General features: G+C 59.4%; 49 protein-coding genes (1 of these 49 cut by a window edge). 32 read left to right on the plus strand and 17 right to left on the minus strand.

Translation table 11 applies throughout. From position 1 onward, the window contains the following. The 3 genes in view from P9230_RS21605 to P9230_RS21615 are tightly spaced (at most 46 nt apart) and all read left to right on the plus strand, a layout consistent with a single transcriptional unit that may run on beyond the window. Nucleotides 1-701 carry the 3' end of a hydantoinase B/oxoprolinase family protein gene (locus P9230_RS21605; RefSeq protein WP_278055553.1) on the plus strand. The gene continues 1,000 nt to the left of window position 1, outside the view, so only the last 701 of its 1,701 coding nucleotides appear in the window; its start codon lies off the left edge, out of view; it ends in the stop codon at nt 699-701. Nucleotides 702-747: 46 nt separating this feature from the next. Then, nucleotides 748-1,560 (plus strand): sugar phosphate isomerase/epimerase family protein, encoded by an 813-nt coding sequence (locus P9230_RS21610; RefSeq protein WP_278088149.1) that lies wholly within the window; start codon nt 748-750, stop codon nt 1,558-1,560. After that, nucleotides 1,557-2,360 carry an SDR family oxidoreductase gene (locus tag P9230_RS21615; protein WP_278055556.1) on the plus strand — a complete coding sequence of 268 codons (804 nt, stop codon included), beginning with the start codon at nt 1,557-1,559 and terminating at the stop codon, nt 2,358-2,360. Before P9230_RS21610 ends, P9230_RS21615 begins: the two co-directional genes overlap by 4 nt. A gap of 60 nt (nt 2,361-2,420) precedes the next feature. Here the strand turns inward: P9230_RS21615 and P9230_RS21620 are convergent, their stop codons facing one another. The 8 genes from P9230_RS21620 to P9230_RS21655 all read right to left on the minus strand — a co-directional run bounded on the left by P9230_RS21620 (nt 2,421) and on the right by P9230_RS21655 (nt 10,201). Continuing rightward, complete coding sequence (locus tag P9230_RS21620) at nt 2,421-2,735, minus strand: hypothetical protein (protein WP_278055558.1); 315 nt, start codon at nt 2,733-2,735, stop codon at nt 2,421-2,423. Between the two features lie 498 nt (nt 2,736-3,233). After that, nucleotides 3,234-3,557: a hypothetical protein gene (locus P9230_RS21625; RefSeq protein WP_278055560.1), complete on the minus strand. Its 324-nt coding sequence runs from the start codon at nt 3,555-3,557 to the stop codon at nt 3,234-3,236. Between the two features lie 638 nt (nt 3,558-4,195). Further along, nucleotides 4,196-4,948 (minus strand): nuclear transport factor 2 family protein, encoded by a 753-nt coding sequence (locus P9230_RS21630; RefSeq protein ID WP_278055562.1) that lies wholly within the window; start codon nt 4,946-4,948, stop codon nt 4,196-4,198. 194 nt (nt 4,949-5,142) lie between these two features. Beyond that, nucleotides 5,143-5,568, minus strand: coding sequence for an Rrf2 family transcriptional regulator (locus P9230_RS21635; protein WP_278055564.1), 426 nt, complete (start codon nt 5,566-5,568; stop codon nt 5,143-5,145). Nucleotides 5,569-5,652: 84 nt separating this feature from the next. Beyond that, nucleotides 5,653-5,829, minus strand: coding sequence for a hypothetical protein (locus tag P9230_RS21640; protein WP_278055566.1), 177 nt, complete (start codon nt 5,827-5,829; stop codon nt 5,653-5,655). 529 nt (nt 5,830-6,358) lie between these two features. Then, nucleotides 6,359-7,882, minus strand: a complete 1,524-nt coding sequence (locus P9230_RS21645) for a malonyl-CoA synthase (RefSeq protein ID WP_278055567.1) — start codon at nt 7,880-7,882, stop codon at nt 6,359-6,361. Nucleotides 7,883-7,936: 54 nt separating this feature from the next. Further along, on the minus strand, nt 7,937-9,277 hold the full coding sequence (locus tag P9230_RS21650) for a malonyl-CoA decarboxylase (protein ID WP_278055568.1): 1,341 nt from the start codon (nt 9,275-9,277) through the stop codon (nt 7,937-7,939). 246 nt (nt 9,278-9,523) lie between these two features. Then, nucleotides 9,524-10,201: a GntR family transcriptional regulator gene (locus P9230_RS21655; protein ID WP_278055570.1), complete on the minus strand. Its 678-nt coding sequence runs from the start codon at nt 10,199-10,201 to the stop codon at nt 9,524-9,526. A 310-nt stretch (nt 10,202-10,511) separates the two neighbouring features. Between P9230_RS21655 and P9230_RS21660 the strand changes: the two genes are divergently transcribed. From P9230_RS21660 to P9230_RS21685, 6 genes are all read left to right on the plus strand, one after another. After that, nucleotides 10,512-12,032 carry an ABC transporter substrate-binding protein gene (locus tag P9230_RS21660; protein ID WP_278055572.1) on the plus strand — a complete coding sequence of 507 codons (1,521 nt, stop codon included), beginning with the start codon at nt 10,512-10,514 and terminating at the stop codon, nt 12,030-12,032. A gap of 61 nt (nt 12,033-12,093) precedes the next feature. Beyond that, on the plus strand, nt 12,094-13,011 hold the full coding sequence (locus tag P9230_RS21665; RefSeq protein WP_278055573.1) for an ABC transporter permease: 918 nt from the start codon (nt 12,094-12,096) through the stop codon (nt 13,009-13,011). Further along, entirely contained in the window at nt 13,008-13,892 is an 885-nt protein-coding gene (locus P9230_RS21670; RefSeq protein ID WP_278055574.1) for an ABC transporter permease, read from the plus strand. Before P9230_RS21665 ends, P9230_RS21670 begins: the two co-directional genes overlap by 4 nt. Then, complete coding sequence (locus P9230_RS21675; RefSeq protein WP_278055575.1) at nt 13,892-15,556, plus strand: ABC transporter ATP-binding protein; 1,665 nt, start codon at nt 13,892-13,894, stop codon at nt 15,554-15,556. The genes P9230_RS21670 and P9230_RS21675 overlap by 1 nt, the downstream gene beginning before the upstream one ends. Nucleotides 15,557-15,606: 50 nt before the next feature. After that, complete coding sequence (locus P9230_RS21680; protein WP_278055576.1) at nt 15,607-17,004, plus strand: M20 family metallopeptidase; 1,398 nt, start codon at nt 15,607-15,609, stop codon at nt 17,002-17,004. Further along, nucleotides 17,001-18,602: a gamma-glutamyltransferase family protein gene (locus P9230_RS21685; RefSeq protein ID WP_278055577.1), complete on the plus strand. Its 1,602-nt coding sequence runs from the start codon at nt 17,001-17,003 to the stop codon at nt 18,600-18,602. Before P9230_RS21680 ends, P9230_RS21685 begins: the two co-directional genes overlap by 4 nt. 194 nt (nt 18,603-18,796) lie before the next feature. On the opposite strand, the gene P9230_RS21690 is transcribed toward P9230_RS21685, so the two are convergent. The 8 genes from P9230_RS21690 to P9230_RS21725 all read right to left on the minus strand — a co-directional run bounded on the left by P9230_RS21690 (nt 18,797) and on the right by P9230_RS21725 (nt 27,447). Beyond that, on the minus strand, nt 18,797-19,537 hold the full coding sequence (locus P9230_RS21690) for an amino acid ABC transporter ATP-binding protein (RefSeq protein ID WP_278055579.1): 741 nt from the start codon (nt 19,535-19,537) through the stop codon (nt 18,797-18,799). 43 nt (nt 19,538-19,580) lie between these two features. Then, on the minus strand, nt 19,581-20,423 hold the full coding sequence (locus P9230_RS21695; protein WP_278055580.1) for a transporter substrate-binding domain-containing protein: 843 nt from the start codon (nt 20,421-20,423) through the stop codon (nt 19,581-19,583). Between the two features lie 66 nt (nt 20,424-20,489). Next, nucleotides 20,490-21,140, minus strand: coding sequence for an amino acid ABC transporter permease (locus tag P9230_RS21700; RefSeq protein WP_278055582.1), 651 nt, complete (start codon nt 21,138-21,140; stop codon nt 20,490-20,492). A 12-nt stretch (nt 21,141-21,152) separates the two neighbouring features. Continuing rightward, complete coding sequence (locus P9230_RS21705) at nt 21,153-21,821, minus strand: amino acid ABC transporter permease (protein ID WP_278055584.1); 669 nt, start codon at nt 21,819-21,821, stop codon at nt 21,153-21,155. 55 nt (nt 21,822-21,876) lie between these two features. Continuing rightward, nucleotides 21,877-22,347 carry a RidA family protein gene (locus P9230_RS21710; protein WP_278055586.1) on the minus strand — a complete coding sequence of 157 codons (471 nt, stop codon included), beginning with the start codon at nt 22,345-22,347 and terminating at the stop codon, nt 21,877-21,879. Between the two features lie 35 nt (nt 22,348-22,382). Then, nucleotides 22,383-23,699, minus strand: a complete 1,317-nt coding sequence (locus P9230_RS21715; RefSeq protein WP_278055587.1) for an alanine racemase — start codon at nt 23,697-23,699, stop codon at nt 22,383-22,385. A 9-nt stretch (nt 23,700-23,708) separates the two neighbouring features. Next, entirely contained in the window at nt 23,709-25,352 is a 1,644-nt protein-coding gene (locus P9230_RS21720) for a hydantoinase B/oxoprolinase family protein (protein ID WP_278055588.1), read from the minus strand. A 13-nt stretch (nt 25,353-25,365) separates the two neighbouring features. Beyond that, nucleotides 25,366-27,447 carry a hydantoinase/oxoprolinase family protein gene (locus tag P9230_RS21725; RefSeq protein WP_278055590.1) on the minus strand — a complete coding sequence of 694 codons (2,082 nt, stop codon included), beginning with the start codon at nt 27,445-27,447 and terminating at the stop codon, nt 25,366-25,368. A 202-nt stretch (nt 27,448-27,649) separates the two neighbouring features. Here P9230_RS21725 and P9230_RS21730 point away from each other — a divergent pair, with 202 nt between their 5' ends. The 8 genes from P9230_RS21730 (at nt 27,650) to P9230_RS21765 (ending at nt 34,290) form a co-directional block, all read left to right on the plus strand. Further along, nucleotides 27,650-28,510 carry a FadR/GntR family transcriptional regulator gene (locus tag P9230_RS21730; protein ID WP_278055591.1) on the plus strand — a complete coding sequence of 287 codons (861 nt, stop codon included), beginning with the start codon at nt 27,650-27,652 and terminating at the stop codon, nt 28,508-28,510. A 44-nt stretch (nt 28,511-28,554) separates the two neighbouring features. Then, nucleotides 28,555-29,484: a 5-dehydro-4-deoxyglucarate dehydratase gene (gene kdgD / locus P9230_RS21735; protein WP_278055592.1), complete on the plus strand. Its 930-nt coding sequence runs from the start codon at nt 28,555-28,557 to the stop codon at nt 29,482-29,484. 58 nt (nt 29,485-29,542) lie between these two features. Beyond that, entirely contained in the window at nt 29,543-30,733 is a 1,191-nt protein-coding gene (gene solA / locus P9230_RS21740) for an N-methyl-L-tryptophan oxidase (protein WP_278055593.1), read from the plus strand. A 13-nt stretch (nt 30,734-30,746) separates the two neighbouring features. Further along, nucleotides 30,747-31,757 (plus strand): threonine/serine dehydratase, encoded by a 1,011-nt coding sequence (locus P9230_RS21745; RefSeq protein ID WP_278055594.1) that lies wholly within the window; start codon nt 30,747-30,749, stop codon nt 31,755-31,757. 12 nt (nt 31,758-31,769) lie between these two features. Further along, nucleotides 31,770-32,552 (plus strand): NAD(P)-dependent oxidoreductase, encoded by a 783-nt coding sequence (locus tag P9230_RS21750; protein ID WP_278055596.1) that lies wholly within the window; start codon nt 31,770-31,772, stop codon nt 32,550-32,552. Nucleotides 32,553-32,575: 23 nt separating this feature from the next. Next, nucleotides 32,576-33,460 carry a 2-hydroxy-3-oxopropionate reductase gene (locus tag P9230_RS21755; RefSeq protein ID WP_278055597.1) on the plus strand — a complete coding sequence of 295 codons (885 nt, stop codon included), beginning with the start codon at nt 32,576-32,578 and terminating at the stop codon, nt 33,458-33,460. Nucleotides 33,461-33,620: 160 nt separating this feature from the next. Beyond that, on the plus strand, nt 33,621-34,052 hold the full coding sequence (locus P9230_RS21760; RefSeq protein WP_278055599.1) for an SDR family oxidoreductase: 432 nt from the start codon (nt 33,621-33,623) through the stop codon (nt 34,050-34,052). Continuing rightward, a complete protein-coding gene (locus P9230_RS21765; protein ID WP_278055601.1) occupies nt 33,997-34,290 on the plus strand; it encodes an SDR family oxidoreductase in 294 nt (97 codons plus the stop codon). Before P9230_RS21760 ends, P9230_RS21765 begins: the two co-directional genes overlap by 56 nt. 169 nt (nt 34,291-34,459) lie before the next feature. Here P9230_RS21765 and P9230_RS21770 read toward each other — a convergent pair whose 3' ends face one another. Beyond that, nucleotides 34,460-35,191 carry a GntR family transcriptional regulator gene (locus tag P9230_RS21770; RefSeq protein WP_278055602.1) on the minus strand — a complete coding sequence of 244 codons (732 nt, stop codon included), beginning with the start codon at nt 35,189-35,191 and terminating at the stop codon, nt 34,460-34,462. A 237-nt stretch (nt 35,192-35,428) separates the two neighbouring features. Between P9230_RS21770 and P9230_RS21775 the strand changes: the two genes are divergently transcribed. The 15 genes from P9230_RS21775 (at nt 35,429) to P9230_RS21845 (ending at nt 49,821) form a co-directional block, all read left to right on the plus strand. Beyond that, nucleotides 35,429-36,427 carry a phosphotransferase gene (locus P9230_RS21775; protein ID WP_278055603.1) on the plus strand — a complete coding sequence of 333 codons (999 nt, stop codon included), beginning with the start codon at nt 35,429-35,431 and terminating at the stop codon, nt 36,425-36,427. A gap of 12 nt (nt 36,428-36,439) precedes the next feature. Then, nucleotides 36,440-37,774, plus strand: a complete 1,335-nt coding sequence (locus P9230_RS21780) for an aminotransferase class III-fold pyridoxal phosphate-dependent enzyme (RefSeq protein WP_278088322.1) — start codon at nt 36,440-36,442, stop codon at nt 37,772-37,774. Nucleotides 37,775-37,844: 70 nt separating this feature from the next. Then, on the plus strand, nt 37,845-38,612 hold the full coding sequence (locus P9230_RS21785; RefSeq protein WP_278055606.1) for a transporter substrate-binding domain-containing protein: 768 nt from the start codon (nt 37,845-37,847) through the stop codon (nt 38,610-38,612). A gap of 54 nt (nt 38,613-38,666) precedes the next feature. Then, nucleotides 38,667-39,389 carry an ABC transporter permease subunit gene (locus P9230_RS21790; RefSeq protein WP_278055607.1) on the plus strand — a complete coding sequence of 241 codons (723 nt, stop codon included), beginning with the start codon at nt 38,667-38,669 and terminating at the stop codon, nt 39,387-39,389. Next, complete coding sequence (locus tag P9230_RS21795; protein ID WP_278055608.1) at nt 39,386-40,111, plus strand: ABC transporter permease; 726 nt, start codon at nt 39,386-39,388, stop codon at nt 40,109-40,111. The genes P9230_RS21790 and P9230_RS21795 overlap by 4 nt, the downstream gene beginning before the upstream one ends. A gap of 13 nt (nt 40,112-40,124) precedes the next feature. After that, entirely contained in the window at nt 40,125-40,877 is a 753-nt protein-coding gene (locus P9230_RS21800) for an amino acid ABC transporter ATP-binding protein (protein WP_278055609.1), read from the plus strand. Between the two features lie 38 nt (nt 40,878-40,915). Beyond that, the gene (locus P9230_RS21805; protein WP_278055611.1) at nt 40,916-41,725 is read left to right on the plus strand and encodes an NAD-dependent epimerase/dehydratase family protein; all 810 of its coding nucleotides are present in this window, start codon (nt 40,916-40,918) and stop codon (nt 41,723-41,725) included. Then, the gene (locus P9230_RS21810) at nt 41,722-42,837 is read left to right on the plus strand and encodes a mandelate racemase/muconate lactonizing enzyme family protein (protein ID WP_278055612.1); all 1,116 of its coding nucleotides are present in this window, start codon (nt 41,722-41,724) and stop codon (nt 42,835-42,837) included. Before P9230_RS21805 ends, P9230_RS21810 begins: the two co-directional genes overlap by 4 nt. Continuing rightward, nucleotides 42,834-43,670, plus strand: a complete 837-nt coding sequence (locus tag P9230_RS21815; protein ID WP_278055614.1) for an aldolase/citrate lyase family protein — start codon at nt 42,834-42,836, stop codon at nt 43,668-43,670. The genes P9230_RS21810 and P9230_RS21815 overlap by 4 nt, the downstream gene beginning before the upstream one ends. 13 nt (nt 43,671-43,683) lie before the next feature. Then, nucleotides 43,684-44,445: an alpha/beta hydrolase gene (locus P9230_RS21820; RefSeq protein ID WP_278055615.1), complete on the plus strand. Its 762-nt coding sequence runs from the start codon at nt 43,684-43,686 to the stop codon at nt 44,443-44,445. Nucleotides 44,446-44,467: 22 nt separating this feature from the next. After that, nucleotides 44,468-44,857, plus strand: a complete 390-nt coding sequence (locus P9230_RS21825) for a tautomerase family protein (protein WP_278055617.1) — start codon at nt 44,468-44,470, stop codon at nt 44,855-44,857. A 468-nt stretch (nt 44,858-45,325) separates the two neighbouring features. Further along, nucleotides 45,326-46,297 (plus strand): sugar ABC transporter substrate-binding protein, encoded by a 972-nt coding sequence (locus tag P9230_RS21830; protein WP_278055618.1) that lies wholly within the window; start codon nt 45,326-45,328, stop codon nt 46,295-46,297. A gap of 81 nt (nt 46,298-46,378) precedes the next feature. Next, nucleotides 46,379-47,995, plus strand: coding sequence for a GMC family oxidoreductase N-terminal domain-containing protein (locus P9230_RS21835; protein ID WP_278055620.1), 1,617 nt, complete (start codon nt 46,379-46,381; stop codon nt 47,993-47,995). Between the two features lie 11 nt (nt 47,996-48,006). Then, on the plus strand, nt 48,007-48,804 hold the full coding sequence (locus P9230_RS21840; protein WP_278055622.1) for a glucose 1-dehydrogenase: 798 nt from the start codon (nt 48,007-48,009) through the stop codon (nt 48,802-48,804). 54 nt (nt 48,805-48,858) lie between these two features. After that, on the plus strand, nt 48,859-49,821 hold the full coding sequence (locus P9230_RS21845) for an acetamidase/formamidase family protein (protein ID WP_278055624.1): 963 nt from the start codon (nt 48,859-48,861) through the stop codon (nt 49,819-49,821). Nucleotides 49,822-49,956 lie beyond the last annotated feature (135 nt).

Genomic DNA, 49,956 nt, shown 5'->3' on the forward strand with positions numbered 1-49,956 from the left:
CTGCGCCCGTCGCAGCGCGAGCTCTCACTGGCTACCGCGTTGTCGACACGGTCATGGGCGCACTCGCGCAGATCGCGCCGAAGCGAATGATGGCGGCTGGCGAAGGCGGCAACACCGTGATCGCGATCGGCGGGTACGACGCCGACCGACAGCCGTTCGTGCTGGTCGACATGATCAACGGAGCCTGGGGCGGCCGATTCAACCAGGACGGCATCGAAGGGGTGACCAATCCCTCCCAAAACATGTCGAACCTCCCTATCGAGACCCTGGAAGCGCGTTACCCCATCCGCATGGAAGAATACTCGCTGCGGGCCGATTCCTGTGGAGCCGGAAAGTACCGGGGCGGTCTGGGACTTACACGTCAGTACAGATTGCTTGCGGATGAAGCTATCCTGCAGGTCCGTGCCGACCGTACAGACCACGCTCCGTATGGCCTGTTTGGCGGCAAGCCGGGCTCCAACTCGCGCAACATCCTGAACCCGGACAGCAGTGGGCGAGAGGAACTACCGGGAAAGGTAACGCGCACCGTCCACGCTGGTACGGTGATCCGCCATGAGCAGGCCGGAGCCGGAGGCTACGGCCCACCTGAAGAGCGGAGCATGGCAGCGGTGGAAGCCGACCTGCACGATGGAAAGATCACGCCGGAATACGCCGCAAAGCACTATGGCGTCGTCCCAGTTGAAGGAGCCGCAAATGGCTGACCTTTCGCGTTTCGCCATCAATCAGATAACGACCTACAAATGGTCGATGGCCGAAGCCATCGACGGCTACGCGAAGCAGGGCGTCGGGGGAATAGCCTGCTGGCGCCAGTATCTCGACGAATATGGCGTTCAACAGACTGCCCGTCACCTGCGCGATGCGGGCTTATGGGTAGCGTCGCTCTGTACCAGTGCCTGGCTCAACGCCGACACCGAGGCCGATTTCGAGGCTGCGATCGACGAGAATCGACGCATCCTCGACAACGCCGCGGCGATCGGCGCGCCTTGCGTCGTCATGGTAGTGGGAGGGCTGCCCAAGAACTCCAAGGATATCGCAGGCCAGAGATCGAGGGTACGCGACGCGCTGCACACCTTGGCGCCCCACGCACGTTCAGTTGGGGTGAAACTCGGCCTGGAGCCGCTTCACCCGATGTATGCCGGCGATCGATCGGTGCTGAATTCCATCAGGGAAGCTAATGACCTTTGCGACGAACTCGGCGACGAGGCGGCAGGGCTTGTCCCCGACGTCTATCATTGTTGGTGGGATAGCGCTTTCGAGCGGGAGCTGCGTCGGGCTGGTCCGAAGCGCATCCTTACCTTCCACTACTGCGATTGGCTGGTGCCCACCCGCAACATGCGCGATCGCGGCATGGTCGGCGATGGCGTGGTCGACATTCCGCGGATACGAGGCTGGTTGGACGACATCGGCTATGCAGGCGTTTTCGAACTCGAGATCTTTTCAGAACTCGATTGGTGGACGAGGCCGGGCGAAGAGACCGTCCGCATCGGGATCGAACGCTGCGCTCCTTATGTCGGCCAGGTCCCGTCATCTCTCAAAAAAAGAAAAAGGGTTTTGCCATGAGCGCGTCTTCTCAGCCTTGCAACATCAAGCCTGTGGTGGTCGTGACGGGCGGTGCAAGCGGAATCGGGGAGGCGACCGTGCGCCGCTTCGTTGCCGGGGGTTGGAGGGCCGTAGTGGCCGATATCAACGATACCCAAGGCAAGTCGGTTGCCGCCGAACTGGTCAAATCAGGGGCTGACGTTGTCTATCGCCACCTCGATGTTTCAGACGAGGCCGCGGTAACGAAATTCGCCGACGAAATATGGTCTAGCCACGGACCCGTCGCGTCCTTGGTCAATTCCGGCGGAATTCTCCAAAATGCCGTTCGCGTGACAAAAATGGAGATCGCGGAATTCGACCGGATCATCGACATCAACGTCCGCGGCTCCTTGCTGGTCGGCCGCGCTTTTGGCGAACGGATGGCCGAGATCGGTAGCGGTTCGATCATCAACCTCTGCTCGCTGACGTCATTCCGCCCGTCGCCGCAACCCGCATACGGCGTCAGCAAGGCGAGCATGGTGACGTTGACCGAGATCATGGCCGCCGAACTCGGTCCCCAAGGCGTCCGCGTAAATGCCGTCGCCCCCGGCTACACCATGACGCCCGCTATGCGGGAGCGGATCAACCGTGGCGAACGCAATCCGGACATGGTGATTTCGAAGTCAGCCATTCCGCGCTTCGTCGAGCCGTCTGACGTAGGCGAGGCAATCTTCTTCCTGTGCTCGCCGGCTGCGTCCGCCATTACGGGTGTCGTGCTTCCGATCGACTGCGGGTGGCTGGTCTATTCGGCCTATACGGCCTTCGCGACACAACCCGCCTAAGCGGTTTTCCCGTTGGAGATGGCTCCGTCCTAGAGAGCGAAGCCAATTGCAGGCTACACATCAAGCCGACTTCGAACCCGACTCAGGGCTTCGGGTTGGCAAGCAAGCCAAAAGCTCAGCTTGCATTTCACGAGAGATGCTGAGGCCTTCCTGAGCAGTCTTGCCGCGTGCGCGATAGCGACGTGAAGACGGCAAACGGACACCTGGATTGTCGCGGGCGAGACCCTCAAGCCAGTTGTCCGCGTCTTTGACGTTGGTTTTGTCAGCTGAGAACCAGTCAGCGTCTATCGCAATCATCAGATATCCGCCAAGAAGCGGACCACCATCCCTTTTGTCGATCTCCAAAGAGGCTTTGCTGGTGAGGTCTCCGATCATCGGCCCGCGAGGAGTTCGATCATCATTCCGATCGACGCGCGCTTGTGTCCGCCGAACGGAAGAATCGCTCCTGCCAGAGCTCGCCATCGACTCCCTTACGCGGGTATCGATTCGATCTCGTAGGCCGGAGCTGGAGCCCTTCGCGAAGACGGCCGCGGGAGTCGCCTGCGCCAGCCCAGTCGACAATAGCAGACCGAAAATGTTGACGTAGCAGCCGCGACGCGGTTCCACCGGATGGTAGAAGGAGGCAGCAAGCGCGCAGCTCACTCCATCGTTTATCCCCCGCCTGCGTCGATTGATCGGACAAACAGAACCGGCGTGATCGCAACCGAGCCTGGAGCCCGAGTGCCCAGCAAGAGACAAGTATCCCCAACTTGGGCGACGAGTTGAAAAGCTGATCCCGTATCACCAACAAATGTTCAATCAGTCCGCAACAGTTTGGTGGTTTCGATGTATCCCCTGATGTCTTGCTCCGTCATTGGAAGTGTCAGGCCGATTTTACCACGATGAAACAGGAAAATAACCACGAGAGGCCATCTCTAAGACATAAATCATCATCTTTTCATCATCAATTTTGCGCAAATAGTCACTGTGGGTGCGATTCGTCTTTCCTGCGTGCTTGGTAAATGCATAGCCGAGAACCGAGAAATCCCCGAACATGATGAACGGGTGGCCCTTCGCCGCAGCCCAACCGTTCAGTTCCCCCTTCACCTTTTGTGCCATGAGGTTGAACAACTCATAGCCACCACGATCCACGACATCCATCGTCGCCAGACCAGCGGCACAAGCGAGTGGATGGCCGTGGTGCGTTCCCGACATCATGACCTGGTTGTCCTTCGAGAACTTGGAAAACGCGCCGCTGACCGCCGACGACTCCGATCGGCACCGCCCCCGATTATCTTACCGAATATGGTCAGGTCGGGGTCGATGCCGTAATTGCTTTGCAGGCCCCGAAGGTCGCGCGCAAGGTGATGATCTCATCAAAGATCAGCAACATCCCGAGTTCGCTTGTGAGATCGAGCAATTGACGGACGAATTCGTGCTCGAGGTAAACGATCCCCCCGCACACGATTGGAGCTCGAGGATGATGCAGGCGATATCTCCCGCCTGACGTCTCAGAATGCTTTCGCACGATTGGAAGTCGTTCTGTACTAGCGTCACGATGGCGGCAACGGCTGCGCCTCTCTCGTGCGGCGGCCATGCTCGCGGACGGCCTCTCCGTTCAAACGGTCTCACACAAACTGGGCTACAGCACGACCTCCGCACCTCCGCGTTCATCGCAATATTTGCAAGGTGCGGTAGGTACGACGGTACGACACCGAACGTTTTCCGAGGTCGTTTGCGGAGCAGGACGAAGGCTTGCGGTGATCCGAACGGACCGCTGCCCAGGCAATGGGCAGATGGTTGGGCCAGTAACCAACAACAGGCGTCGAGCAGGCGGAGGCGCCGCCCCCCACCTGTCAGAACTTGCCGTTCTGGTTTTTCCATTCAGCCTTCGCGGGGATCGGTTCGATCGTGTCGGCGATCTTGCCGTTCTGAACCCGGAACAGGTCATAAAACGATGTCGGCTTACCAGCGAATTTGCCTTCGCTCACAGTGAGGACAAAATCGCCCTTGCCCAGCACCTTGTGGACCGTGTCGTACTTCATGGTTATGCCCGCTTCGGCCATCGCCTTTAGGGCAGCACCCAGCCCCGAGAGGCCGTCGCCGATCTGTGGGTTATACTGCGTGTAGTTGTCTCCGTGGAAATAGCCAGAAAGCTTCTCCATGCGGCCGTTAACGAGAATGTCGTCAACGAAAGCCGCAACCAAAGTCCTGTTCGTTTCCGTCCTGTCGAGGTCCTTCGCCTCGGTCGGTCCATCGACCATCGTGTGGCCACTTGGATTGGGACCTGCGGTATCCTGAAGATTATCCCAGTGTTCGACAATCTTGCCGTGTTCGAAGCGAAAGATGTCAAAACCGACCTTCGGCCCAAAGAAATCGTAGTCGGTGTGGGCGAAAACGAACTCGCCGTCCTGGAATACTCGCACGGTATTCACCTTGGCCGACCCCTTGGGAAGAGCGGCAAGGAGTTCTGCAAAACCCTTCAAGCCGTCTGCCGCAGCCAGATTATGCTGGATGTACTTCTCGGGATTGATCACGCCGACCGGTTCGGTCGCGCCGGTTTCGATAGCCTTGAGGAGGTCGACGACCTGTATTTCTTGTGTGGTCATTTTTGTCTCCGTTGCATGACGTGCGATAGGGTTCAGCCCACCTGTGAGGGGAAGGATTGCCACCGTCGCAAGCACGAGGTGGCGTGCGAATCGAGCTGCCATAATATTTAACCATTTCTGTCGCAGACAAATGTGTATCTATATCTATTACATATCTACGCAAAGGGGTGCCGCGCGAAAAATCAGATTTTCCCTCAAGCGGCTGAGTTGATGGTGGAAATATCGCTCGCAAGGTCAGCTAAGGTCGTGCGCGCCAGCTCGCGCTCCATCGCCTGTTCCATATCGGCGATATGACCTTGCAGAACCTTGTTGATGTGCCGGCCGACCGGACATTGAGGGTTCGGTTCCTGATGAAGCGGGAAAATAACGACGTCTTCGTCGATTGCCTTGTGCACGTCGAGCAGCGTGATCGAGGAACCGGCTCGGGCCAGCAATGCGCCGCCGCCACTTCCCATCTGAGAGGTCGTCAATCCAGCCTTGGCCAGTTGCGAAAGGAGGCGGCGGATCAGCGTCGGATTGGTGTTGACACTCAACGCGATCAGCTCCGACGAAGCGGGCGAACCTTCTTGTGACTGGAGAAAGGTCAGGATGTGCGTGGCAACTGCAAAGCGGGTATTCAATGGCGACCTCAATATGTGCTTTATACAGGCACACATTGGACATACGCAAGTCAGCACGCAGCCGTGCGGATAAACGCCTGCCTATCAAATATCCGCAACGCTGACCTCAGCGTCGCCACTTAGGAGATCCGGGCGTTGGGCCCGCAATATCTCGATCGAGGGAAAGGTGCTGTCGAGCTGAAGCTGGAAAACGCGCGCGACGCCGTCCTCGTCGTGCCGCTTTATCATCTCGTACATTTCACAGTGCTCTTCGGAGACCATCGAAAAATGTCCTTATAACGGGAACGCTTGACGTCTCACGCGATCGGGTTGGCCAGCCGCACTGTGAATCGCCAGCCAAGCATCTGGAAACCCGGTTCTTTCGGAAAGTATCGCGAAAATACCTGTTCACAGCGCACCCATCCTCGATATCGGTATGGACGTACCGGTGGGCGCCTGCAGCAACAAACATCAGAACTGATAACGACACACTTCAGCTGACCGAGTGGTCAAACGGGTGGGGAACGGGTTCGTCAAAATGCCAACTAAAAAACTGACCTTAGACCGTGGCGAGGCACTGGCCTATATTAGCGCCAGCCTAAATGAACTTTACCAGATAGCTGCCTCTCATCGATTGCATCTGGTCGGATACCTCCTAGGCATGGCCTACATCGAATCCTACGATATGGTCAGGAAGGAACGCGCCCATTGTCGAAACAAAGTTGCGGATCCCGGAACGACTTCCGCGCCGAATTGAGCGCTGCGATAGCTGTCATTGTGAGCACCGCGCTTATAAGAGGACACCAATAATCTACACTGCGGCAGTATCTAGGTACAGATCTTTGAACTTGTCGCGAAGAACATTTTTTTGGACTTTCCCCATTGCGTTTCTCGGCAGTTCGTCAATGAAGACGATACGTTTGGGAATTTTGAACTTAGCAAGTCGATTTTGAACCGCCGCCAGGACATCGTCCTCCGCGATATTCGCCCCTAGGCCGCGAACAACGACCGCCGTTACGCCTTCCCCAAAATCTGGATGAGGCACCGCAATAACGGCGCTTTCAACCACGCCGGGGAGTGTATCAATCTCCTTTTCAACTTCTTTGGGATAGACGTTAAAGCCCCCTGTTATGACGAGATCCTTATCGCGCCCCAAGATGTGAAGGTACCCACGTTGGTCAATCTTACCAAGATCGCCAGTGATGAAGTATCCGTCCGGTCGCATTTCCGCTGCCGTCTTCTCGGGCAAACGCCAATATCCCGCGAAGACATTCGGACCTTTAACCTCGATCATGCCGATTTCATCGTTGCCAACCGAGGCGCCGTTGCCAGGATTGGTGATCCTGATCGACACTCCTGGAAGAGGAGGTCCGACTGTTCCGGCCACACGTAGGCCATCGTAGGGGTTGGACGTATTCATGTTGGTTTCTGTCATCCCATAGCGCTCGAGAATGGCGTGGCCAGTGCGGCGCTGCCACTCGACGTGGGTTTCCGCAAGTAGAGGCGCCGAACCCGAAACAAAGAGCCGCATGCCAGACACGACACTATCGAGGCGGGGGCTCTGCAGGAGCCGCACGTAGAATGTCGGCACCCCCATTAGAACCGTTGCCTCCTTCATCAAGTCGATGATGAGATCCGGGTCGAATTTCCTGAGAAACCGAATTGCCGCGCCGGAGAGAAGCGAGACGTTAATCGCCACGAATAGGCCGTGCGTATGGTAGATCGGGAGCGCGTGAATGAGGACGTCCTGCTCCGTAAAGGCCCATGCATCGACAAGCGTTAGCGCGTTGGATAGCAAATTCCCATGCGTGAGCATCGCACCTTTCGATCGTCCGGTCGTGCCCGAGGTATAAAGTATGGCCGCCAGGTCGTCCGCCTCCCGAATAACCGTCGGGAACGCGTAGGACGCCACACTCGAGGCTTCAAACAAGCTCCCCCGTCCATCTGCAGCAAGCGTCTCTATTTGTGCGCCTACCCGCCCAACAATCTGCGCTAGCGATCGTTCGTGCGAAGGGTCGCAGATGAAGAGAGCCGGTTCAGCGTCCAGAACGAAGTACTTTACCTCATAATATGTGTAGGCAGTGTTCAAGGGCAGGAAAACAGCACCGGCACGGAGCGTCGCCAGATAAAGACAAACCGCCATGACAGACTTTTCGACCTGCACCATTACCCGGTCGCCTGGGCGGACCCCTCGCTCAACGAGAACGTTTGCTATCTGCCCCGAAAGTCTTACCAGGTCCTCATAGGTGTAGACGCGTCCTTTGGTATCATCGATCGCAACACTCTCGGCATTGCAAATATGACCCTGGAAATAAGAGAAGAGATTTCCGTTCATTTCAACTCCAACAGGCGTCGTATGCGGCTCATTCAGCCGGTAGTGATGAGATGGTTATTTCAAAGGTTCGAGAAGCTTGCGAATGTGCGGTGCAGCGACGATCTCGCCTCTCTCCGCGAAGGCCTCGTGGTTCGCCTCGATATCGGCGAGATGGTAGACGTAGTTGACCATCACGCCGTGGGATTGCACGAGACCCTTTTCGGAGCGGTCGCCGAGAATATTTATGCTTTCGAGCCGTGCTCCATTGCTCAAATGAAACTGAGCCACAGGGTCGATCGTTCGCCCATTCGAATCTCGTGAATCCAAGTAATAGCGAGCGGCCATCCGCATTATGTGAGGCCCGATGTTCTCCACCACCTGCTTGTCGTCGGACCAGGTGGGGTTCTCTAGTGCATCCAGCGGGCCGCACTGATTACTACCGCTGGCCGCCTGAGTTGCCAGCCATTTGGAGAAACGGGGAGCGGGCGACAATGTCGCGAAATGCTTGAGGTTAGGCAATTCCGCTTTGAGGTCTTGCACGACCTGCTTGATCAGGAAATTTCCGAACGAGACGCCCCTCAATCCCGTCTGGGTGTTCGAAATCGAATAGAATACGGCGGTTGTCGCATCTCTTTCCAGCACGAACTCCCGCTCAATCTGCAGTAGGGGCTGAATGTGCCGCGGCATCTCCATTGTCAACGCCACTTCTACGAAGATGAGCGGTTCGTCGACTAACTGTGGATGAAAAAATGCATAACAACGTCGGTCTGGCGGTTGCACTCGGTTCCTCAGGTCATTCCAATCTGCGATTTCGTGGACCGCCTCGTACTGAATAATCTTTTCGAGTATGTTGGCCGGTGTTTCCCAGTCGATCCGCTTCAGGACCAAAAAACCCCGGTTGAACCACGATGCGAAGAGATGCGAAAAATCCGCGTCTACCCATTTGAGTTCAGGATGTTTCTGCAAATTCTTAAGAAGATCCTCTCTCATCGCAATGAGTGACTTGGTGCCCCCTCCCGCGAGATTGATCCGCCTAAACAACTGCTGCCGTCGAGGTTCCGAAGCCGCATGGAGTGCGTATAGATGATCCGGCGACGGATCGCTCTCGATCAGGTCGAGCGCCGTTCTCAGATTCTCGATGTGGGGGCCAAAATCGTTCGCCAATCCAAGGAGAAACTCCAGGCGCTTCTGGGGCGAAGACCACTTATAGGCCGCCAGCAATTCCTCCGCGAGAGCGATGCCGGATGCCTCGCCACGACGCGAAAGCAATTCCTCCGCGATCCTTATCAGTTCCACCGAGGGGATAGGAGCTTTGGCGTGACTAGCCCGCCTCAACAACCGCCGGCTTCCGTTCGTAACGTTTTCGATAAGAGCTGCAAGGAATGACGGTGACGTACTCGGCATGTCTGCCAACATAGCGATCTCTCAAATGATAAAATGCAATATCATGTCAATCGTACACAATGTCAAACGCTTTGCATTATATCTGTGAAAGCTGAGAAGCCGCGCGTTTAAAGGCTTGATGTGCTCGATGTGCGGTGGCCGCTGCTAGGCCGTGCCGTGCAGCCATTCGATTCGCGGAAAGCCGCGAGCAGGAGTCCTTTCGCAGGAACGCCCCCGAAAATCCTAAACGGCCGCTGATGGTGATTTCAGAACAACCCGCTAATTTAGCGAGGCCGCTTCCGCCATGAAAGCAACGAGATCCTGGAACCTTTCACCTTGTATGACGACATGCGCTCTGAGCGCCGTTTCGGCTTTCGAGCTTTCGCCAGCAAAAATCGCTTCGACGATTACCTGGTGCTCAGCGAGAGAGCTGCGCATTCTATTGACCGCGCGTAGTTGAAGGCGCCGATAAGGCCTTAGCCTTCTCTGCAACATTTGGCATTGCTCGATCAGAAATCCATTGTGGCTAGCCGCATAAATCGCTTGATGAAATTCCTCGTTTTCGTAGTAGTAGGCGTCAGTATCGCCGCTAGACGCAGCGCGAACGCATTGATCCATTGCTCGTTGAAGGGTCTCCCGGTCCTCCATTCGGAGACGCATAGCGGCGAGTCGGCCCGCCATCCCTTCCAACTCGCCCATAACCTCAAACATTTGGATCAAACGATCGATCCGGACGGCTGAAACAAATGCTCCCTTATTGGGTCGCAGCTCCACCTGGCTGTCTGAAGCCAACTGAGCGAGCGCCTCGCGAACTGGAGTACGAGAAACGCCAAATCGCTTAGAAAGAGACTGCTCATCAATACGCTGACCGGGCGCAAGCACGCCAGTCAGGATATCGTTCTCGATAGCATCGCGTAGCCTCCCCGCAGTGCTCTTGGCGACTTTTTCCTCTGTCATCTGACCTCGCACGACCCATCTGATTCTCGACGCGCATATCCAGGATGCGGCCTTTCTCAGACACTTCAAATTCCTGACCACGCCAACGCACGGGGGCATCCGCCCATTTTTACCCCCCGACGGCGATCCAATACAATTATTCAGAAGCGATATGCAATCGGATTGACCTTGTGCACAATTTGTGACAGTCATACATTATGACAATCAGCAAAACAGACGCACCGGCATTGTCTCCGAAATTTTGGGATAATGACGCGGCAAAAAAACGGGCGCGTCCGAACGCAAAAAATGCTCTGGAGGAACGAAAGCCATGAGAGAGAAATGGGTTGGTTTGATGCTGGCTGCTGGTACGCTGAGTACCGCTGCTTACGTTCCGGCATACGCGGGGAAGGATGACGGCGTCGCGCACATTGTGTTAAATGGCGAAGTCGGAACATTGAACTATTATTTCGACAGCTCTCGCGAGGGGCTGATCACTGGTCTTCAAATATATGACGGCCTTGTGTATCGAGACCCAGCAAGTGGCGAGTTCAAGGGCGATCTCGCGGAATCGTGGTCTTGGCCAGACGACAAGACGATTGAATTCAAGCTGCGCAGAGGCATCAAATTCTCCAACGGGGAAGCTTTCGATGCCGACGATGTCGTGTTCACCATCAATTACATCGTCGATCCCGCGAACAAGATTGTCCTGTATGACTGGGTCAAATGGATGAAATCGGCGGAAAAGATCGATGCCTACACCGTACGGATACATCTTGCTCAACCCTATGCAATGGCGATGGCAGCCCTTAGCGGCTTCGTCCCGATGTATCCAAAGGATTACTACGAAAAAGCCGGCGTTTCCGGCATGGCCGCCATGCCAGTTGGCACCGGCCCATACAAGGTAACGTCGGTCACGCCGGGATCAGGGTACACGTTGGAGCGGAATCCGAATTATTTCGACGGCCCAAAGGCAAAGCCTGCCATCGAAAAGATCGAGATCCGGACCATTCGCGACGTAAACACCCAGCTTGCCGAGCTTATGTCCGGTAATCTCGACTTCATGTGGCAATTTCCGTCGGACGTCGCCAAGAATTTGGCCGGCGCCGGAGAATTCAATGTCACAAGCAGGCCAGGCCTTCGCGTTGGCTTTCTGGCTCTTGATGCCGCAGGTAGGACATCGGAACAAAGCCCGCTCAAGGATGTCCGCGTACGCAAGGCAATCAATTACGCAATTGACCGCAAGGGGATCGTGGAAGGTCTTCTTCAGGGCGGCTCTGAAATCATCAACAGCCTTTGCAATCCTGCACAGTTTGGCTGCGATACCCAGGTCCAGAGTTATGAATACAACCCGACCAAGGCGAAAGAGCTCCTAAAGGAGGCAGGCTACCCAGACGGCTTCAAAACCGAGATGGGCGTCTACCGCGATCGTCCGTTAGCCGAGGCAATGGTAAGCAATCTTGCTTCCGTTGGCATCAATGTGGAAACCAGCGTACTTCAGTATTCCGCGCTAACCGCTAAAAGAACCGAAGGAAAAGTTCCGATCTCTTTCCTCACTGACGGCTCAAGCTCTATTGCAGACGTCGCAGCAATTACACCGATCTACTTTGGTCTCAGCAATCAGGACTATGCACAAGATAAGGACGTCGCCGGCGATCTGCAAACCGCCGGAGCCACCGTCGATGAAGCGAAGCGCAAGGCCGCTTACTCCAAGGCATTCAATCGGATCGCAGATCAGGCGTATGTCGTTCCGCTCTGGTCCTACTCAGTGAATTATGCGCTGTCGAAAGATCTGAAGTTCGATCCAACGCCCGACGAACTTGTTCGCTTCTTTGACATGGCATGGAACTAGCCGTTCCAGAAAGTGAGCCGCCTCGCCGGCTCACCCATCTCATGACAAGGAAGGTCGCCACATGACAAGGTTTATAGTCGGCAGACTGACCATGGCGTTCTTTGTCGCGATAACGGTGTCTGCCATCACCTTCCTCATGCTCAATTTCTCAGGGGATCCCGCGATTGCGATCGCCGGCGAGGGTGCGAGTGCAGACAACATCGCGCAAATCAGAGTTCAGTACGGTTTCGACCGCCCGGTGGTCGTTCAATATTTCGATTGGCTCGGCCGCGCGATGACAGGCGATCTCGGCTACAGCTATTATTTCAAGCTGCCTGTCAGCCAGCTCTTGGCCCAACATCTTGGGGTCACGATGCTACTGGGGTTGCTGAGCATCACATTCGCGCTCATCCTATCGCTTCCGCTCGGAATCGTTGCCGCGGTCAAGCCGAATTCCTTCTTCGATCGGCTGTCTCTTTTCCTCGCTGTGGTAGGGCAGGCAATCCCCAGTTTCTGGTTCGGTCTTATTCTGATCGTAGTTTTCGCCATCAAACTGCGTTGGCTTCCCGCATCCGGCGCCTCATCGTGGAAAAGCTTCGTGATGCCGACCGTCGTGCTGGGCTACTATGCAACACCAGCGTTGATGCGGCTGACGCGCGCCGGCATGCTGGAGGTGCTGACCTCGGACTACATACGCACGGCGAGGGCCAAGGGTTTGTCGTCGCGAAAAATTCTCTTCAAGCACGCCTTGCGCAACGCCGTGATACCGGTGGTGAGCCTCGCTGCCGTTCAGATGGGTTTTATGCTTGGCGGCTCCATCATCGTCGAGTCGGTGTTCGCACTGCAAGGGGCGGGTCTCCTAGCCTGGCAATCAATCGCTCGTAACGACATACCGACCATGCAGGCGCTCATTCTCGTGTTCTCCATGTTTTACATCGTGTTCACGCTGGTTGCCGACCTACTCAATGCATGGCTGGATCCGAGGCTTCGAAAGGCATGACCATACCAGCCGAGACAGTTGCCGTTCCGTCGCCGCGACGACTGATGGTGGTTCGCGCCTTACACCATCCCGGGTTTCTCTTGTCGGGGGCTATCCTCCTGACGCTGGTCATTCTTGCGATCAGCGCACCCCTGATTGCCCCGCACGATGCATACTTACAGAACCTTGTTATGCGATTACGGCCTCCGGTTTTCCTCGGTGGTTCGTGGGACCATCCGCTTGGCACTGACGCACTCGGTCGAGATTATTTTTCGCGCCTGTTGTACGGTGCCGGCGTCTCGCTGATGATCGGTTTTACGGCTGCCTCGGTATCAACGCTGATCGGCACGACGCTCGGAATTCTTGCCGGCTATTTTGGCGGGCGCGTCGATGCTGTTGTGCGCTTTATCATCAATGTGAGACTCGCACTCCCGGTGGTGCTTGTCTCACTCGCAATCGTATCGCTTTTCGGCGGCTCCCTGTTCGTCATTACAACCGTGCTCGGTCTGCTTTTGTGGGATCGTGCCGCAGTAGTTATCCGCAGCGCGACGATGCAGGTCAGAAATCACGAATATATCGCTGCTGCCGAGGTCCTCGGCGCCCCCCTGCCCCGCATCTTGATCAAGGACATCCTTCCCAATATCGCCAACGCCCTGATCGTCATCTGCACCATCGAAATGGCTCATGCGATAATCCTGGAGTCAGCATTGTCGTTCTTGGGGCTGGGGGTGCAGCCGCCAACGCCGTCTTGGGGCCTCATGATCTCGGAGGGCAAGGAAATGCTGCTTTTCAACAGTTGGCTCATCGCTATTCCGGGTGCAGCGCTCTTCGTCCTTGTGCTTGCCATCAACATGTTCGGCGATGGTATTCGCGACCTCACGACGCCTGAGGGCAGAAACTAATGGACGAGCAGACTTCACCTGTTCTGTCGATCCGCAATTTGAGTATCGCATTGCCGCGAGGAGGGGATCGTTTCTACGCGGTCGAGTCATTCAGCCTCGACGTTCGTCCCCGGGAAATTGTCTGCATTGTGGGTGAGAGTGGTTCTGGAAAGTCCATGACGAGCTTCGCGACGATGGGCCTTCTACCAAAGGCGCTCGCGCCGACGTCTGGCAAAATTCTTCTCGGCGAGGTCGACCTTCTGACCTTAAAAGAGCGCGAGCTAGCCAAGCTACGTGGTAACCGGATTGCCATGATCTTCCAGGAGCCGATGACCGCCCTCAATCCCTGCTTTAGTGTGGGCGATCAGGTTTCTGAGGTGTTCCAGCAGCACACCCAACTCGCAAGCGCCGAAAGAAGGGCACGCACGCTCGCCTTGTTTGCGGAGGTGAAACTTCCCGACCCGGAGCGGATATATGGTAGGTACCCCCATCAGCTTTCCGGGGGGCAGCGGCAGCGCATTGTCATAGCGATGGCACTGGCCCTTGATCCGACAGTCCTGATCGCCGACGAACCTACCACGGCTTTGGACGTTACGACCCAGGCGCAAATCCTCCACCTCTTCAAGGACCTTAAGAGCCGTCATGGCGCTGGTATCGTATTTGTGACGCACGACTTTGATGTGGTCGCGGAAATCGCCGACAGGGTTGTGGTCATGCAACACGGCAAGATTGTCGAGCAAGGTGCGGCCGATGAAGTCCTGAACCGACCGACACATGCCTATACACGGCAGCTCATTTCCGCCGTCCCGCGTCGAACAAAAGAAGGCGCTTCGTTTGAGAACAACCTTCCCGTCGCGATGAGGGTGACCGGGATCGTGAAAAGCTTCCACACCGCAGCCACCCTTTTCGGGAAGTCGTCTTCCATAGCGGCCGTCCGCGATGTCGGTTTCGAGGTCAAGAAAGGCGAAACGCTTGGCATCGTCGGAGAAAGCGGCTCCGGCAAATCGACACTTGTACGTTGCCTGATGCGGCTAACCGATCCTGATACCGGCGAGGTGATCGTTGACGGCGCAAACCTTATGGCGCTTTCGAAGAAAGGACTGCGCAGCCGCCGCAAAGATATTCAGATCGTTTTCCAGGACCCGTATGGCTCGCTTAATCCACGCCGTACGATATGCGACCAGCTCATTGAAGGACCGACCAATTTCGGGGTCTCGAAAAAGACTGCGATCGAACGTGCGCGGGAATTGCTTCGGATTGTGCGTCTCAGTCAGGACGCGCTCACCCGCTATCCTCCACAATTCTCCGGTGGACAGCGACAGCGCATCTCTATCGCAAGAGCGTTGATGGTGGAGCCGAAGATCCTGATCGCGGACGAAGCCGTTTCCGCTCTCGACGTTTCGGTTCAGCGCGACGTGCTCAATCTCCTTCAGGAGATCAAACAGAAAATGGGACTCACGATGATTTTCATCACTCATGATCTGCGGGTAGCTGCGCAGGTCTCTGACCAGCTTATCGTCATGAACAAGGGAGAGGTTGTCGAGCGGGGAAAGGTGGAAACGGTGCTCGGAAAACCTCAACATCCTTACACGAAGGAGCTTTTGGCAGCCATGCCGGGGCAAGGTTGGGAGGTTCCGAAGTTCGACGAACAAACAACGCTCGAGATTGGCTTCGCTGCACCTTGACGGCCATGATTGCCCCATGACGACCAGATAGAATTTCGCAGGATCCCAATATGACCTATTCGTTCGATCAAGGAGGCCGCGATCAGGCGATCGCTAAAAGTGACTATTATTTCCTCAATAGATTCAATGACGATCTTGCCAGTCTTGTTGCCGTTAGAAGCGAAAGCCAAGATCCTGCCTTCGCGGGAGAGTTGCGTCGCTACCTTGTTGAAATGATCGTCCCACTGGTTGATCAATGCGGTTTCACCACGTCGATGGAAGCGACGGCGGACGGCTCTCCCATTTTGCTAGCGAGCCGGATCGAAAACCCCGAGTTCGGTACGATCCTGATCTACGGTCACGGCGATGTCTGCGCACCCGACACGCGGTCCTGGCGAGAGGGTCTCGATCCCTATCTCCTAACGGTCGAGGGGGACCGCATCTACGGTAGAGGCTCCGCCGACAACAAGGCACAGCATCTGATCAATCTGAAGGCCCTATTTGCTGTCTTACAGCAAAAAGGAAGTCTCGGCTTCAACGTCAAGTTGGTGATGGAGACCTCGGAGGAGATAGGGTCTCCTGGACTGCGAGAATTCTTCACGGCTAATGCAGACCGACTTTCGGCGGACGTCCTGATCGCTTCTGATGGTCCTCGCCTCCGCAGCAATGTTCCGACCATGTTCTTGGGATCACGCGCAGCCTTCAATTTCGATTTGCGGGTTAACCTGCGCGAGCGCGCCTACCATTCGGGAAACTTTGGAGGATTGCTCGCCGACCCTGCAATTATCCTGGCCCATGCAATTTCCAGCATCGCGGATGCGCGCGGGCAGATTAGAATTTCGGAATGGCGGCCGAAGAGCTTGACCGACGACTTCCGCGCATCGATCGCCTCGCTGCCACTCCCAGAAGGCGGCCCTGATGTTGACCATAGCTGGGGCGAGCAAGGCCTTACACCGATTGAAAGGGCGTTTGGATGGAACAGCTTTGCTGTGCTGAGCATGCTTTCGGGCAGCCCCGCTTCGCCACAGAATGCCATTGCCGGAAGCGCGGTCGCCACCTGCCAACTTCGATACGTGGTAGGAACCGACCCCGCCGAAATCCTGCCGGCACTACGGCGCCACCTGGACGACAATGGCTACGAGGCGGTCCAAGTCGTTGGGCGGCGCGAAGACGCGGTTCCCGCCACTCGTTTCCCATTAAACCATCCTTGGGTGGAATTTGTCGCCGATTCAATTGCCGCATCCAGTGGAATGAGGCCAGACATTCTACCAAATCTTGCGGGGTCGCTCCCCAATGATGCCTTTACCGAGATACTCAACCTGCCGACGATTTGGATTCCGCATAGTTATGCCGGCTGCTGCCAGCATGCCCCGAACGAACATGTCCTTGGAACACTCGTGCGCGATGCGTTGCGAAACATGACCGGTCTTTTTTGGGATATTGGCGAGCGTCGAGGGAAAGTACGGTGAATTCAGTCCGCACCTGGCGGCCCCTTATCATGGGGAACGCCGCCGTGGCCACAAACCATCCTGCCGCAACCCAAGTCGGACTGGATGTTCTGAAGTCCGGAGGAAACGCGGTTGATGCGGCCTTCGCGGTAGCTCTGAGCCTTGGCGTTGCCGAACCCTTCATGTCAGGCATCGGTGGCGATGGCTTCTATCATGTCCACGACGGGCAGGGATATGTCTACGAAGGGGTGGGATGTGCTCCGCTAGCAGCTCGAGCCGATGCTTATCCGCGGGGTTTGCCGGAAAATGGCCCCATGTCGATTTCCGCGCCGGGAAGCGTTGCAGCGCTTTTCGCCATGCACACAAATCACGGCCGTAAGTCTGTCAAGGAGCTTGCCGCGCCAGCCGTCCAACTCGCGCGGCGCGGTGTGCCCGTTGGCCACACCTACCGAAGATCAGCAAGCACAGACGCATGGCGTTTCGAAACGGCAGGCTCTGCCTCGTCGCGGTATCTGCTGAACGGGGGAGTGCCGGACATTGGCATGCGGATTATGAACCCGCGCCTGGCGGAAACCTTGGAAGCGCTTGCGGAAGAAGGCCTTGAGAGTTTCTATCGCGGACGCTTGGCGAGGGCTATTGCCCAGGACCTGCATGCCTTGGGTTCGCTAGTGACACGGGACGATCTGGCCGCCGTAGAATCCTGCACACGTGAGTCGATCAAAGGTCGCTACCGTGGGTATGAAATCCTACAGACGCCATCCGTTTCGACAGGCTTTGCCCTGTTGCAACAATTGGCGATGCTCGACCTTTGTGATGTGTCGGTAGCGCGCGATGATCCAGCCACGCTTATCCATCTGATGGTGGAGATTAAAAAGTTGGCATTCCTGGACCGGGAAAGGTACGCTGGCGACCCCCGCTACATAGATTTCGATCCCGGTCATTTGCTGGACCAGAACCGGCTTGGTGACCTTGTATCTCAGATCGACCTGCATGTGGCGACCGATCGGCCGATCGCGGAGCCAGAGAAACCAGCCGAAACGACTTACTTCTGCATTGCCGATCGAGAGGGGCAGGTGGTGTCGGCTATTCAAAGCCTCAACGCGACATTTGGATCGGGCGTCATGCTTCCTCAGACGGGTATCTTGATGAACAATCGGATGTGCTGCTGGCACTTGGCTAGCGGGCACCCCAATGCACTCGTCCCAGGCAAAAAGGTTCGCCACACAATGAATGCTCCTATCCTTCTGAAGGATGGCCAGGTGAGAGGAGTGCTCGGCACACCGGGTGCCGACAACCAAGTTCAGGTGAATTTCCAAGCCATAGTTGGGCTTATTGATCTCGGCTTGGATCCTCAGACAGTGGCCGAGGCGCCGCGGTGGTCAAGTGATCAGTGTGGGCAAGGCGCAAACTGGCCCCATGCTGGCCAGAACACCCTGACAGTTGAAAATCAGATGCCTGAAGGGGTCAAGGACGATCTAAAAAGCCGCGGCCATACCTTAAAAACAGTCGGCACACTTGAAGGTCCTTGTAGTCTGGAGATCATCAAGATCCAGGACAACGGATTGAAAATCGCTGGAAGTGATCCGCGACGCGATGGCTGGGCTGCGGCTTTTGATTGATTTGCGCGGATCGCGTTACGGCTGTTTCGTTTTTGCCCCTTGAAGTCCCAGCACAAAGTGTCGATGTCACTCGACGGCACCGGGACCTCTGTGGGAATGCACGAGTCCTTCGTCCTGCGCGACGGCACCCCTTCCACCCGGGTGGCTCTTCAGACCTGCCCTGACTGGGGACAGAAGCAGCCCACGGGATCCGATCAGTGGTTCAGGATTTGTCCGAGGAAAGCCTTGGCCCGGGGATGCTGCGGATTGGAGAAGAACTCGTTAGGGGGAGCGCTCTCGATTATCTGGCCGCCATCCATGAAGATCACCCTGTGAGCCACCGCGCGGGCGAACCCCATCTCATGGGTGACGCAGATCATCGTGATGCCGTCTTCGGCCAGCGATATCATGGTGTCGAGAACCTCCTTCACCATCTCCGGATCGAGGGCCGAAGTCGGCTCGTCGAACAGCATGACCTTCGGACCCATGCACAGTGCCCGGGCGATCGCGACGCGTTGCTGTTGCCCGCCCGAGAGCTGGGCGGGGTACTTGTTGGCCTGCTCGGCGATGTGGACGCGATCCAAGAGCCGCATGGCGACTTCACGGGCTTCCTTGTCACCCATGTGTTTGACGCGTTTCGGCGCCAGCATGCAATTCTCGACGACGGTCATGTGCGGGAAGAGGTTAAACTGCTGGAAGACCATGCCGACGTCCTTGCGGATGTGATCGGCATTGCTCCCCTTGGAACCGAGTGCCGTTCCGTTGACGGTTATGCGCCCGCCCTGCGTCACCTCGAGGTAGTTGATGCAGCGGATCAGCGTCGACTTGCCGGACCCGGAAGGGCCGCACAGAACGATATGCTCGCCCGGCGACACCTCCAGGTTGACTTTCTTGAGGACGTGCAGAGGCCCGTACCATTTGTCGACGTCGACCATTTCGATTGTCTTGTCAGTCATTGTCGTGGTTCCCTTTTTTGGTACGGGCCTCGCCTAGGCCAGCTTACTTCGCGGTAAAGGTGATGCCATCCATCGTGGCCGGCATGTCGGGGAACTTGGTCCCGAAGTGGTCCTGGTAGAGCTTGTCCAGGGTCCCGTCCTTCTTGATCTTATCCCAGAACTGGCCGGCCCACTCGCCGAGCTCCTTGGACTGCGGGCTCACCGCGATGCCCTCATACTCGGTCGACAGGACGATCTTCTGGGCATATTTGCCGGGCGCGGCCTTCTCGACGCCGCCGAACTGATGGCTGTAGCTGCCGAGATATTCGACCTGCCCTGACAATAGCGCCTGCACCGCAGAGGAGGCGTCATCGAACTTCTGCACATTGGCGTCCTTGGGGGCCGCGTCGGAGACGGCCTTGTCCATGGAACTGCCCTTCTCGACAGCGATCGAATGGCCCGACAGTTCCTCGACTTTCGAAAGCGGACTGTCCTTCGGCCCGTAGATCGCGGCGTTGATCGATGCGTAGGGGGCCACATACTGGACGACCTTTGCCCGATCCGGGTAGACGCCCATCACGCAGATGAGCATGTCCACTTTGCCGGTCAGAAGCTGCGGAATGCGGTTGGCGCTGGTGATCGGCACGTAAGCGACTTTGACACCCAGTTCTTTCGCCATCAGCTTGGTGATGTCGATGTCATAGCCCTCGTTCTCGCCGTTTGCGTTGATGAAGCTGAACGGCGGCTGATCGGTGACGATGCCGAAGGTGATGGTGCCCTTCTGCTTGATCTCGTCGACGGTCGCGGCATTCGCGTGGCGAACGCCGGCGGACCACGCAATCGACGCGCTCAGCGCCAGCGTTGCGGCAAGGAAGCTGCGACGCCCCAGTTTCTGCAAATTTCTCATGATGTTCTCCTCTGATTGCACTATCGGCTTGGTTGAGTGGTCAGCGTGCCGATGCCGCTGATGGGATTACGCCCCCATGGACATTCTCTTCTCGAGACGGTCGCTAAGGACGGAAAGGGGCCAGCACAGCGCGAAGTACATCGCGCCGACCAGTCCAAAGACGATCAATGGCTGGAAGGTGTTGTTGGAGATGATCTGCCCGGCGCGGGTCAGTTCCGTGAAGCCGACGATCGCGACAAGCGAGGTTCCCTTGATCAGGCCGACGAGGAAGCCCACGGTCGCCGGCAGCGATATCCTGAAAGCCTGCGGTAGGACGATATCGAGCATGCGGTGGCGGTAGGACAATCCGAGCGCGCGCGCGGCCTCGGTCTGACCGCGCGGAACCGCTTCGATGCCGCCGCGCCAGATCTCGCCCAAAAACGCGCTGGCATGCGCCGTCAGGCCTATTGCCGCCGCAACCCAGGCATTGACGTCGAGCCCCACCAGGGCGACGCCGTAGTAGATCACGAACAGCTGCATCAGCAGCGGCGTGCCCTGGAACAGCTCGATATAGAGATAACTGATGGTGCGCAGGACCTTGGACGGGCTGGTGCGCAGCAAGGCGACGATCAGTCCCACCACTCCGCCGCCGGCGAAGGCGATCGCCGACAGGAGTATGGTCCACTTGAGACCTTCCAGCAGGATCCAGATGTCGTTGGGTGTGATTTCTCTGACCATCGCGCGCCCCCATCACTTCGTCGGGTAGGAGAAATAGACGCGGCCGAAGATGCGCAGCAGCGACGACATCCAGAGCGACAGGACGAGGTAGATCCCGGTCACGACGAAATAGACCTCGAAACTGCGGAACGACTGGGCCTCGATCATCTGCGCCGAGTAGGTGAGCTCGGGAGCGGAGATCGAAGCGACGACGCTGGACGTCAGCATCATCAGGACGAACTGGCTACACAGCCCCGGATAGACCGAGCGGACCGACGGCTTCAGGATGATGTCGAAGAATATCTGCCGGCGATTGAGGCCGAGCGCCTTGCCAGCCTCGATCTGGCCCTTCGGCAGGCTGTCGACGCCACCGCGAAGGATCTCGGCGATGTAGGCGGCGGTGTTGATCGTCAGCGCCAAGATGGCGGCCGTGGTCACCGACAACCTCAGGCCGATCGAGGGCAGGCCGAAGAAGATGAAGAAGAGCTGCACCAGGAACGGCGTGTTCCTGATGATCTCGATGAAGGTCTTGGCGGTGAGCCTGACAGGCTTGATCTCGCTGCGCCTTGCTACCATCACGGCAATGCCGAGGACCAGCGCGAGCAGCCCGGAGATCGCCGTGTAATAGAGCGCCCTCAGCGTGCCATTCAACAGCAGCGGCCACTGTTCCCAGACGACTGAGAAATCAAACTGGTATCCCATTGTGGCCATCCCCTATGTGTTCAGTTTTGTTGGCCGTTGACATCGAAATTGGCGGCTAGTCGAGGATCGCAAAGTCGGCGTCGACCTCCACGGCCACGCCCTGCGGCAGCGAGCCCACGCCGATGGCCGTCCTTGTGTGGCGACCCTTGTCTCCGAAGATTTCCACCAGCAGATCGGAGGCGCCGTTCATGACTGCGGCATGCGCCTTGAAGTCGGGAACGGCGTTGACGAAGCCGCGAACGCGAAGGCAGCCGGCGACGCGATCGAGATCGCCACCCAGCGCCGCCTTGAGCTGAGCCACCATGTTCAGCGCGCAGAGGCGCGCCGCGTCCTTGGCATCTTCGAGCGAGATGGTGTCGCCGACTTTGCCGACATACTGCGCTTGCCCGTCAAGCTTCGGAATCTGCCCGGACACATAAAGGGTCGATGCCATCTGCCTTGTCGGCACATAGTTGGCGGTTGGGGCGGTGACCTCCGGGACTTCCAGTCCCAGATCCTTGAGCCGTTCGTCGATCGTCTGTGTCATCTGTGCAATCCCATAGGAACCTTGGCCCCGGCCTTTCAGCCGAAGAAGGTCCGCATCGCCGCGGTCACGCGGCCTGTTTCGTCCAGTCCATAAATCAAGTCGTGCTTGTCGATGGTCGTGCACGGATGCCGCACCCCGACTTCGACGACGTCGCCGATCTGGAACGCGCCTTCCCCGGCGCGGATGAAGGCATGCTGGTCGTTCAGCTTGACCAAGGTCGCGCTTGCCGCGATGTCGGCTATCCTTGCGCCGTCGCGCCAAAGTGCGAGCGGAACCGGCAAGCCCTGATCGTGCGCCACATCGCGCAGGCCAAAACCGCAGATGGCGGTCCCACCGTTGCAAACCGAAAGCACCTCCGCCCAAAGCCGCAACGCGGGCTTGAACGAGGCCGCGATCTTCTCGCTGAGGTCCAGCCCGAGCATCCCGCGTGCAGCCATGGCGCGAAGGCGGTCGCGGATCGGTCCATGATCGCTGAAGAAGCACGCGCCGCTCCTCAAGAGCAAGAAGGCGTTGCCGTCCTCCTGGACGATAGGCGCGCAGTCGACGATCACATGGTCGAAGAGGCTGGAGCCACCCATCGAAAGAACGAGCCTGGTGGCTGGCCCGACATGCTTGCGCACGGACGCCAGCGCCGACCTTACGCGGGCGAAGAGATCGTCGAGGTTCGCCCGAAGCTGCTCCTCGTCGGCTGTGTTCGCGGTGCCTTCATAAGCGGCAATACCCGCGAGTTGCAGCCGGGGCTCCGCCGCAGCGGCGATCGCGTCGATGATCTCACTGACCTGGCGATCGGACGTCACCCCGCCGCGGCCGCATCCGACTTCGATCAGCAGATTCAGGGCCGGCAGATCCGGCGCGGCCTTCCATTCCAGTCCAAGCTTGTCGACCAGCTCTGGCGCATCGACGAACAGATAGACCTCGGCACCGTTGTAGCCACTCAGCAAGGCCGCCAGCCGCTTGGCTGCATGCGCGCCGCCGATCTCGTTGGCAATGAGAACCCTGCCGATGCCATTACCTAGCATGACCTCGGCCTGGCGGAGATCGGCGACGGATGTCCCCCACGCGCCGCTCGCTATCAGATCGCGCGCCAGGACCGGCGACATCGGCGTTTTGGCATGCGGCGCGATCTCGCACGACACGGTCCGGCAAATATCGAGCATGGTCGCCTTGTTATCGGCATAGGTCTTGAGATCGAGCGACAGGAGCGGAAGGCTCATCCGGCCATCGGCGGGATGCCAGTCCCGCGCCGCGATCGACGAGGCGGGCAGCCAGCGGGTGCCCGGCGGCACGCCGCGAAAGGTGGCGGCCAATTCAAAGCCACCCATTTCCGTGGCGATCTCATCTATGCCAGCCATTGCCTGATCTCAATCTTTGACGACGTACTCGTCGAGCAGGTCGCTCTCGACAGTTGCCCCGGGTCGCAGTTCGGGCGCGCCATAGCCACCGCCTCCTGGAAGTTCGATGACCAGCCTTCGTCCGGCGGGCACGAACTGGCGGCCTTTGGCGCGCAGCTTGGTGCCATCGTTGAGATAGGCGCGGCCTGCCAGACCGTCCTGTCCTCCTTCGCGACCGCGCGGAGCGTTGTCGACGCGATCGAACATGGCATTGAAATGGAACTCGTGCCCTTCAGTCGCCGCGATCTCGACGACCTGACCCAGGCCTCCGCGCTGGCGGCCGGCGCCGCCGGACCCGTTGCGAAGCTCCTTGCGCCAGACGATGATCGGACCGACGTGCTCCGTTGCTTCCACCGACATGCTGTGGACGCCACTGGGGAATGCCGTGGCATTGAGGCCATCAAGGGTCGGCCTTGCGCCGCTGCCGCCGGAATTGAACATCAGGATTTCGCTGCGATGCAGCGAGATGCCGTCGGCAGCCCTTCCCTCGGTCGGCCTGGCGCTGAGATGGATATTCCAAAGCGCGCCAGCGCCTTCAGCCGGCACGGTATCGGGAAGCATCTTGTGCACCGCGCCAAGCACGGTGTCCGGCACGAAGTGACCGAGCACATGGCGAACCGCCACGGGAGCCGGGCGCTGCGCATTGAGAATGCAATCGGGCGGCGCCACCACCTTGAAGGGACGCAGCGACGCCGCGTTGTTCGGGATCTCCGGGGCGAGCGCAACCTTCAGGCCATAGGCGGCATAAGCTGTGGCGTAGATGAGCGGCACATTGATGCCGAGCGGGCTTGGTGGCGACGTGCCCTCGAAATCGGCCAGGATCTCGTCCGACTTCACGTCGAGCCTGACAACGAGATCGATCGGCGAGCCATAGCCGTCGACGCGCATCGCGTTGGTGTAGACCCCTGCCGGAAGCGCGGCGATCCGCTCGACCGTGGCGTTGTAGGAATTGTGGAAGATGAAGCTGGCAAGGTCCTCGATGTCGGGCAGATCGAACTCCGACAGCATCTCGATCAGCCGCCTATGGCCGATCTCGTTGCATGCGGCCAGCGAATAGAGGTCGCCAACGACCTGATCGGCCTCGCGCACATTGTTGCGCACGATGTTGATGAGGTCCTTGTTGACCACGCCGCGCTCGGCGAATTTCATGATGGGGATGAAGATCCCCTCCTCGTAGACCTCGTTGGCGTCCGGACCAAAGCCGCGCCCGCCGACATCGACGACATGCGCAGTGCAGGCAAAGAAGCCAATCAGCTCACCCTTGTGGAAGGAAGGGCTGACGACCGTGAAGTCGTGAAGGTGACCCGTCCCCTTCCAGGGATCGTTGGTGATGTAGACGTCGCCTTCAAAGAGGTTGTCGCGGCCGATCGCGGCGATGAAATGGCCGACCGCCTCGCCCATGGCATTCACATGCCCAGGCGTTCCAGTCACCGCCTGCGCGACCATCTCCCCGGCCTTATTGAAGACGCCGGCCGAGAGGTCGCTGGCTTCGCGCACGCTAGTGCTGAAGGCCGTGCGAACGAGCGTGATGGCCTGTTCCTCGACGACGGAGATGAGGCGGTTCCACATGATCTGGAGCCGCATTTCGGCGATGGCGTCACGTTTTTCCAGCATGATCTTGATCCCGTTACGCGCTTTTGGAGACGACAAGCAGGCAGCCGTCCGGCTGCACGATGGCTTCATAGGACGAGGAGATGATGGTGGTCGTCTCCCGCTCCGTGATCGCGGCGGGGCCGGAGACGAACTCACCGGCGCTCAACACGTGGCGCTCGACGATAGCGCCGGCGACGTATTTGCCTTCCCTGGCGTCGAAGATGTCGCGCTTCGTCGCGACCGGGGCGGCCTTGGCCTTTTTTGAGCGCGCGACCGGCACGGAAGAATGAAGCGGTGAGCTGGCACGCAAAGACCAGCTGATGATCTCGGCGTCGAGGCCCTCGATGGCGCGGCCGAAGTGGACGGCATACACCTCCTCGAAACGCTGGCGAAGCGCGGCGGCGTCCGCATCGGTGTATTTCCTGATTTCGATATCGACGGGGATTTCCCAGCCCTGACCGACGTAGCGGATGTAGGCCGTGCACTCCATGTCGATCTTGGCCGACGGATCTGCCGAATGAACGAAGCGCGTCGCCTCTTCCTTGAGCTCCTTCAGCACCGCATTGATTTTGCGCGCGTCAAAGCGTGCGAAGCGGATGTAGGCGCTGCGCACCGCCTCGAAGGCGATGGGGGCCCTGAGGAACCCGATCGCCGAGCCCACGCCCGCGCCCGGCGGAATGATGAGTTCCCTCATGCCGAGCTTCTCGCACAGCCGCGAGGCGTGAAGTGGAGCCGCGCCGCCGAAGGCGATCATGCTGTACTCGGCCAGTTCCTTGCCGTTCTCGACCGCATGCATTCGCGCGGCGTTGGCCATGCTCTCATCGACGATCTCGGAGACGCCGAAGGCAGCCGCCTTCTCGTCGATGCCAAGCTTCTCGCCGACGTCCTCAAGCAGCGCGTTGCGGGAATTGCCGGTGTTGAGCTTGATAGTGCCGCCGGCGAAGCTGTCGGGATCGAGCCGGCCAAGGATGAGATCGGCATCCGTCACGGTCGGACGAACGCCACCGCGGCCGTAACAGGCAGGCCCCGGTTCCGATGCGGCGCTATGGGGACCGACCCTGATCTGCTTCATGGCGTCGACGGCCGCGATCGAGCCACCGCCGGCGCCGATCTCGATCATCTCGATGACGGGTATCGAAATCGGCATGCCGCTGCCCTTCTTGAAGCGGTAGGTGCGGGCAACCTCGAACGTCTTGGCTGTTTTCGGCGTCGTGTCGTCGATCAAGCAGATCTTGGCGGTGGTCCCGCCCATGTCATAGGAAAGAACGCGATTGAGGCCATAGCGCTTAGCCACCTCGGCCGCGAAGATCGCGCCGCCGGCGGGGCCGGATTCCAGGAGACGGACTGGAAATTCGGCCGCGCTCTCGACCGTGATGATGCCACCGCCGGAGTGGATCATGAAGATCGGGCATTGCGCCCCGACCTGCCGGAGCTTGTCGACCAGGCGATTGAGATATGAAGCCATCAGAGGCTTTACATAGGCGTTGGAGCAGACGGTGTTGAAGCGCTGGAACTCGCGCATCTGCGGAGACACTTCGCACGAGAGCGACACCGAGATCGCCGGCAGCTTCTCGACCAGAATGTCGCGTATCTTACGCTCGTGCTCACCGTTGACATAGGAATGCATGAGGCCGACGGCGATGCTTTCATAGCCGCCCTTGCGGATGTCTTCGGCGAGGCTCTCGACCTGGGCGATATCCAGGGGCGTCAGGACCGCGCCGTGCGCGTCGACGCGCTCGTCGACGACGAAGCGGTCGCGCCGCGGAATAAGCGCCGGCGGCAGCACGATGTTGAGATCGTAGAGTTCGAAGCGATTTTCCGTCCGCATCTCGATGACGTCGCGAAAACCCGCCGTGGTGATAAATGCGGTTCTGGCCCCTCGCCTTTCGATCAGCGCATTGGTCGCAAGGGTCGTTCCGTGAATGATGGCTCCGATCTCGTCGAAGCCGATTCCGGCGTCGGCGAGCACCAGCTTGACGCCGTCGATGATCGCGGCCTCCGGGGCGGCATAGTTCGTCAACACCTTCGTCGAGAACATCTGCCCGCGATGTTCCATAGCCACATCGGTGAACGTGCCGCCGATATCGACACCCACCCTGGCCTTATCGCTCTTCATGTCCATACGCCCTGTTTTTGACCGGAACCGATTCCGTGTTTTTGCGATCTGAGCGCTCACTTCCCAGTTTTTTGGCCGGGACCTCTTTCGTCACCCGGTGGAGCGGCTAAGATCGGACAAAAGCTGACAGAGATATGATCTCTTGTCAACATCCTATGATCTTATTGACCGAAGTGGGGTTGAAGCTACATTATGCGCACAGATGCAACGCAGAAAGATCACAACAGATCGTATCACTGCTCGACGCTTTGCGCGTAGCGACTGCACCCGGTATGCGGGGATAGGCAACGATCATGCCACTGGAGGGCATCCTTTGAGAGCCAAACCAAAGAACTCACTTACCTTGCAGACCGAAAGAGCTCTTCGCGAGCGCATTTCGGACGATTCGATCAAGGTCGGCGACAAGCTGCCGACGGAAAAAGCTCTGGCCCTCGAATTCGGCGTGAGCCGAACGGTGATAAGGGAGGCGGTCGCAGCATTGCGGGCTGACGGTCTTCTGGAGGCCAAGCACGGCGTCGGCGTGTTTGTGTCGCAGAAGACCGGAGAAGACGCCACGCCGGCCGGAAACCTGCATTTCTCGGCCTCCATGCTGGATATTCTCGAGCTCCGCCTCGCCGTGGAGGTGCATGGGGCCGGCTTGGCTGCTGCGCGCAGATCCTGGGCCCAGGAGGCAAATATCTGGGATGCCGCCGAGCGTTTTCGCAACGCCCTGTCGAACGGCGAGCCGACCGAGGACTCTGATTGGGCCTTTCACAGAGCGATCGCCGAAGCCACCAACAATCAGGCTTTCATCGAATTTTTCGACCGGCTGGGCCTCTCCATCCTGCCCAGACGAGCGCTGGAGGGCAGCAAGCGCGGAACCCTGATCACGCCCAATTACCTGGAGAAGTCCGTAGGCGAGCACCACGCCATCTGCGAAGCCATCGGCCGCCAGGACGTCGATGGCGCCCGCGAGGCCATGAAGAGCCACATCGGCGGCAGCCAGATGCGATATCGCGCGCTGGCCCAGGCGGGAAAACCACAGGCGAGGAGCGACAAGGAGCTTGACGCGCCGTCGCAATGAGATATTATCTCCTCAATGTGGTATGATCACTGTTGAGGTGGACGATGGCTGGTAATCTGGAAAGTTTGAAGGCGACGATAGGCTCCGGCCTGCTGTCATTCCCCGTCACGCCTTTTACGGCCGATGGCGCGCAAGTCGATCTGGACAAGTTCTCCGGCCATATCGAATGGCTCTCCTCCTATCCGGCGGCGGCGCTGTTCGTGGCCGGCGGCACCGGCGAGTTTTTCTCTTTGAGTCCGGATGAAGTCGTCGAGACCGTCAGGGCGGCAAAGCAGGTTGCGGGCAAGACCCCGATCATCGCCGGTTGCGGCTACGGGACGCCGATCGCGAAGGACCTCGCGCAGCGCTGCGAGAAGGCGGGCGCCGACGCGCTCCTGCTGTTGCCCCAGTACCTAATCAACGCCGAGCAGGATGGGCTCTTCCAGCACATCAAGGCTGTCTGCGACGCGGTCTCCATCGGCGTTGTCGTCTATGCGCGCGACAACTGCATTCTCCAGCCGAAGACGCTTGCCCGGCTCGCAGATGCCTGCCCCAACCTCATCGGCTTCAAGGATGGTCACGGCGACATCGAGCTCTTGACCCGCATCTGTGTCACGCTCGGCGACCGGTTCACCTATATTGGCGGCATGCCGACGGCCGAGGTCTACGCGAAGGCCTATCTGGCGGCCGGGGTGACGACCTACTCTTCGGCGGTCTACAATTTCGTGCCAGAGCGAGCCCTTGAGTTCTACAAGGCCCTTCGCGCAGGCGACACGGCCCGCGTCGATGATCTCCTGACCCGGTTCTACTATCCGCTGATCGACCTGCGGAACCGCAAGCGTGGCTACCCGGTTTCGATCGTCAAGGCTGGCCTGCGCGTCCTCGGGCGCGACCCGGGACCGGTCAGGGCGCCGCTCACGGATCTGACCGCAACGGAGCACGATGAATTGAGGGCAATCATCAACAACGCCTTCGGCGCGCTGAAAGCAGCGTAGCCGGGCCGCGTGCGCACACCTCGAGCACGCCCCTCTCCCCCGCAGGGACACGATTGATATGGCCGCCGCTTTATCTTCGAATGACTTCGACGTCGCCGTCATAGGTCTTGGCGCGATGGGTGCGTCAACGCTCTATCAGCTCGCCAAACGCGGCGAGCGCGTCATTGGCATTGACCGGTTCGTGCCTCCGCACGCCAAGGGCTCGAGCCATGGCGGAACGCGCGTGACCAGGGAAGCGGTCGGCGAAGGTCCGGCCTACGTCCCGCTGGCGATGCGCTCGCATCAGATCATTGCCGATTTCGAAAAGGAATGGGGAAAGACTTTCCTGGTGAAGTCAGGGACGCTGATTATCGGCTCGCCCATGAGCGGCTCCACGCCGCTGCACGGCGCTGAAGACTTCCTGGCCAGCAGCATCGAGATGGCCCAGCGCTTCGGCATCGAGCACGAGGTCATGAATGCCGATCAGTTGCGCGCGCGCTATCCACAGTTCCGAGCCATAAAGGACACCGACCGCGGCTATCTCGAGCCGAATGCCGGGTACATGCTCCCGGAGGCCTTGATCGAGGCGCAGATCGCGCATGCGAAATCGGCGGGCGCCGAGGTGCTTACCGACACGATTGTGGAGAGCATCGAGCAGACCGGCGCCGGCGTCGTCGTGCGCACCAGCGCGGGCCAGGTCAGGGCAAAGCGGGCGGTTGTCGCGGCAGGAGCCTGGACCCGCGGCCTGCTCGGCACGCCATTCGACAGGATCCTGACTGTCACCCGCCAGACCATTCATTGGTATGGCGCCGACGATTTCGCGCCGTTCGGGCCCGACAAGATGCCGGTCTTCATCTGGTTCGTCACCGACAAGCTGGAAGACTATTTCACCGGCTTCCCCGTCACCGACCCCACCGAGGGCGTGAAGATGGTCGCGAGCCGTGACACGCCCGACATCGATCACGAGACGATCGGCCCGAAGGCCGAGCAATGGGAGTCGCAGGAGTTCTACGCCAACCATGTCGGGCCGAACATGATCGGTACCAGACCCGACATCGTGAACAACGCCACCTGCTTCTATACCAACACGCCCGACAACGGATTCATCATCGACAGCCATCCCGGGATGGACCGGGTCACCGTGATTTCGGCGTGCTCAGGACATGGCTTCAAGCACTCGCTTGGTATCGGCGAGGCCGTCGCGCAGCTCATTCACGACGGCAGGAGCGAAATCGACCTGTCCGCCTTCAAACTCGCTCGCTTTCTCTGAAGCGAGATCGGTCATGGCCACGGATCTTGGAGGTTGGTTCGAGCACATCCTGGCGGCGCACAGGCGCATCGCTTCCCACATTGCTCGCACCCCGCTTCTTGAAAGCGAAAGCCTCAACGCCTCGCTCGGCCTGCGCCTCGTCGTAAAGCCCGAAAGCCTGCAGAAGACCGGCTCCTTCAAGGCGCGCGGCGCCCTGAACTTCGTTCTCCAGAGCCAATCCACCGTGAACCGCGCCTTTGTCGGCTACTCATCGGGAAATCATGCGCAGGGGCTAGCCTATGCTGCTGGTGTCGTCGGCAGAAGGGCGCATGTCCTGATGCCTGCGTCAGCCCCGTCGCGCAAGGTTGAAGGCACGCTTGCCCTTGGCGCCGAGGTCGAGATCCTGCCCGATTTCTTTGCACAGCGCGACCAACGTGTCGCGCAGATGGTCGCCGACGGCGCGATCTTCGTGCCGCCCTTTGATCATCGCCATATCGTCGAAGGACAAGGTACGGTCGGCCTTGAAATCGCGCAGGATGCGACGGCGCGGGACATACCCATCGATACCCTGGTCATCGCCATAAGCGGCGGCGGCCTGCTCGCGGGAACCGCGGTCGCGGTGCGGCAGCGCTTCCCGGGCTGCCGCATCGTCGGTGTGGAGCCTGACGGATTCGACGATTTTGCCAAGTCCATGGCCGCCGGCTCACGGATATCAAATGAACCAGGTCGAAGCACCCTTTGCGACGGACTGATGTCGCCGCGGCCCGGCGAGGTGCCCTTTGCGCTGGCAAACGCAATCAAGCCGGATTTTGCAACCGTCAGCGATAGCGACGTCAGACAGGCGATCAAAGTTCTGTTCGGCCACTTCAATCTTGTCGCCGAGGCGAGCGGAGCGGCGGCTCTCGCGGCCGTGCTCAAGACCAACAATGCCTTGCGAGGCAAGACGGTGGCCGTCGTCGTCTCCGGCGGCAACGTCGATGTCGCAAACTTCGAACGGCTGCTGAGCGGCGAAAGCTCCTGCGCCGATCACGCTTTTACACAATAGGAAGGTAGACCGATGAATTACGATCGGATTTTGCTGACGGGCGCCGCGGGCCTGCTTGGAAGTGTCCTGCGCAAGCGGTTGGCACCCCAGGTGAAGCTCCTGCGATCGACCGACATAGTCGACCTGGCCCACGCCGCTCCCAACGAGGAGCTCGTCAAAGCCGATCTTGGCGACAGCTCCGCGGCCGCGGACCTCGTCAGGGACATCGATGCGATCGTGCATTTTGGCGGGCTCTCCAAGGACGCCGACTTCGCTTCCATCTGCCGCGTGAACATCGTCGGCTTCCAAAGCCTTTACGAGGCAGCGCGCCTGGCCGGCGTGAAGCGCGTTGTGTTTGCGAGCTCGGTTCATGCCATTGGCTTCTACGATCAGAACGATGTCATCGGCACGACGGTGCCGCAAAGGCCAGACTCGAACTACGGTTTGGCAAAGGCCTTCGGCGAAAACCTCGCCCAGCTTTACTGGGACAAGTACGGGCTCGAGACCGTTTCCATTCGCATCGGGTCGTGCGAGCCGAAGCCGAGCACGCGCCGGCACCTTCTGACCTGGCTGTCGTTCGACGACATGTGCCAGTTGGTCGAGCGCTCGCTCAGCGCGCCGCGCGTTCGCCACACGGTCATCTACGGCGCCTCCAACAATGCGGCAAGCTTCTGGGACAACTCGCTCGCGCGTCACATCGGCTACCGGCCTAAGGACACTGCTGACGATTTCCGCGAGGAGATTCTCGCCTCGGATCCCAGACCGGATCGTGACGACGTCGTCAATCGCCTGCAGGGCGGCGTATTCGCGCTCTGACGGCAGCGAAAAGGAGAAACAGCATGAAGATAGGGTTCATTGGCCTCGGCGTCATGGGTGCTCCAATGGCCGGGCATTTGCTTGCCGCCGGCCACGAGGTGCACACTAGCGTCAACCGCACGGCGCCTTCGCCGGAGCTGGTTTCAAAAGGTCTCATCGTCAATCATTCGCCGGCCGAGGTTGCCGAGCACTGTGACGTCGTCATCCTCATGCTTCCGGTGACGAGTGACGTCGATCGCGTCTGTTTTGGCAAAAACGGTCTGTCCGAGAGGCTAAGAGCTGGGAGCCTGGTGATCGACATGAGCTCGATCGATCCCGCCGCAACCGAGGACTTCGCGCGCAAGGTCGAGGATCTCGGCTCAGCCTATCTGGATGCGCCGGTCTCGGGCGGGGAGGTCGGCGCGAAGGCGGCCACGCTTTCGATCATGGTCGGAGGACCGGCGCAAGCCTTCGGGCGGGCGTTGCCGCTGTTCGAGACGATGGGCAAGAACATCACCCATGTCGGCGACAAGAATGGCGCTGGCCAGACCTGCAAGATCGCCAATCAGATCATCGTCGCCTTGACCATCGAGGCCGTGGGCGAGGCTTTGACGCTGGCCACCCGCTCGGGCGTCGATCCCGCCAAAGTGAGGAAGGCCCTGCTGGGCGGCTTCGCGTCGTCGCGCATCCTGGAAGTCCATGGCGAAAGGATGATTTCGCGATCCTTCGCGCCGGGGTTCCGTATCGCGCTGCATTCGAAGGATCTGGACCTGGCTCTCAAGGCGGCGGCGGGCGTCGGCGTTTGCCTGCCGTCGACCGCGCTTTGCCAGCAGTTGTTCAATTCGAACAAGGCCGCGGATGAATGGAATGAGGATCATTCGGCTGTCGTCAAATCGATCGAGAGACTGGCGGGTGTGGGCTCCTCCTGAGGTTGTTGTCTACGCCGGGCGGCGCGTGCCTGGCCGGTCACGCCGCTTCAAAGGACACGCCTGTGAAACCGAGCCAATCGCGCGCGGGAATCAAGACAGCCATGCAGTGCGGAACCCACTGTCTGCAGCAAAGGCTGTCGAATAGGGGTTCGACCATGTGATGGTCAGCAACGAGTTCAGGCAACCTGGTCTGGTGGCTCCGCGCCAGGATATGAATCGTCGACGAGATGGCATCTCGGCTCGGGGAAAACTCCTTGGCATACAATGCGATGTTGCTGACGAAACAAGCGCCTCGAGCGCGATTTCCAAAGCGTGGTCCACACTGGATGGCTTAGACATAGTGATCCACGCCGCAGGCATAATCACGCCGGCGCGTATCGAGGACCTGAGCCCGCGGTTGTGGCGGCAGCACATAGACATAAACCTTTCCGGCGCGTTCTACGTCATGCGTGATTGCGGTTTGAGGATGCGGCAGCAAGGCAGCGGCAGTATCGTTGCCATCGGTTCCGACCTCTCGTTCAACGGACTGGAGTGCTATGCGCACTACTGTGCGTCCAAGGCAGGTTTGGCAAACCAAGGCGCTCGCACTTGAGTTCGCCCCAACAGTCCGAGTAAATTGCGTTTGCCCGGGGCCCGTCGACACGCCCATGATGGACTCCGAACTGGGCTGGTTCGGCGAGCAGGCTCGAGACAATTTCATCTCGGGCACACCGCTAAAGAGATTTGCGAGCCCTGCAGAGATCGCCAGGTTCATCATCTTCGTAGCGGCTGAAGCAACCTTCGCCACTGGCAGCATGCTGAGCACCGATGGCGGTACGACAGCTCGTTGAGCGGCGCGTTTTCCAAGTTGCCTTTGAGGAACTTGGCGCAGGCAATTGCGACTGTGTCGCAATGCTGCGACTCGATGGCAACATTCGCCTCATCGGAGGTGAAACAAGTCGCTGCAGAGTGGGTGACCGGGATTGACGGACGCGGGATTGGTTTCGATCGCGCGATCCTCTAGCGGATATCCGCTATACTGACGTCGGCATCCCCGCTCAGGAGGTCGGGGCGTTGGGCACGCAATATTTCGATCGAGGGGAAGGTGCTGTCGAGCTGAACCTGGAAAACCCGCGCGACGCCGTCCTCGTCATGCCGCTTGATCATTTCATACATCTCGCAGTGCTCTTCAAAGACCGTCGAAAAGTGCCTCTCTAGAGGGAAGGCTTGACGTCTGACACGGTCAAGCTGGCCTGTGGAGTTGTGGATCGCCAACCAGGCGTCCGGAAACCCGGCACATGTGCAGATAAGCGCATGAAACTCATTGTCGAGGGCAAAGAACTCGTCGACATCCTGACGCTTGGCTGCCGCCTTCTGCTTGAACAATGCAAGCTCAAAGTCCTTCTCGAATTCGGGCTTGAAGTTCCGGGCTGCAAGCCGTGTCAGCCGGAACTCGACCGTGTCGCGCACGAGTTGCCCCTGCAGAACCTCCTTGAGAACGATCTTGTTGACGAACGTGCCATCGCTCGGCGCGATTTTTACCAGGTTTTCCTTTGCGAGTTGGAGGATTGCCTCGCGTAGCGGCGTTCGCGAGATGCCCAACTGAGCGCAGATATCCTTCTCGACGACCGCGCTGCCTGGCGGCATTTTCAGCGAAATGATTGCACCGCGGATCAACTCGTAGACCTGCGCGGACTTGGAAGTCCGACCATCCAACTGATCGGGGGTGAACAGCGGGGCTATTTGATCCACGGCATCCTCTTCGATACTATTTCCTGACCGGAATCGGCGAACGTACCTCCCTCAACGATATACCAATACACCGGAACATTCCAGATTCAAATCTGGGTGACTTTTCGGCCTTTCCCTCTTGACCTCACTGCTATTCATATACCAATATACTGGCATACTGTCGATAAGGGAATTGATCGAATGCCCCGAGCGACCCACTCAACGGTCTCTCCCGCACCCGAGGCGCGCCCAGAACTCGTGAGCACCGAGGAGGCAGTGGAGATTGCCGAACGCTGCTACGGGCTGAGGGTGGAGGCGCAACGTCTGTCCGGCGAGAAGGACAGCAATTTCCACCTTATCGATCGACAGGGGCGCGAGTTTCTGTTGAAGGTCGTCAATCCGGAGGAAGACCCGGCGGCAACAAACATGCAGACCGCCGCCCTTCAGCATGTCGAAAAAACAGATCCCGGCATGCCTGTGCAGCGGGTTGTGCCAAACCTCGCAGGCAGCCCCGAATTCACACTCGACCGTGGGCCTGACGATGCTAGGACCGTACGGCTGGTCACGTTTACCAGGGGGTTGCTGCAGAGAAAGACACCGCAGACCCCAGCCCAGCGCCATAACATTGGAGCGATGCTGGCCAGACTCCAATCGGCCCTTGAGGACTTCCGCCATCCTGCGGAAAGCCACTCCTCGATATGGGACCTGAAGAACATCCTTTCCCTCGATGAGATGTTCGAGGACATCAAGGATGGGATGCGGCGGACCGAACTCCTGGGCTGGGTCGATCTTTTCAGAGCCGAAGTGCTGCCGAATGTCTCGCATCTGCGCGCTCAGGTCGTCCACAACGACTTGAACAGCGACAACGTCGTCGTCGATCCAGTGGATACCGACAAGATCATCGGCATCATCGATTTCGGCGATATGGTTCGTACTCCCGTCGTCTTCGACGTGGCGGTCGCAGCCGCCTATCAACTTACCGAAACCGAGAATCCCTTAGCTGACGCGTGCGACTTTCTAAGGGGCTTTCATAGCCGACGGCCGCTGCTGCCAACGGAGATCGACATCTTATTCCCGACAATCGTGGCGCGGATGGTGATGCGCATCGCCATCACCGAATGGCGTGCCGTGCGCTTTCCTGAAAACCGCAAATACATCCTGCGCAACACGCCGCTGGCGTGGCGCCAATTCCACCGTCTCGCACAAATCCCTCGCGCTCAGGCGACCAGCCAGATCGCCCACGCCCTGTCCCTATAGGAGCAAAGCCAAATGTCGTCGTCCGCCGCCGCCTATATGATCAACGGCTTCGACCCGAGCACCGCCGATCGTCTGTCCAAGGAAGAGCAGTCCCTTATTGCCCGCCGGCGATCCCTCCTCGGTCCCTCATACAAACTCTTCTATGAGCATCCCGTTCACGTCGTGCGCGGAGAGGGTGTCTGGCTCTACGACAGCCAGAACAACGCTTATCTCGATGTCTACAACAACGTCCCGTCGGTAGGCCACTGCCATCCGCGCGTGGTCGAGGCGATCTCCAAGCAATCGGCGATCCTCAATACCCACACCCGCTACCTTCATGAATCGATCCTCAAATACTCCGCCGATCTTCTGGAGACTTATCCCGAAGAAATAGGCAACGTGATGTACACCTGCACAGGAAGCGAGGCCGTCGATCTGGCATTACGCATCTCGCGATACTACACGGGCGGCACGGGGATCGTGGTGACCGCCAACGCCTATCATGGGCTCACGACCGCTGTTGCCGAGATCTCGCCTTCGATGGGGCCGAACGTTCCGATCGGCCAGCACGTCTATATCGTCGATGCGCCCGACGAGTATCGCGAAGGCGGCGACGTCGGCGAAATTTTCGCGGAGCGGGTGGCAGCCGCTATCAAGAGTATGCAGCGGTACGGGATCAAATTCGCCGCCTTCATTGCGGACGGCATCTTTTCCACCGATGGCATCCTGACCGATCCCCCAGGCTTCCTCAAAAGGACGGTGGAGGTCGTTCACTCGGCAGGCGGCCTCTATATAGCCGACGAGGTGCAGCCCGGCTTCGGCCGCACCGGGACGCACTGGTGGGGCTTCCAGCGCCACGGCATCGTTCCGGACCTGGTGGTCATGGGCAAGCCCATGGGCAACGGCATGCCGATCGCCGGCGTTGCCGCGAGGCCGGAAGTTCTTGAGCGCTTCGGCACCGACATCCGTTACTTCAACACCTTCGGCGCGAACACGGTCTCCATAGCGGCAGCCCAGGCGGTTCTCGACGTCATCAAGGACGAGAACCTTATGGCGAACGCCGTTAAAGTCGGCGGCCATATGGTCGACGGCATGAAGAGGCTTCAGCAGAAGTATGAGTCGATCGGCGAAGTCCGCGGCGCCGGCCTATTCCTCGGCATGGAGTTCGTGGCCGACCGAAAGACCAAGACGCCGAACGGAAAGCTTTCGTTGGCCGTCGTTAACGCTCTCCGCGAAAAGCGCATGTTGATAAGTGCGTCCAGTTCGTACGGCCACGTGCTGAAAATCCGGCCTCCACTGCCATTCACCGTCGAGAACGCAGACCTCTTCTTGTCCGGCCTGGACGAAGTCCTGGCTGATCTCTCGTAGGTCGCCGACCTGCGCAACAACAAAAGACGGAAAATCCCGCGCCACCACAACCTCCAAAAGGGCAATAAAAATGAAAATATCGCTTATGCTTACCGCCAGCGCAGTTGCCTTGACTCTCATTACCTCGGCAAATGCAGGTGACCTGACCAGCATCAAGATCGCGACCGAAGGCGTCTATCCTCCGTTCAACTATGTCGACGGCGGCAAGCTCACCGGGTTCGATGTCGACATCGCCAATGCGCTTTGCGAGAAGGCAAAGCTCAAGTGCGAGATCGTGACCCAGGAATGGGACGGCATGATCCCGGGCCTCGTTGCGCACAAATACGATGCGATCGTGGCTTCCATGAACATCACCGACGAGCGCAAAAAGAAGATCGACTTCACGGCGAAATATTACGACACGCCGGCGAAGTTCATGGCGCCGAAGGAGGCCAAGGTCACTGACATCGCGCCGGCCGCACTGAAGGGGAAAGCGATCGGCGTGCAAGGGTCCACCACCCAGCAGAACTTCCTGGAGGCCAAATACAAGGATTCCACGATCAAGACCTACTCGACCGTCGATGACGCAAGCGCCGACCTGGCGGCCGGCCGCATCGACCTCGTCCTCTCCGACAAGGTTCTCCTGGATGCCTGGCTGAAAAAGTCGTCCGACGGTTCATGTTGCGAACTGGTGGGCGACGACCTGCGTGACCCGCTGTTCGGCCACGGAAAGGGCGTCGGCGTCCGCAAGGACGATCCGGAACTGCGCGACAAGCTTGATGCCGCGTTGAAGGAGATCCTTGCCGACGGCACCTACAAGACCATCAACGCCAAGTATTTCCCGTTCTCGATTTACTGAGGCGGCCAACTCGAATGCCCGGCCAGCGATGGCCGGGCATATCCTATCCAGGAGATGACGGTGGAACTCGTTCGCCTGCTTTCTTTCGGCCCCGAGGGCTGGGGTCAGCAATTGTTGGATGGCCTGTCGCTGACGATCAGGCTGGCCATCGCCACACTCCCGTTCGGGTTGCTGCTCGGGCTGGGCCTGGCGCTGCTTATCAATGGCCAGAACAAATGGTTTCGCGGAGCCGCAACGCTGTTTGCCACGACGTTCCGCGCCCTGCCGGAACTGCTCACCCTGTTCATGATCTACTATGGCGGCGGCGCCCTCCTCCAGGTCCTCTCGGAACTGATGTTTGGCCAGCCATTCGGAGATTTCAGCGGCTTCGTCGCCGGCATGATCGCACTGGGGATCGTGTTCGCCTCGTTTGCTTCGGAGACCTTTGTCGGAGCTCTGCGGGCCGTCCCTCACGGGCAACATGAAGCGGCGGCGGCGCTTGGCCTTTCGAGATGGCAGACATTCCTGACCGTGATTGGTCCTCAGCTTTGGAGGTTGGCGCTGCCTGGCCTTGGCAACCTGTGGTTCGTGCTGCTCAAGGACACATCCCTAGTCTCCATCATAGCGCTTTCGGACCTGATGCGGCAGACCAATCTGGCTGTCGCAAACACAAAGCAGCCGCTCTTCTTCTATGCCGTTGCATGCCTCATCTACCTCGTTATCTCGATGATCTCCTCTTGGGTCGTTAGCATCCTCGAGGCCCGATCCAACCGCGGGATGGTCAGGAGGCGGGCATGAACTTCGATCTTCTCGCCAACTACGGGCCCAAGATCTTGTGGGGCCTCGCCGTCACGCTCGAACTCGTTTTCACGTCGGCCCTGATCGGAGCGGTCCTGGCGCTTCCCATGGCGCTTGCCCGAAACGGGACGTTCGTTCCGCTCAGGCTTTTCGCCCAAGCCTACATCACCTTCTTCAGAGGCACGCCGCTCTTGGGGCAGATATTCCTGATCTATTTCGGAGCCGGCCAGATTCGGGCCGAGCTCACCGGTTTGGGTCTCTGGTGGTTTTTCCGCGACGCCTATTTTTGCGCCCTGTTCGCATTCACGCTGAACACGGTCGCCTACCAGGCCGAGATCCTGCGCGGGGCGCTCAGCGCCCTTCCCGCAGGGCAAGCGGAGGCGGCCAACGCGCTCGGCCTAAGCCGATCGACGACATTCTTTCACATCCTGCTGCCCCAGGCGATGATAATCGCGCTGCGGCCGCTCGGGAACGAACTGATCCTGTCCCTCAAGGCATCGGCCCTCGCTAGCGTCATCACCGTGCCCGAGCTTATGCAGGCGACCAAGCTGGCATTCTCGCGGTCTTTCGATTTCCAGGTCTATATCTGGGCTGCAGTCCTCTACCTGATCATGGTCGAGGCGATCCGCAGGCTGTGGGGCGTGCTTGAGCGCTATCTGACGCGCCATCTCCGCCGCAGGCCCGCGCCGACGCGCCAGCCTGCAATCGCCGCCGCAACCTGACAAGGAGCTTCCGATGGTTGCCAGCAATGCCGACGGCATCGCCGTCGAGTTCGAAAACGTCTCCAAGTGGTACGGGAGCCATCAGGTCCTAACCGACATCAGCTTTCGCGTTCGCGAGGGAGAGAGGATCGTCGTCGCGGGGCCGTCAGGATCCGGCAAATCGACGATGATCCGTTGCATCAACCATCTTGAGAGACACCAGCAAGGCCGCATCCTGGTTGAAGGGGTCGAGCTCACGCACGAGCGCAAGCAGATCGAGGCCGTCCGCAGGGAAGTCGGAATGGTGTTCCAGCACTTCAACCTCTTTCCGCACAAGACCATCCTTGAGAACTGCGCGCTGGCTCTGAGGTCGGTTCGTCGGATGTCTCGGGCAGAGGCCAACGACGTCGCGATGGGATTTCTGGAAAAGGTGCGCATCCCAGAGCAGGCGCACAAATATCCAGGCGAACTCTCCGGCGGCCAGCAGCAGCGCGTGGCTATCGCGCGTTCGCTGGCCATGAGGCCGCGGATAATGCTGTTCGACGAACCAACCTCCGCTCTCGATCCGGAAATGATCCGCGAAGTTCTCGACGTAATGGTGACCTTGGCGGAAAGCGGCATGACGATGATCTGCGTGACGCATGAGATGGGCTTTGCCCGCCAGGTTGCCGACCGGGTGGTGTTCATGTCCGACGGAAAAATCGTCGAGACGGCGCCTCCGGAGGAGTTCTTCAGTAGACCGCGCGAGGCGCGCACCCGCGCGTTCCTGCAGCAATTGCTCCACTAAGATAACAGGTCGAAACGGAAGCAGAACAGGCAGCGCCGATGGCTCAAAAGAAAACGCTCGTGCTGACAGGAGCAGCCGGCAACATGGGGCGCGACCTCCGTCCCTTGTTGCGCGAAGGCTACATACTGCGCAGCACGGCTCGACAATCCCTTCAAGCCGCGGGAGACGAGACGTTCCTGCTGGGCGACCTCACGGATCCGAAGTTTTGCTCCAAGTTGGTGGCGGGGGCGGACGGCGTTCTTCATCTTGCCGGGGCCGTCGGTCCGGCGCTCTCCTTCGAGCAGACGCTGGACGCAAACTACCGGGTTGTGCTGAACCTGCTGGAAGCCTGCCATCGGGCCAACGTGGAGCGCTTCATCTTCGCATCCAGCCACCATGCGGTCGGGCTTCACAGCGCGGACGAAACATTGGATCACACCGCGCCTCCCGCACCAGACGGCTACTACGGGCTATCCAAGATCTTCGGCGAGGCTGCCTGCGCGATGTACGCCTCCCGCTACGGCCTCCGCGTGTTGAACGTCCGCATCGGGAATGCCGATCCAGAGATCGTCGACGGCCGACGCGAGCGCATCTGGCTCTCGGCCGAAGACATGGTCAAGCTCGTGGATCTCGGAATGACGCACCCAACGTTGGGCTGCGAGACGGTTTACGGGGTGTCGAACTGCCCGTCGCCCATCTTTGACAATTGCCGCGCGGAGGCCCTCGGCTATCGCCCCATAGGCCAAGCCGCGGTCAACCACGCCCGCGATTTCCGTTCGCTGGCGCAGCTCCCGCCCCAAGAGACGAGGTCCATCGGCGGCTATTTCGCCACCCTTACTCTCCCCCCGCCCGATGGGTTTGACGCATGAAGATAACATCCGCCGAAGTGGTCCTCGTCGAAATCCCGTTCGCCTTGCGCGGAACGGGAGTCGGGATCATGCCCACAGCCTGGAAGACACTGGAGTTTGCTCTGGTGCGCCTGGAGGACGAACTTGGCAATGTCGGCTGGGGCGAGGGATTCGGGTATTCGCTGATCGATGCGACCAAGTCCGTTATGGATCGGCTGATCTTGCCGATGCTCGTGGGTGCCGAGATCGATGATATTGCGGCGTGGAACGCCAGGACTCAACGCCAGCTTCACATGTTCGGACGCTACGGCGTCACGATCTTCGCGATCTCAGGGGTCGACATCGCGCTTTGGGATCTCGCCGCCAAACGGGCGGGCAAGCCGCTCTACCAGTTGCTTGCGGGCCGACGCGAGGTTCGAACGCGAATACCCTTCTATGCGAGCCTCGTCCGCTATGCTGAGCACGATCTGGTGGTCGACGCCTCGAAGGAGGTGCTGGCCGCAGGCTTTCACCGGATCAAGCTGCACGAGATAACCTTGCCCGCAATTACAGCCTGCAGAAAGACCGTGGGGCCCCACACCGACATCTGCGTCGACGTCAACTGCGCCTGGTCCACGGACTTCGTCACGAAGAACCTCGCGGAGCTGAGAGCGCTCTCCCTGACTTGGCTCGAGGAGCCCATCTATCCACCCGAGGACTTCGCTGCCTTGGCCTCGCTCCGCGGCAAGGGCCTTAATATCGCCGCCGGCGAAAACTGGTGCACGAGCTTTCAGATCGAGCAGGCTTTGAGGGCGGGCGCGGTGGACTACCTACAACCGAGCATGAGCAAGGTTGGCGGCATTTCGGAATACCTGCGAATCGTCGATCTTGCTGACAGGGCTGGCACCACATTGATGCCCCACTCGCCTTACTTTGGTCCGGGCTTCTACGCATCGCTCCAGGTGGCGGCCGCCAGGCCGAGCATCACGGCACTCGAGTACAACTTCGTCCAGCCCGACGCGTGGCTGGCGGATGTCGAGGGCATCCGCGACGGCGAAATGATCAAGGTATCGGATACCCCGGGTATCGGCTTTGAGCCCGATCCGGACGTGCTTCACAAATATGGTCGTGTCCTGGGAAAGCGAAACCTATGAAACCCAACAATCTTCACGCGGTGTGGAATGACGGCCGCTGCGTCCTGAACGGATGGCTGTCGATCGCCAACGCCTTCTCGGCAGAGATCATGGCCGAGCAGGGTTATGACAGCATCACCATCGACCTCCAGCACGGCATCGTCGACTACCAAGCCGCCGTTTCCATGCTTCAGGCAATGAGGGCAAGCGGCGTTATGCCGTTGGTTCGGGTGCCATGGCTCGATCCCGCTTCCATCATGAAGGCTCTCGACGCCGGCGCGTACGGTGTGATCTGTCCCATGGTCAACTCCCGGGCAGAGGCGGAAGCTCTCGTCTCCTACGTCCGCTATCCGCCGTATGGCGTTCGAAGCTTCGGTCCTTCTCGTGCGGTCATTTCGGCGGGTGCCAACTATGGCCAGGAGGCGAACGCACAGGTTCTGTGCTTCGCGATGATCGAGACGGCGGAGGCCGTTAAGAACCTTGCCGAAATCGTCTCAACCCCAGGCTTGGATGGCGTCTACATTGGTCCTGCGGACCTCACGCTGGGCCTGACCGGCATGAGATATCCGACGGGCTTCGATCGCGAGGAACCGGAGATGGTCGGGTCCATCAAGAAGATCCTCGATGCAGCCCACGGCGCCGGCATTCGCGCCGCGTTGCATTGCGGTTCGCCCGCCTACGCCACCCGTGCCGCGCGGTGGGGCTTCGACATGGTGACCGTTTCGAATGACGTGAGACTGCTGGCGGGCGCTGCAGCGGCAAGCGTGAAGGCATTCAGGGAGGCGAACGTCAAGGCGGACGTGGCCGCCGCGCCCGGCAATGAAAAACAGCCTGGCATCAACGCATCGTACTGAAAGGGAAGAGCCAATGGCAACCGAGATCGTACCCGCGAAGGTCGTCGGAAGCGGCCCGGAGCGCATTGTCGCCGTGGCCGGATGGATGGGGGACCACAACCTGTTCGATCCGTTCGTGCCGCTGGTCGATACAGCCCGCTATAGCTTTGCCCTCCTTGACGCCAGGGGGTACGGCAGCCGTAGGGACTCCGGGGGACCCTTCACGATCGAGCAGATCGCCGCCGATATCGTTTCATGTTCGGCCGGATTGGGCTGGTCAAAATACCACGTGATCGGCCACTCCATGGCGGGAATGTCGGTGCAGAGGCTGGTCGTCGATATTCCGGCGAAGATCGCGTCGGCTATCCTTGTGGCTCCCGTGCCGGCTTCAGGCGCGCGAATTGATGATCAGCGCCGTCAAATGCTCCTCGCTGCAATCAAGGACCCGGACGCAAGGAAGCGCCTGATCGATGCCAACACTGGAGGGACGCGTTCGGACGAGTGGCTGACGAAGCTGCGGGATACCAGCCTGGCCGGGACTAGGCCCGACGTGCTCGAAGCATACATGAGTTCCTGGACAGGCCCCGGTTTCGCGGATGAAATCGAACCTCTGCAAGTTCCTGTCCGCGTCATCGTCGGCGAGAAGGACCCTGGTGCGGTGCCGCAGAGGCTTCGCGACACGATCGGGACGTGGTTCCCAAAGTTCGACCTTCAGATCCTGCACGGATGTGGCCACTACCCAATGTGGGAAGAGCCGCGGACATTCGCCGAAGCCCTGTTTTCGAGGCTGGGTTGAAAAGAAACGGAGAAGCATTCCCATGCCTCTGGTGAAATTCCACGTGTACTCGGGATGGTCGCAGGAGGGCTTGATCGCGCTGTTGGACGTCGCACATCGTTCGATGGTCCAGTCTTTCCAAGTTCCCGAAAGAGACCGCTACCAGATCGTCGATCAACATCCCCCAGGCACCATGATAGCCCTCGACACTGGCCTAGATATCCCCCGCACGGACCGCTTCGTGATGGTGGAGGTCATTTCTCGCCCGCGAACGGTCGAGCAGAAGCGTACGTTTTACGCGGACCTTTCCCGGCATCTTCACCAGGAATGCGGAGTCTTACCGTCTGACCTAATGGTCTCCTTCGTGGAGAACACTGATGCCGATTGGTCATTTGGCCACGGCCGCGCGCAGTTTCTCACCAAAGAACTCTGAGCGCTCGAGAGCGTGTCAAGGTCCCTTGAAGATGCAACCCTGGTTGTTGGTTACCGGGACCTTTCGATTCAGCCCCCGCTAACGATCCAAACTTAGCGGCGATCATCGCCATTAGCAGAGTGGCAAGCCGCGCTTCCACTAGAGCCGTTTGCCGGGAGCATCACCGAGCGAACTCGGGCGTTCTTGGCGGAGAGTCTGGCTATGATCGGTGAAAGTGCCGAAGCGACCGTCGCCGCCCTCGTCGGCCCGAGGGGTCCGCGCTCTGAAATTGGCGATATATCGATATGTATCCCTGCTCGCTGAAGCGCCCGTAGACTCGGATTTTTCGCGAAAAGACCACACTTTTCCAATTTTTCTGCATCAAGCCATTGACACTCGACCAAACTCATATATCGATATATCGCTCGATAAAAAGAAGAAATGGGCAGAGGTCAGCTCGACGTCAGTCGGCACAATCCGGAGGTAACAATGAGAAAACTGCTGCAATTGGTGACGGTTCTCGGGATCGTCGCAACGCCCGCTATTGCCAATGCAAAGGACCTGACGATCGGCTTTTCCTGGAACAGCAAGCAAGAGCCAATCGTCTACGCCTGGGAGAAGTATCTCCAGAGCGAGGGCGCGGCGCAGGGCAAAGCGGCCGGCTTCAACGTCAAGTTCATTTTCAACGTCGCGGACAACGATCCCACCCGTCAGGCGGCGAACATCGAGGACCTGATCAACCAGGGCGTCGATATCATCATGGCGCGTGCGGCGGACAGCGGCGCCATCGGCGCATCCATCAAGGCGGCCCAGGATGCAAATATTCCGTTTCTGACGTTCGACCACCCTCCGGGCTCGGTGCAGCCTACCGCCCATCTGGGAGGCGACGGCAACAAGGACGCTACGGCTGCCGCCAACGCGCTCTCCGATCTCCTCGCTTCGAAAGGGGTCAAGGGTCAATGCATCGAGCTGCAGGGCGCGTTGACCGACGTTAACGGGCATACCAGGCACGAAGGATGGCTTGCTGCTACGAAGGGCAAGATCGAGACCCTGCAGACTATTCCGACGAACTGGGATCCGGAGATTTTCCGGTCGGGCACGGCAAATGCCTTCCGGGCTCATCCAGAGGCAAACTGCATCTTCATGGCAAGCGACTTCGCGCTTTCGGCGGTGCAGTCGGCGCTCGAGGCCGCGGGGCGCTGGGCTCCTGCCGGAGATCCCAAGCATGTCTACATCGCGGCGCTCGACGTCCAGCCCATCGCCATCGACGCGCTGCGTAAAAAGTACATCGATGTGGACGTGACGTACGACGCCAACGTCCTGTCCAAGAAGGCCATCGAGGTCGCCCTGCAACTGGCCAAGGGCGAGAAGCCTGCGTGCGCGCCAGACTGCTCGATCGTCGGGCGTATCGCGACGCCTGAAAACATCGACACGCTGCCGGACCTGTGGTCGCGCCAATAGCGCTTGTCTCGGGCAGCCGGAAACCTTCGGCTGCCCGCTGGCATCCAGCAACTCGAATTTGACCATTCTTGGAAGACTGCCATGGCGCGGGATCACACCGTCAGCGTCAATACGGAGACGTTTGACTATATCGTCATCGGAGCAGGCTCCTCCGGCAGCGTCGTTGCAGCCAGGCTTTCCGAAGATGCCCGCAAGCGGATCCTGTTGATCGAAGCCGGCCCGCGGGATTCCAGTCCATGGGTCCACATCCCAATGGGCTACGGCAAGCTCTACACCGATCGCCGCCACAACTGGTGCTACCGGAGCGAGCCGGAGCCCGAGTTGGGCGGACGAACGACATATCAGCCGAGAGGCAAGCTTCTCGGCGGAACTGGGTCGATCAACGGAATGATCTATACCCGCGGCCAAAGGGAGGATTTCGATTCCTGGCAAAGCGCCGGCTGCGCAGGCTGGGGCTATGCTGATGTTCTGCCCTACTTCAAAAAGGCCGAACATCAGGCGCGCGGTGCCGACGAATATCACGGCATCGGCGGCCCGATCTGGGTCTCCGACCTCAGCGCCCACCCGTTAGCGGATGCTTTCATCGATGCCGCCATTTCGACCGGGTCGCCGCTCAACCGCGACTTCAACGGCGCGTCCCAAGAGGGCGCAGGCTACGCGCAAGTCAACACGCGGCACGGACGCCGCAGCAGTTCAGCGTCAGGCCATCTGAAGTCGGCGGGCAAGCGTGCGAACCTCAAAGTGCTCACCAGTGCCGAAGTCACTCGCATTCGGTTCAGTGAGCGGGTCGCCGTCGGGGTCGAGTACCGCATGGACCGGACCCCCTTCTACGCTGCAAGCCTAGGGGAGACGATCCTCTGCGCCGGAACCTTCAATTCCCCCAAGATCCTTGAACTGTCCGGGGTCGGCAACGCCGAGATTCTCTCCAAGTTCGGCGTGCCCGTTGTCACGGACCTGCCCGCCGTCGGCGAAAATCTCAAGGACCATTTCGGGGTGCCGTTGGAGTTCCGCTGCACCCGGGCAATCACGGTCAACGATCTTGCGTCCAGCTTCTGGCGGAAAGCCCTCGCGTCGGCGAGGTATCTGATTACGCGCGGCGGCCAGATGGCAAGCAACGGCAACTTCGCGAATGTTTATGTGAGAAGCAGCCCTGAAATCGACCGTCCCGACCTGCTCATCACGTTGCAGGCCTGGTGCACGGACGAACACCTCAAACCGCAGCCCTTCTCGGGCTTCACCATCATGGTGGAGCATTTGCGGCCAAAGGGCTCCGGGTCCGTCCACATCCGTTCTGCGGATCCCTCAGCGGCGCCACAAATCCGGTTCAATTTCTTCAGCGAGCCGGAGGACAGGGATGCTGTCGTCAACGGACTTGCTATCGCACGCCGCATCGCGTCCGCTGCCCCCATGCGGGCGCTGATCGAGAGCTCTCTGGTCAACGATTTGGACGGCTTGGACGCGGTGGGTTTTTGCGATCTCGCCCGTTCGCACGGCCTGTCCCTGCTACACCCGACCAGTAGTTGCCGCATGGGTGTCGACCTGGGCTCCGTCGTCGATACAGCGTTACGGGTGCGTGGCGTCGGGGGGCTTCGGATCGTGGACGCATCGGTGATGCCGTCGATCCCCTCGGGCAACACAAACGCCCCGTCCGTCATGATCGCGGAGAAAGCCGCCGACCTGATCAAAAGGGACAACTGAAGAGAGGACCAATGGAGAACCCCATCAACAGCCTGAACGGCGAAGTCTGCATCGTCACGGGCAGCACCCAGGGCCTTGGCGAAGGGATCGCGCGCTCCTTGGCGAAAGCGGGCGCGCGCGTCGTGGTGAGCGGCCGCAACGAGCAGCATGCGGAAGCGATCGCGGCCGACCTGAGAAGCTCCGGCCATGAGGCGACCGCGATCTCCGCCAACGTCGCCGAGCGGTCAGACATCAAGCGTCTGGTCGAGCACGCGCTCTCCACGTACGGAGAGATCAACGTCCTGTTCAACAACGCAGGCATCAACGATCCCCAGCCGTTTCTCGAGGTCGACGAGGCCAACTTCGAGATGATCATGCGAGTGAATGCTCTCGGCACCCTGATGTGCATGCAGGAGGTCGCCAAGCAGATGATCAAGCAAGGCAAGGGTGGCAAGATCATCAACACGACGTCCATCGCCGGACGGCAAGGCTACGCCGACATCGCTCCGTACTGCGCCAGCAAGGCCGCTGTGATCTCCCTCACGCAAGCCGCCGCCCGCGAACTGGCCTCGAACGGCATCACGGTGAACGGCATCGCGCCAGGCGTGGTGGTTACGCCGCTCTGGGACAAAATGGAACGCGAGATGCTCGAGCGCGGCGTGACGAAAAACATCGGAGAATGGATGGCTCGCTATACGCCCAACATCCTGCTTGGCCGTGCCAGCGTCCCTTCCGATTTCGCCGGCCTTGCAATCTTCCTGGCCTCCAGCGGATCCGACTACTTCACAGGCCAGACATTCATGATGGACGGCGGAATGATCCTCGTCTGACGGCGATAGCCCTCCGGTAGGGAAAGCTCGAAAAACTGAACAAGGAGAACGACGATGCAACGAATAAACCGCGAGGATGCCCTCGAATATGAAATGGCGCTCAAGGAGCCCAGACTCCGCGTCAAGCAGGGAGAAACCTTCGTCTTGCAAGTCGAAAATTCGATGAGCAACAGGATAAGATCCGAAGATGACCTGCCGACCCCGGAGGTCCTTGGCGAGTTGCATCGACTCAAGCAATTCAACCCTTGCGCCGGTCCCGTCTACGTGGAGGGCGCGGAACAGGGAGACACCCTCGCCGTGGACATCGTCGACATCGTCGTCGAAGACAAGGGATATGTGCTGATCGACCCTGCCACCGGCCCTCTGGCGGATTCGTTCAAGTACGCGGAGGCCCGCGGCCCGTCCACAAAGTTCATCAAGCATTTGCCCGGGCCGAGCGGCACGACCTCGGACGGGATCGGCGTCTACGACGACCATATCAAGTGGAACCTCCAGCCGCTGGTCGGCACGCTGGGCGTCGTTCCCGACCGCCCTTCGTCCGGCTCCGACACCGTGACCATGCAATGCGCGTGGGGGGGAAACCTGGATACGCGTGAGTTCCGGAAAGGCCACCGGGTCTTCTTCCCGGTGGCCCATGAAGGCGCCCTGCTCTATGGCGGCGACCTGCACGCTTCCCAGGCGACCGAGTTTGGCGGCACGGGTGACGAGAGCCGCGGCGAAATCACGCTGAAATGCGAAGTCATCAAGAAGAAAAAGACCCCGTTCGTCCGGGTGGAGACACCGACCGAGATCGTCCAGCTGAACTCGTATCGACCGATCGAAGAAGGCTTCAAGCAGGCACACATCTGGATGATCGACTGGCTCGTCGAGGACTACGGTTTCACAGTTCGGGATGCGATCTACAATCTCGCTGTAAACCCCGACGTGCGCGCCAACGTCTACGCGCTCTCGATATGGGGCAAGATGAATTACACGATCGGCGTCAGCTTTCCCAAGGCGAACCTCAAGCGAGGTTGATCGCGGCGGCGGTGGAGCTGGCGCGGAAGGTCGCGCCTGCTTCACCCCCCCCAATAATTGGCAAATGGTTGAAAACAAAGGGAACGAGCCGGAAAAACGCGACACAACGAGGGGAGTTTTTTTTGGAAGCCGGCG

The organism is Mesorhizobium sp. WSM4887, assembly GCF_029625865.1.
Lineage (GTDB): Bacteria > Pseudomonadota > Alphaproteobacteria > Rhizobiales > Rhizobiaceae > Mesorhizobium.

What these genes read in the sequence shown, in the direction of transcription:
- P9230_RS21610 (WP_278088149.1), top strand. Translation starts at nt 748, where the DNA reads ATGGCCGAAGCCATCGACGGCTACGCGAAGCAGGGCGTCGGGGGAATA.
- P9230_RS21615 (WP_278055556.1), top strand. Translation starts at nt 1,557, where the DNA reads ATGAGCGCGTCTTCTCAGCCTTGCAACATCAAGCCTGTGGTGGTCGTG.
- P9230_RS21620 (WP_278055558.1), bottom strand. Translation starts at nt 2,735, where the DNA reads ATGATCGGAGACCTCACCAGCAAAGCCTCTTTGGAGATCGACAAAAGG.
- P9230_RS21625 (WP_278055560.1), bottom strand. Translation starts at nt 3,557, where the DNA reads ATGATGTCGGGAACGCACCACGGCCATCCACTCGCTTGTGCCGCTGGT.
- P9230_RS21630 (WP_278055562.1), bottom strand. Translation starts at nt 4,948, where the DNA reads ATGACCACACAAGAAATACAGGTCGTCGACCTCCTCAAGGCTATCGAA.
- P9230_RS21640 (WP_278055566.1), bottom strand. Translation starts at nt 5,829, where the DNA reads ATGGTCTCCGAAGAGCACTGTGAAATGTACGAGATGATAAAGCGGCAC.
- P9230_RS21645 (WP_278055567.1), bottom strand. Translation starts at nt 7,882, where the DNA reads ATGAACGGAAATCTCTTCTCTTATTTCCAGGGTCATATTTGCAATGCC.
- P9230_RS21650 (WP_278055568.1), bottom strand. Translation starts at nt 9,277, where the DNA reads ATGTTGGCAGACATGCCGAGTACGTCACCGTCATTCCTTGCAGCTCTT.
- P9230_RS21655 (WP_278055570.1), bottom strand. Translation starts at nt 10,201, where the DNA reads ATGACAGAGGAAAAAGTCGCCAAGAGCACTGCGGGGAGGCTACGCGAT.
- P9230_RS21660 (WP_278055572.1), top strand. Translation starts at nt 10,512, where the DNA reads ATGAGAGAGAAATGGGTTGGTTTGATGCTGGCTGCTGGTACGCTGAGT.
- P9230_RS21665 (WP_278055573.1), top strand. Translation starts at nt 12,094, where the DNA reads ATGACAAGGTTTATAGTCGGCAGACTGACCATGGCGTTCTTTGTCGCG.
- P9230_RS21670 (WP_278055574.1), top strand. Translation starts at nt 13,008, where the DNA reads ATGACCATACCAGCCGAGACAGTTGCCGTTCCGTCGCCGCGACGACTG.
- P9230_RS21675 (WP_278055575.1), top strand. Translation starts at nt 13,892, where the DNA reads ATGGACGAGCAGACTTCACCTGTTCTGTCGATCCGCAATTTGAGTATC.
- P9230_RS21680 (WP_278055576.1), top strand. Translation starts at nt 15,607, where the DNA reads ATGACCTATTCGTTCGATCAAGGAGGCCGCGATCAGGCGATCGCTAAA.
- P9230_RS21690 (WP_278055579.1), bottom strand. Translation starts at nt 19,537, where the DNA reads ATGACTGACAAGACAATCGAAATGGTCGACGTCGACAAATGGTACGGG.
- P9230_RS21695 (WP_278055580.1), bottom strand. Translation starts at nt 20,423, where the DNA reads ATGAGAAATTTGCAGAAACTGGGGCGTCGCAGCTTCCTTGCCGCAACG.
- P9230_RS21700 (WP_278055582.1), bottom strand. Translation starts at nt 21,140, where the DNA reads ATGGTCAGAGAAATCACACCCAACGACATCTGGATCCTGCTGGAAGGT.
- P9230_RS21705 (WP_278055584.1), bottom strand. Translation starts at nt 21,821, where the DNA reads ATGGGATACCAGTTTGATTTCTCAGTCGTCTGGGAACAGTGGCCGCTG.
- P9230_RS21710 (WP_278055586.1), bottom strand. Translation starts at nt 22,347, where the DNA reads ATGACACAGACGATCGACGAACGGCTCAAGGATCTGGGACTGGAAGTC.
- P9230_RS21715 (WP_278055587.1), bottom strand. Translation starts at nt 23,699, where the DNA reads ATGGCTGGCATAGATGAGATCGCCACGGAAATGGGTGGCTTTGAATTG.
- P9230_RS21720 (WP_278055588.1), bottom strand. Translation starts at nt 25,352, where the DNA reads ATGCTGGAAAAACGTGACGCCATCGCCGAAATGCGGCTCCAGATCATG.
- P9230_RS21725 (WP_278055590.1), bottom strand. Translation starts at nt 27,447, where the DNA reads ATGAAGAGCGATAAGGCCAGGGTGGGTGTCGATATCGGCGGCACGTTC.
- P9230_RS21730 (WP_278055591.1), top strand. Translation starts at nt 27,650, where the DNA reads ATGCAACGCAGAAAGATCACAACAGATCGTATCACTGCTCGACGCTTT.
- kdgD (WP_278055592.1), top strand. Translation starts at nt 28,555, where the DNA reads ATGGCTGGTAATCTGGAAAGTTTGAAGGCGACGATAGGCTCCGGCCTG.
- solA (WP_278055593.1), top strand. Translation starts at nt 29,543, where the DNA reads ATGGCCGCCGCTTTATCTTCGAATGACTTCGACGTCGCCGTCATAGGT.
- P9230_RS21745 (WP_278055594.1), top strand. Translation starts at nt 30,747, where the DNA reads ATGGCCACGGATCTTGGAGGTTGGTTCGAGCACATCCTGGCGGCGCAC.
- P9230_RS21750 (WP_278055596.1), top strand. Translation starts at nt 31,770, where the DNA reads ATGAATTACGATCGGATTTTGCTGACGGGCGCCGCGGGCCTGCTTGGA.
- P9230_RS21755 (WP_278055597.1), top strand. Translation starts at nt 32,576, where the DNA reads ATGAAGATAGGGTTCATTGGCCTCGGCGTCATGGGTGCTCCAATGGCC.
- P9230_RS21760 (WP_278055599.1), top strand. Translation starts at nt 33,621, where the DNA reads ATGGTCAGCAACGAGTTCAGGCAACCTGGTCTGGTGGCTCCGCGCCAG.
- P9230_RS21765 (WP_278055601.1), top strand. Translation starts at nt 33,997, where the DNA reads ATGCGCACTACTGTGCGTCCAAGGCAGGTTTGGCAAACCAAGGCGCTC.
- P9230_RS21780 (WP_278088322.1), top strand. Translation starts at nt 36,440, where the DNA reads ATGTCGTCGTCCGCCGCCGCCTATATGATCAACGGCTTCGACCCGAGC.
- P9230_RS21785 (WP_278055606.1), top strand. Translation starts at nt 37,845, where the DNA reads ATGAAAATATCGCTTATGCTTACCGCCAGCGCAGTTGCCTTGACTCTC.
- P9230_RS21790 (WP_278055607.1), top strand. Translation starts at nt 38,667, where the DNA reads ATGACGGTGGAACTCGTTCGCCTGCTTTCTTTCGGCCCCGAGGGCTGG.
- P9230_RS21795 (WP_278055608.1), top strand. Translation starts at nt 39,386, where the DNA reads ATGAACTTCGATCTTCTCGCCAACTACGGGCCCAAGATCTTGTGGGGC.
- P9230_RS21800 (WP_278055609.1), top strand. Translation starts at nt 40,125, where the DNA reads ATGGTTGCCAGCAATGCCGACGGCATCGCCGTCGAGTTCGAAAACGTC.
- P9230_RS21805 (WP_278055611.1), top strand. Translation starts at nt 40,916, where the DNA reads ATGGCTCAAAAGAAAACGCTCGTGCTGACAGGAGCAGCCGGCAACATG.
- P9230_RS21810 (WP_278055612.1), top strand. Translation starts at nt 41,722, where the DNA reads ATGAAGATAACATCCGCCGAAGTGGTCCTCGTCGAAATCCCGTTCGCC.
- P9230_RS21815 (WP_278055614.1), top strand. Translation starts at nt 42,834, where the DNA reads ATGAAACCCAACAATCTTCACGCGGTGTGGAATGACGGCCGCTGCGTC.
- P9230_RS21820 (WP_278055615.1), top strand. Translation starts at nt 43,684, where the DNA reads ATGGCAACCGAGATCGTACCCGCGAAGGTCGTCGGAAGCGGCCCGGAG.
- P9230_RS21825 (WP_278055617.1), top strand. Translation starts at nt 44,468, where the DNA reads ATGCCTCTGGTGAAATTCCACGTGTACTCGGGATGGTCGCAGGAGGGC.
- P9230_RS21830 (WP_278055618.1), top strand. Translation starts at nt 45,326, where the DNA reads ATGAGAAAACTGCTGCAATTGGTGACGGTTCTCGGGATCGTCGCAACG.
- P9230_RS21835 (WP_278055620.1), top strand. Translation starts at nt 46,379, where the DNA reads ATGGCGCGGGATCACACCGTCAGCGTCAATACGGAGACGTTTGACTAT.
- P9230_RS21840 (WP_278055622.1), top strand. Translation starts at nt 48,007, where the DNA reads ATGGAGAACCCCATCAACAGCCTGAACGGCGAAGTCTGCATCGTCACG.
- P9230_RS21845 (WP_278055624.1), top strand. Translation starts at nt 48,859, where the DNA reads ATGCAACGAATAAACCGCGAGGATGCCCTCGAATATGAAATGGCGCTC.